Annotated in this window: 50 protein-coding genes (2 of these 50 running past the window's edge); 27 read left to right on the plus strand and 23 right to left on the minus strand. The window is 39.1% G+C overall.

Annotated elements, in window-relative coordinates:
- The 3 genes from ACYVFA_RS00720 to ACYVFA_RS00730 all read right to left on the minus strand — a co-directional run.
- Window positions 1-1,407: the start of a glycoside hydrolase family 3 N-terminal domain-containing protein gene (locus ACYVFA_RS00720; RefSeq protein ID WP_460469861.1), read on the minus strand. Its footprint begins 1,569 nt before the window's first position; only the first 1,407 of its 2,976 coding nucleotides appear in the window; its start codon is at window positions 1,405-1,407; its stop codon lies off the left edge, out of view.
- 116 nt (window positions 1,408-1,523) lie between these two features.
- Window positions 1,524-2,582, minus strand: coding sequence for a 2Fe-2S iron-sulfur cluster-binding protein (locus ACYVFA_RS00725; protein WP_460469862.1), 1,059 nt, complete (start codon window positions 2,580-2,582; stop codon window positions 1,524-1,526).
- A gap of 152 nt (window positions 2,583-2,734) precedes the next feature.
- Window positions 2,735-5,182, minus strand: a complete 2,448-nt coding sequence (locus tag ACYVFA_RS00730) for a T9SS type A sorting domain-containing protein (RefSeq protein ID WP_460469863.1) — start codon at window positions 5,180-5,182, stop codon at window positions 2,735-2,737.
- 352 nt (window positions 5,183-5,534) lie between these two features.
- Here ACYVFA_RS00730 and rplM point away from each other — a divergent pair, with 352 nt between their 5' ends.
- The 3 genes from rplM (at window position 5,535) to rpsB (ending at window position 7,433) form a co-directional block, all read left to right on the plus strand.
- A complete protein-coding gene (rplM, locus tag ACYVFA_RS00735; RefSeq protein ID WP_460469864.1) occupies window positions 5,535-5,984 on the plus strand; it encodes a large ribosomal subunit protein uL13 in 450 nt (149 codons plus the stop codon).
- Window positions 5,985-6,034: 50 nt separating this feature from the next.
- The gene (rpsI, locus tag ACYVFA_RS00740) at window positions 6,035-6,421 is read left to right on the plus strand and encodes a 30S ribosomal protein S9 (RefSeq protein WP_460469865.1); all 387 of its coding nucleotides are present in this window, start codon (window positions 6,035-6,037) and stop codon (window positions 6,419-6,421) included.
- A gap of 157 nt (window positions 6,422-6,578) precedes the next feature.
- On the plus strand, window positions 6,579-7,433 hold the full coding sequence (rpsB, locus tag ACYVFA_RS00745; protein WP_460469866.1) for a small ribosomal subunit protein uS2: 855 nt from the start codon (window positions 6,579-6,581) through the stop codon (window positions 7,431-7,433).
- Between the two features lie 189 nt (window positions 7,434-7,622).
- Here the strand turns inward: rpsB and ACYVFA_RS00750 are convergent, their stop codons facing one another.
- Complete coding sequence (locus ACYVFA_RS00750) at window positions 7,623-8,948, minus strand: sensor histidine kinase (protein ID WP_460469867.1); 1,326 nt, start codon at window positions 8,946-8,948, stop codon at window positions 7,623-7,625.
- A gap of 161 nt (window positions 8,949-9,109) precedes the next feature.
- Here ACYVFA_RS00750 and ACYVFA_RS00755 point away from each other — a divergent pair, with 161 nt between their 5' ends.
- The 3 genes from ACYVFA_RS00755 to ACYVFA_RS00765 all read left to right on the plus strand — a co-directional run bounded on the left by ACYVFA_RS00755 (window position 9,110) and on the right by ACYVFA_RS00765 (window position 11,343).
- A complete protein-coding gene (locus ACYVFA_RS00755; protein ID WP_460469868.1) occupies window positions 9,110-9,760 on the plus strand; it encodes a hypothetical protein in 651 nt (216 codons plus the stop codon).
- Between the two features lie 106 nt (window positions 9,761-9,866).
- On the plus strand, window positions 9,867-10,589 hold the full coding sequence (locus tag ACYVFA_RS00760; RefSeq protein WP_460469869.1) for a YebC/PmpR family DNA-binding transcriptional regulator: 723 nt from the start codon (window positions 9,867-9,869) through the stop codon (window positions 10,587-10,589).
- A gap of 73 nt (window positions 10,590-10,662) precedes the next feature.
- Window positions 10,663-11,343 (plus strand): carbohydrate-binding family 9-like protein, encoded by a 681-nt coding sequence (locus ACYVFA_RS00765; protein WP_460469870.1) that lies wholly within the window; start codon window positions 10,663-10,665, stop codon window positions 11,341-11,343.
- 48 nt (window positions 11,344-11,391) lie between these two features.
- On the opposite strand, the gene ACYVFA_RS00770 is transcribed toward ACYVFA_RS00765, so the two are convergent.
- The 4 genes from ACYVFA_RS00770 to ACYVFA_RS00785 form a co-directional block, all read right to left on the minus strand.
- Window positions 11,392-12,840 carry an alpha/beta fold hydrolase gene (locus tag ACYVFA_RS00770; protein WP_460469871.1) on the minus strand — a complete coding sequence of 483 codons (1,449 nt, stop codon included), beginning with the start codon at window positions 12,838-12,840 and terminating at the stop codon, window positions 11,392-11,394.
- Window positions 12,841-12,907: 67 nt separating this feature from the next.
- Entirely contained in the window at window positions 12,908-13,717 is an 810-nt protein-coding gene (locus tag ACYVFA_RS00775; protein WP_460469872.1) for an AraC family transcriptional regulator, read from the minus strand.
- A gap of 8 nt (window positions 13,718-13,725) precedes the next feature.
- Complete coding sequence (locus tag ACYVFA_RS00780) at window positions 13,726-14,103, minus strand: hypothetical protein (RefSeq protein WP_460469873.1); 378 nt, start codon at window positions 14,101-14,103, stop codon at window positions 13,726-13,728.
- A gap of 239 nt (window positions 14,104-14,342) precedes the next feature.
- Window positions 14,343-14,864 carry a DNA topology modulation protein gene (locus tag ACYVFA_RS00785; RefSeq protein WP_460469874.1) on the minus strand — a complete coding sequence of 174 codons (522 nt, stop codon included), beginning with the start codon at window positions 14,862-14,864 and terminating at the stop codon, window positions 14,343-14,345.
- A 186-nt stretch (window positions 14,865-15,050) separates the two neighbouring features.
- Here ACYVFA_RS00785 and ACYVFA_RS00790 point away from each other — a divergent pair, with 186 nt between their 5' ends.
- Window positions 15,051-17,228 (plus strand): TonB-dependent receptor, encoded by a 2,178-nt coding sequence (locus ACYVFA_RS00790; protein WP_460469875.1) that lies wholly within the window; start codon window positions 15,051-15,053, stop codon window positions 17,226-17,228.
- Window positions 17,229-17,452: 224 nt separating this feature from the next.
- Here the strand turns inward: ACYVFA_RS00790 and ACYVFA_RS00795 are convergent, their stop codons facing one another.
- Complete coding sequence (locus tag ACYVFA_RS00795) at window positions 17,453-18,751, minus strand: hypothetical protein (RefSeq protein WP_460469876.1); 1,299 nt, start codon at window positions 18,749-18,751, stop codon at window positions 17,453-17,455.
- A gap of 105 nt (window positions 18,752-18,856) precedes the next feature.
- On the opposite strand from ACYVFA_RS00795, the gene ACYVFA_RS00800 reads away from it, so the two are divergent.
- Window positions 18,857-19,315, plus strand: coding sequence for a hypothetical protein (locus ACYVFA_RS00800; RefSeq protein WP_460469877.1), 459 nt, complete (start codon window positions 18,857-18,859; stop codon window positions 19,313-19,315).
- A gap of 27 nt (window positions 19,316-19,342) precedes the next feature.
- On the opposite strand, the gene ACYVFA_RS00805 is transcribed toward ACYVFA_RS00800, so the two are convergent.
- Window positions 19,343-20,314, minus strand: a complete 972-nt coding sequence (locus tag ACYVFA_RS00805) for an AraC family transcriptional regulator (protein WP_460469878.1) — start codon at window positions 20,312-20,314, stop codon at window positions 19,343-19,345.
- 72 nt (window positions 20,315-20,386) lie between these two features.
- On the opposite strand from ACYVFA_RS00805, the gene ACYVFA_RS00810 reads away from it, so the two are divergent.
- Window positions 20,387-20,776, plus strand: coding sequence for a hypothetical protein (locus ACYVFA_RS00810; RefSeq protein ID WP_460469879.1), 390 nt, complete (start codon window positions 20,387-20,389; stop codon window positions 20,774-20,776).
- A 141-nt stretch (window positions 20,777-20,917) separates the two neighbouring features.
- Here ACYVFA_RS00810 and ACYVFA_RS00815 read toward each other — a convergent pair whose 3' ends face one another.
- From ACYVFA_RS00815 to ACYVFA_RS00825, 3 genes are all read right to left on the minus strand, one after another.
- A complete protein-coding gene (locus tag ACYVFA_RS00815; protein WP_460469880.1) occupies window positions 20,918-21,343 on the minus strand; it encodes an SRPBCC family protein in 426 nt (141 codons plus the stop codon).
- Window positions 21,344-21,532: 189 nt separating this feature from the next.
- Window positions 21,533-22,027, minus strand: coding sequence for a DinB family protein (locus tag ACYVFA_RS00820; RefSeq protein ID WP_460469881.1), 495 nt, complete (start codon window positions 22,025-22,027; stop codon window positions 21,533-21,535).
- Between the two features lie 303 nt (window positions 22,028-22,330).
- On the minus strand, window positions 22,331-23,020 hold the full coding sequence (locus ACYVFA_RS00825) for a helix-turn-helix transcriptional regulator (protein ID WP_460469882.1): 690 nt from the start codon (window positions 23,018-23,020) through the stop codon (window positions 22,331-22,333).
- Window positions 23,021-23,201: 181 nt separating this feature from the next.
- On the opposite strand from ACYVFA_RS00825, the gene ACYVFA_RS00830 reads away from it, so the two are divergent.
- Genes ACYVFA_RS00830 through ACYVFA_RS00845 form a run of 4 tightly spaced genes read left to right on the plus strand, consistent with a single transcriptional unit; the run spans window position 23,202 to window position 27,534 of the window.
- The gene (locus ACYVFA_RS00830; RefSeq protein ID WP_460469883.1) at window positions 23,202-23,843 is read left to right on the plus strand and encodes a hypothetical protein; all 642 of its coding nucleotides are present in this window, start codon (window positions 23,202-23,204) and stop codon (window positions 23,841-23,843) included.
- Between the two features lie 17 nt (window positions 23,844-23,860).
- A complete protein-coding gene (locus ACYVFA_RS00835; RefSeq protein WP_460469884.1) occupies window positions 23,861-24,442 on the plus strand; it encodes a hypothetical protein in 582 nt (193 codons plus the stop codon).
- Complete coding sequence (locus tag ACYVFA_RS00840) at window positions 24,439-26,724, plus strand: histidine kinase (RefSeq protein ID WP_460469885.1); 2,286 nt, start codon at window positions 24,439-24,441, stop codon at window positions 26,722-26,724. The genes ACYVFA_RS00835 and ACYVFA_RS00840 overlap by 4 nt, the downstream gene beginning before the upstream one ends.
- Before the next feature lie 18 nt (window positions 26,725-26,742).
- Window positions 26,743-27,534, plus strand: coding sequence for a LytR/AlgR family response regulator transcription factor (locus tag ACYVFA_RS00845; protein ID WP_460469886.1), 792 nt, complete (start codon window positions 26,743-26,745; stop codon window positions 27,532-27,534).
- Between the two features lie 32 nt (window positions 27,535-27,566).
- Here the strand turns inward: ACYVFA_RS00845 and ACYVFA_RS00850 are convergent, their stop codons facing one another.
- The gene (locus ACYVFA_RS00850; protein ID WP_460469887.1) at window positions 27,567-29,153 is read right to left on the minus strand and encodes an SBBP repeat-containing protein; all 1,587 of its coding nucleotides are present in this window, start codon (window positions 29,151-29,153) and stop codon (window positions 27,567-27,569) included.
- A gap of 178 nt (window positions 29,154-29,331) precedes the next feature.
- On the opposite strand from ACYVFA_RS00850, the gene ACYVFA_RS00855 reads away from it, so the two are divergent.
- Window positions 29,332-31,149: a tetratricopeptide repeat-containing sensor histidine kinase gene (locus ACYVFA_RS00855; protein WP_460469888.1), complete on the plus strand. Its 1,818-nt coding sequence runs from the start codon at window positions 29,332-29,334 to the stop codon at window positions 31,147-31,149.
- A gap of 12 nt (window positions 31,150-31,161) precedes the next feature.
- Here ACYVFA_RS00855 and ACYVFA_RS00860 read toward each other — a convergent pair whose 3' ends face one another.
- Together ACYVFA_RS00860 and ACYVFA_RS00865 are read right to left on the minus strand one after the other, a co-directional pair.
- Entirely contained in the window at window positions 31,162-31,806 is a 645-nt protein-coding gene (locus tag ACYVFA_RS00860) for a response regulator transcription factor (protein WP_460469889.1), read from the minus strand.
- Between the two features lie 134 nt (window positions 31,807-31,940).
- On the minus strand, window positions 31,941-32,366 hold the full coding sequence (locus tag ACYVFA_RS00865; protein ID WP_460469890.1) for an ABA4-like family protein: 426 nt from the start codon (window positions 32,364-32,366) through the stop codon (window positions 31,941-31,943).
- A 54-nt stretch (window positions 32,367-32,420) separates the two neighbouring features.
- Here ACYVFA_RS00865 and ACYVFA_RS00870 point away from each other — a divergent pair, with 54 nt between their 5' ends.
- Together ACYVFA_RS00870 and ACYVFA_RS00875 are read left to right on the plus strand one after the other, a co-directional pair.
- A complete protein-coding gene (locus ACYVFA_RS00870; protein ID WP_460469891.1) occupies window positions 32,421-32,876 on the plus strand; it encodes a RidA family protein in 456 nt (151 codons plus the stop codon).
- A gap of 109 nt (window positions 32,877-32,985) precedes the next feature.
- A complete protein-coding gene (locus ACYVFA_RS00875; protein WP_460469892.1) occupies window positions 32,986-35,376 on the plus strand; it encodes a M1 family metallopeptidase in 2,391 nt (796 codons plus the stop codon).
- A gap of 87 nt (window positions 35,377-35,463) precedes the next feature.
- Here ACYVFA_RS00875 and ACYVFA_RS00880 read toward each other — a convergent pair whose 3' ends face one another.
- The 3 genes from ACYVFA_RS00880 to ACYVFA_RS00890 all read right to left on the minus strand — a co-directional run bounded on the left by ACYVFA_RS00880 (window position 35,464) and on the right by ACYVFA_RS00890 (window position 41,231).
- The gene (locus ACYVFA_RS00880; RefSeq protein WP_460469893.1) at window positions 35,464-38,199 is read right to left on the minus strand and encodes a family 78 glycoside hydrolase catalytic domain; all 2,736 of its coding nucleotides are present in this window, start codon (window positions 38,197-38,199) and stop codon (window positions 35,464-35,466) included.
- Window positions 38,200-38,354: 155 nt separating this feature from the next.
- On the minus strand, window positions 38,355-39,947 hold the full coding sequence (locus ACYVFA_RS00885) for a S8 family peptidase (RefSeq protein ID WP_460469894.1): 1,593 nt from the start codon (window positions 39,945-39,947) through the stop codon (window positions 38,355-38,357).
- Between the two features lie 147 nt (window positions 39,948-40,094).
- Window positions 40,095-41,231, minus strand: coding sequence for a trans-sulfuration enzyme family protein (locus ACYVFA_RS00890; protein WP_460469895.1), 1,137 nt, complete (start codon window positions 41,229-41,231; stop codon window positions 40,095-40,097).
- Window positions 41,232-41,406: 175 nt separating this feature from the next.
- Between ACYVFA_RS00890 and argB the strand changes: the two genes are divergently transcribed.
- Genes argB through ACYVFA_RS00910 form a run of 4 tightly spaced genes read left to right on the plus strand, consistent with a single transcriptional unit; the run spans window position 41,407 to window position 44,355 of the window.
- Window positions 41,407-42,195 carry an acetylglutamate kinase gene (argB, locus tag ACYVFA_RS00895; RefSeq protein ID WP_460469896.1) on the plus strand — a complete coding sequence of 263 codons (789 nt, stop codon included), beginning with the start codon at window positions 41,407-41,409 and terminating at the stop codon, window positions 42,193-42,195.
- Between the two features lie 29 nt (window positions 42,196-42,224).
- Window positions 42,225-43,304: a M20 family metallo-hydrolase gene (locus ACYVFA_RS00900; RefSeq protein WP_460469897.1), complete on the plus strand. Its 1,080-nt coding sequence runs from the start codon at window positions 42,225-42,227 to the stop codon at window positions 43,302-43,304.
- Between the two features lie 14 nt (window positions 43,305-43,318).
- Window positions 43,319-43,900: a Uma2 family endonuclease gene (locus ACYVFA_RS00905; protein WP_460469898.1), complete on the plus strand. Its 582-nt coding sequence runs from the start codon at window positions 43,319-43,321 to the stop codon at window positions 43,898-43,900.
- An 11-nt stretch (window positions 43,901-43,911) separates the two neighbouring features.
- Complete coding sequence (locus ACYVFA_RS00910) at window positions 43,912-44,355, plus strand: DMT family transporter (protein WP_460469899.1); 444 nt, start codon at window positions 43,912-43,914, stop codon at window positions 44,353-44,355.
- Between the two features lie 21 nt (window positions 44,356-44,376).
- Here ACYVFA_RS00910 and ACYVFA_RS00915 read toward each other — a convergent pair whose 3' ends face one another.
- Window positions 44,377-45,648, minus strand: a complete 1,272-nt coding sequence (locus tag ACYVFA_RS00915) for a 3-deoxy-D-manno-octulosonic acid transferase (RefSeq protein WP_460469900.1) — start codon at window positions 45,646-45,648, stop codon at window positions 44,377-44,379.
- Window positions 45,649-46,061: 413 nt separating this feature from the next.
- On the opposite strand from ACYVFA_RS00915, the gene ACYVFA_RS00920 reads away from it, so the two are divergent.
- From ACYVFA_RS00920 to gcvT, 3 genes are all read left to right on the plus strand, one after another.
- Window positions 46,062-47,129 carry a hypothetical protein gene (locus ACYVFA_RS00920; RefSeq protein WP_460469901.1) on the plus strand — a complete coding sequence of 356 codons (1,068 nt, stop codon included), beginning with the start codon at window positions 46,062-46,064 and terminating at the stop codon, window positions 47,127-47,129.
- Window positions 47,130-47,167: 38 nt separating this feature from the next.
- Window positions 47,168-48,565 (plus strand): hypothetical protein, encoded by a 1,398-nt coding sequence (locus ACYVFA_RS00925; protein WP_460469902.1) that lies wholly within the window; start codon window positions 47,168-47,170, stop codon window positions 48,563-48,565.
- Window positions 48,566-48,691: 126 nt separating this feature from the next.
- Window positions 48,692-49,795 carry a glycine cleavage system aminomethyltransferase GcvT gene (gcvT, locus tag ACYVFA_RS00930; RefSeq protein WP_460469903.1) on the plus strand — a complete coding sequence of 368 codons (1,104 nt, stop codon included), beginning with the start codon at window positions 48,692-48,694 and terminating at the stop codon, window positions 49,793-49,795.
- A gap of 66 nt (window positions 49,796-49,861) precedes the next feature.
- Here gcvT and metG read toward each other — a convergent pair whose 3' ends face one another.
- Complete coding sequence (metG, locus tag ACYVFA_RS00935; RefSeq protein ID WP_460469904.1) at window positions 49,862-51,910, minus strand: methionine--tRNA ligase; 2,049 nt, start codon at window positions 51,908-51,910, stop codon at window positions 49,862-49,864.
- A gap of 146 nt (window positions 51,911-52,056) precedes the next feature.
- A complete protein-coding gene (locus tag ACYVFA_RS00940; protein ID WP_460469905.1) occupies window positions 52,057-52,674 on the minus strand; it encodes a Uma2 family endonuclease in 618 nt (205 codons plus the stop codon).
- Window positions 52,675-53,033: 359 nt separating this feature from the next.
- Here ACYVFA_RS00940 and ACYVFA_RS00945 point away from each other — a divergent pair, with 359 nt between their 5' ends.
- The 3 genes from ACYVFA_RS00945 to ACYVFA_RS00955 are packed head-to-tail and all read left to right on the plus strand — an operon-like array spanning window position 53,034 to window position 54,247.
- Window positions 53,034-53,666, plus strand: a complete 633-nt coding sequence (locus tag ACYVFA_RS00945; RefSeq protein WP_460469906.1) for a peroxiredoxin — start codon at window positions 53,034-53,036, stop codon at window positions 53,664-53,666.
- A gap of 28 nt (window positions 53,667-53,694) precedes the next feature.
- Entirely contained in the window at window positions 53,695-54,009 is a 315-nt protein-coding gene (locus ACYVFA_RS00950) for a thioredoxin family protein (RefSeq protein WP_460469907.1), read from the plus strand.
- Entirely contained in the window at window positions 53,990-54,247 is a 258-nt protein-coding gene (locus ACYVFA_RS00955; protein ID WP_460469908.1) for a ribonuclease H family protein, read from the plus strand. Before ACYVFA_RS00950 ends, ACYVFA_RS00955 begins: the two co-directional genes overlap by 20 nt.
- 151 nt (window positions 54,248-54,398) lie before the next feature.
- Here ACYVFA_RS00955 and ACYVFA_RS00960 read toward each other — a convergent pair whose 3' ends face one another.
- The gene (locus ACYVFA_RS00960) at window positions 54,399-56,099 is read right to left on the minus strand and encodes an acyl-CoA synthetase family protein (protein WP_460469909.1); all 1,701 of its coding nucleotides are present in this window, start codon (window positions 56,097-56,099) and stop codon (window positions 54,399-54,401) included.
- 344 nt (window positions 56,100-56,443) lie between these two features.
- Here ACYVFA_RS00960 and rpsA point away from each other — a divergent pair, with 344 nt between their 5' ends.
- On the plus strand, window positions 56,444-57,671 hold the 5' portion of the coding sequence (gene rpsA / locus ACYVFA_RS00965) for a 30S ribosomal protein S1 (RefSeq protein WP_460469910.1). The gene runs 584 nt beyond the window's last position; the window shows 1,228 of its 1,812 coding nt (coding positions 1-1,228); it begins with the start codon at window positions 56,444-56,446; the stop codon falls past the right edge of the window.

Consider the following 57,671-nt stretch of genomic DNA (forward strand, 5'->3'; position numbering starts at 1 on the left):
CGCCACATCTTTGTCTGAACTTGGCTTGAATGGCACAGTAAAATGCTTGAAATTGGCGTACTGGCTTAAGCCTTTCTGAAACTGATTATCATAATCGCCACTGATGGCTACGGAGGCAAAAGTAGTGGTATCTAAATGGGTAAAAGGCAAGAGATTATCCTGATTGCGAACAATCGTAACGGCCTGCTCAAACAATTCAGTTTTCAAATCAATTGATTTTTTACCATTTAAATCAGTACCTAAACCTGCTATATCAACCGGTTTGTATTTGCTTAGCCCTGCCCAGTATTTGGCTTTCAGAATTTTTTTTACACGGGCATTCAGCACTTCTTCAGAAATCTGTCCGGTTTCTACGGCCTGTTTGATTCTTTTAAATGCCGCTGGCAGGTTACCCGTTTGTAGCAATACATCATTCCCTGCCATAAATGCCAGAAACTCCGGCTCGCCAGGCTGTAAACCTTGGGTAATGCCCCGCATATTCAAGGCATCTGTTACAGTCAAGCCTTTAAAACCCATCTGGTTTTTGATAATTTCTGTCACAATTTTTTCAGAAATGGAGGTAGGCGTTGCACCACGTGGCTCTAAAGCAGGCACAAATAAATGACCAGTCATGACTGTACCTACGCTATCAGCAATCAGGCGACGGAAGGGATATAATTCTACTTCATTGAGGCGTTGTAAGGTATGATTTACTACCGGAAGCGTTCGGTGAGAATCCTGGTCAGTATCTCCATGACCCGGGAAATGCTTGGCACTACCCAGCACATTGTATTTCTTCATCCCACGCACATAAGCTAATCCTTTTTCAGCTACATTCACCTGTGATTCACCAAATGAACGGTAGTTGATAATCGGGTTATCAGGATTGGTATTGACATCAATAGAAGGAGCAAAATTGATATGGATACCCATGCGTTTGCATTGGCGGCCTATTTCCTGACCAAACTTCTCCACATAGCTATTGTCCTGAATGGCCCCTAAAGTAATCTGTTTCGGAAAATCAATGGCACTATCCAGACGCATACCCAGGCCCCACTCGGCATCAATTCCAATCATCATTGGAATACGTGAAATCTGTTGGTAACGATTGGTGAGTTTAGCCTGGCGATACGGGCCTCCTTGAAAGAAGATCAAACCACCTAAGTGATAGGTAGCAATGTTATTTTCAACCTGCTGATAGTATTTTTCTGTACGATTCGAGAAAGTAGCAACCATAAATAGCTGCCCTACTTTTTCGTCCAAAGACATAGTAGCCAAGAGGCTGTCGGCCCACTTTTCTTGTTGAGTCTGGTAGTCTAAACGTTTAGGGGATAAAATAAATGAACTGAAAACGGTAATTAAGCTCAAAGCAAAAGCCCCTGTAAAAATAATCTTCCTAGCACGCACGATTCCTGAAATTTTAAACATTAACGCCAAATAGAGGCTTTTATTTTTGAAAAAGAGGATGTTTGCACATCCTCTTTTGTAAAGGTATTATCAGAATTGAAATACTAATATTCGTATAGAATTGTTTTAATTTTTTTTTAATCCATTTCAACCACAACACCTGCCGTAATTGGGTGAGCTACACAGGTAAGAATATACCCCTGTGCAATTTCTTTATCGGTCAAGCCCTCTTCTTCATCCATTTTCACCTTACCTTCTACACATTTACCCATACAGGCTGTACACATACCCGCCTGACATGAATAAGGTAAGTCTATGTCTAAATCCAGCGCTGCTTCGAGGATGCTCTGGTGAGGTTTTACTTCAAACTCATACTCATCGCCATCATAGATTATTTTCACAGTTTGGGCTTTGAGTGAGTTATCATTTTCTTCTACATGGATTTCATCCAGCATTGGGGCATGGAAATTCTCTCTGTGAATCTGGCTTTTATCTACATTATAGATATTTAATCCTTTTATCACATCTTCCATCATTCCCTCAGGGCCACACAAATAGAAATGGTCTTTAGCAAAATCAGTATAAGAATCTTTCATGAAACGAATACTGATGCCCTGACTGATGCGGCCAATCTGCCCTACCCATAAATCGGACGGGCGGGAAATAATATGATGCACTGTCAAACGATTGCGGTAAGTATACTCCAATTCCTCAATTTTATCTTTAAAAATAATGCTGCCCTCTGTACGGTTTCCATATACCAAAGTAACCCTTGATTTAGGTTCCATTTTCAGCACAGATTTCATGATAGACACCATCGGTGTAATGCCACTCCCAGCTGCAAAAAGCACCAGGTGGCGTGAGTTTTCAGCATCTGTTTCTACATAGAAATTGCCCAATGGCTCAACTACTTCCAGAAAATCACCTACTTTTACTCTATCATTCAGATAATTAGAAACTAATCCGCCTAATACACGCTTCACGGTAATACCGATAGAAGTATCTGTATGCGGCGAAGTAGACATAGAATAACTTCTACGTACCTTTTTGCCATCAATTGGCACTATTACCGAAATAAATTGCCCTGCTTTATATTTTATCTGTTCACTCAATGGGTGCCAGAAATAAATCGTTACACAATCGGGAGTCTCAACTACAACTTCTTTTACCTGAAGAAAATACGTTTTTAATGCCATGATTTACTATTGAGCGATTGAGTGAATGAGTGATTGAGTGATTAATTATTGGTTGTCCATTTTCACCTAAAAGTCAATGCAATTAAGCTAATTCGCACAATCAAAATTCAAAATAATCACTAAATCACTCATTCACTAAATCACTCAATTTCCTAGTTTTCTATAATAATTTTTTTAACTGCTTCTCTTTGTGAGGTGTTTACTTTTACCAGATATTGGCCTCTGGTGAAATAGCGGATATCTATTACCTCTTGCTGATAACCACCAGTAGCCTTGATATTTCTTTCACCTACCACCGAACCCCGCATATCAATTAATGAAATATTCACCGGATTATTTGCCAGTCCATAAAACTCTACTATTACCTCGTGGCTTGTCGGGTTCGGGAAAGTACGGATATTGATTTCCCTTTCTACACCCAGCACATTGTTGATCATTACTGTTGTTTCTGCCTTGGCTGTACAATTATTAATATCAGTCACCACTACACTATAAACACCACCCATCGTTAAGGCCGCACTCAAGATAGTAGGATTCTGCTCATTTGAAGTAAACGAGGCCGGGCCAGTCCATGAATATTTTACTCCACCTGTACTGCTTAGTTTAATAGACTCACCTATAAAATACGGACCTGCATTGCTGGCAGTAGCCGTAGCCTTGTTGACTTGCAAAGAAACTTCCTGAGAAGGCACACTATTATCACAGCCCTGAACACTACAAACAGCCGTAAAAACAGATGAGTTTTCAAGAACCAGAGAAATAGATTTTCCTTCCTGATTATTTGACCATTTAATTACCCCAGCCTCACAGCCTGAGCCTGTCAACTTAAAGGTTTCGCCTAAACAAGCCGACAATTTATCTGCTGTGATAATAGGAGCCCCTGCTTCGGCTATCATCACATCTATGGTATTACCGCTTTCAATGACTGGCGAAGTCGAAATAACCTTTACTTTATAGGTACCCTTTGCCAGACCTTGCGGAGTTTTTACATTGATGGTCTTTCTGGAATCCATACCGATTTCGGTAGCATTCGCAAAGCTGCCGGTAGTATCAGATAAAAGCACCTTAAAATTATTGTCTAAACCGAATGCAGGGCCATTGGTTACAAGCGAAACCGAGAAAGTTTGTCCGGCACAGAATTTATTGGCATCAATCGGAGTAACATTGATAGTAGGTAAATCTTCGAAGCCAAAACGCCCTGTTTCTGAAATATAATTGGTGTATAAATCAACCGTATAACCTATTCCATCAGATTGTTCTTTGTTTGCACTCCATAATACAATCACACCCCCTTTTGGATAAGGTACCAGGCGAGCACCGCCATAAAAAGTATAATCTTTAAAAGAGATACCATCGTTCCCGAATCTTTTTTGGCCATTATTATCAAAATGTTGCACTGTCAGGTCATAGCCCACCTCTTTAGGCTGAAGCCATAAGGTATAGACTCCATCCTTGCCATCTGATTCCAGTTTATTAGGTAAAGAATAGGGTTTATTTGAACGTGGTGTAAACACTTCATTCTTCCATAGGATAGAGCCATTTGATGTCAGTTTCGCTATAATAAAAGGTTGCTGCGGATTGGCTGTTTCAAGCCAGGTGGCTATACCGCCTCCGTCGCTAGTAGGCACTATCTGCAAATCAAAGGTATGGTCAGTACCCATATTCACGCCATTCTCTCCCCATAATGGGTTCCCGTCTACATCTACTTTATTAGCAATTACAAACTTTCTGCCATCTCCTGTATCTAAGGTACGACCAATAACCGCATTGCCCTCATTATCTAATTTGAAAAGGTCTATGCGAGAGTTGCCAAAAGCAGGATTCTGATAAATGACTTTGGGTGTAGCAATAATTGGTGTATTGTCGGCTTTGAAAGTCTGATACACATAATCGAATTGACTATGTTTTTGCAGGGTAAGAAATCTACTGTTTTTTATATCATAGATAACTTTGTCTTCTATGCGGTCATGGGCATAAAGAACTTTTTCGTCTTCTATGGTCTGTCCTTCGTAATTCAGTTTCTTTGTAAAGACTGTATTAGTGCTCGTATTCTTATCATATTGATTAAAATAGACCAGCAACTGATTATTTTTCAGGTCAACTATATCAAAAATATCATCATAAGGTTGCAAGGTTGTTAATTCTTTTTCTGTGACTTTTACGCCTTCTTCTCCCCACAACGGCTTACCCTCTTTATCAACGTGTTGTGCATAAAACAATCGCTTCTCAAGATTATTAACATCGGGCAATAAGTGCCAGCCGATGTACGCTCCCCCTTGCCCATCAGGTCTGATTATCCTTTGAGAATAGATAACGGCATACTTATCTAAAATTTTCCCGATTTTTACGCCATTCTTTTCCCATAGCGGCACTCCTCTGCTATCAAATTTCTGCACATACAGATCAAGCTTATCAGTTCTGTAATCGGTCCATATATAATAACTATTGGCTTCTTCGTCGGTTGCATATAGCATGGCATCCTGAAAATTGATGGCATCGCAGATTACTACCGGCTTGGTATCATTCAGTTTCCATTGCGCCACGGCTGGTTGAAGCAGCACCAGAAAAATGGCAAGGCTTAAAAGTTGTTTTAATCTCATTGCTGTTTATGGGAGGTTATAACATGACTCTAAAAATCTAACAAAATTAGCTTCTTATTACGATAAGAACTAATTTTCAACGATTTAGCAGAAAATAAATTAGAAAGAATTGCTTTTTTTTAAAGAATTGTCTAATTTTGCAGCCCCAAAATACCACCCTCGTAGCGTAGCCCGTTTGTTCGGGGGGATTGCTAATTTTGAGAAGTAACTGTTTCCGGAGTTGCTAAGTGTTGCTTCAACACCTCGAAAATTATCGAAAAAGAGTCATGGTGTGTTAGTCAAAGCTTTTGGGGGCAATGATTAAAACGACAATGACACAAGCTTTTTTCAAACACATTTAATTTTAAAAATTGTGAAACATTTAAGTTACAAAACGATTTCCGCTAACGACGGAACCGTGAATAAAGAATGGGTGGTTATTGACGCTACCGACAAAGTTTTAGGTCGTTTGTGCAGCCAGATCGCGAACATCATTCGTGGTAAAAACAAAACAAACTATACTCCGCATGTGGATTGTGGTGATAACGTAATTGTGATCAACGCTGAGAAAATCCGTTTGACAGGAAAGAAAATGACTGACAAAGTTTATATCCGCCATACAGGCCACCCAGGTGGACAACGTTTTGCTACCCCTCGTGAGGTATTAGCGAAAGATGGTCGTCGTGTAGTTGAATATGCCGTAAAAGGTATGTTACCAAAAGGACGTTTAGGTCGTCGTCTTTACACTAATCTATATGTGTACGAAGGACCAAATCACCCACATGCAGCTCAATCGCCAAAAACTGTTGAACTGTCATACTAATCGGGCAAACATTTTAATTTTTAGAAAATTTTCAAAAATCCTATATAATAATGCAAGTTATCAACGCAGTAGGTAGAAGAAAAACAGCCGTTGCCCGTATCTATATGAAACAGGGAAATGGAGCAGTTACTGTGAATGGTCGTGAATTAAAGGAGTATTTTCCTTCTGAGATTCTTCAAATCGTTTTGAACCAACCATTTACTGCAGTAAATGCAACTGGTCAGTACGATCTTAAAGTAAATGTACAAGGTGGTGGTATTGCCGGACAAGCAGAAGCAGTGCGTATGGCAATTGCTCGTGCATTGTGTGAAGCAAACATCGAGAACCGTCCTGCATTGAAAAAAGAAGGTTTCTTAACTCGTGACTCTCGTATGGTTGAGCGTAAGAAATACGGTCGCCGTAAAGCTCGTAAGAGATTCCAATTCTCGAAACGTTAATATTTTTTACGAATTACATCTGGTTGTTGCGCCGGTTGGCTGGCACCAATTATATGTAATTCGTAAATTCTTTTTTGTCCAGACAGCACTTACAGTGATGCCGACGTGCTGTGCTGCGTAGTTTAATTTTTTCAAACAATTTATCATTTTACCAAAAATGGCACAATTAGAGTACAAAGACCTTTTAGATGCAGGTGTACACTTTGGTCACCTTACCCGTAAATGGGATCCGAAAATGGCTCCATATATCTTCATGGAGAAAAACGGTATCCACATCATCGACCTTAACAAAACTTTAGCTTGTATTGAGGAAGCTCAACAAGTAGTTAAAGGTATTGTTCGTTCTGGTCGTAAAATCATGTTTGTTGCTACAAAAAAACAAGCACAGGAAATCGTGGCAGAAGAAGCAAAACGCTTGAAAATGCCTTTCGTTACTGAGCGTTGGTTAGGTGGTATGTTGACAAACTTTGCAACTATCAAGAAATCTTTGAAAAAATTGCAAAATATTGAGCGTATGTTGAAAGACGAATCAACTGCGGGCAATATGGCAAAACGCGAACGCTTGATGCTTGATCGTGACCGTATCAAATTAGAAAGATTATTAGGTGGTGTAGCTGATTTATCAAGACTTCCAGCGGCTCTTTTCGTTGTTGACGTAAAACGTGAACACTTAGCAGTAGCTGAAGCACATAGATTAGGTATCCCGGTAATCGCTATGTGTGATACTAACTCAAATCCAGAGGCAGTTGAGTACCCAATCCCAGCTAATGATGATGCTTACAAATCAGTTGCTTTAGTAACCCTTGCATTAGGAAAAGCAATCGAAGAAGGTATCATGGAGCGTAAAATGGATAAAGATAACGCTGCTCTTCAAGAAGAAGAAGATGCAAAACGTGCAGTAGACGAAGCAGCTCCTAAAGCTAAAGCGGTTGCAGAGGAAACACCTGTTTTACCAATCGAAGATGAAACTCCGGTTGCCGCAGCAGAAGCAAGCGAAGAAACAGAAGCATAATTTGCTATAGATTTATACTGAAAACAGCCCGTAATCGTAGATTATGGGCTGTTTTTGTATTGCAATACGTCTCCAAGGGCCTAACCTTTCCAGCTAATGTATTTTAGCGCAAAGTTTGAAAAGACTAGATAATTATTCTGATATTCACACATAATGAATTACGTCGCTACTGAAAAATGTAATCATCTCCTAAAATATAATCAAAAACTTACTACCTTCCCCTACTTTCGACGATACCTTCAGATTTCCGCCATGCATCTGCATAATCTGTCTGGAAAGGCTCAATCCAATACCGGAACCTGTTTTCTTGGTAGTGTAGAATGGGATAAATATTTTCTCTAAAGCTTCTGGCTCAATACCGCTTCCATTATCTGCAATCTCAATGATTCTCTGCTCATCTAGCTCAAATGTCCTGATTCGAATCTGTGGATTCAATCGGTTTTCTACTGATTCTACCGCATTCTTGATAATATTGATTAATACCATTTCTATCTGCTCTGTATCTGCCACCAACTCAAAATCTTCTTTGAAGTCAGTTTTTAAAACTACTTGTTTTTCTTTCAATTGTGGCTGAACCAGATTCAAGACCTGTGCTATCAGGTCTTTTGAATTAGTATCTACAAATTTAGGTTTAGGGATACTTGTAAACTCCCGGTAAGCATTCACAAAGTTCATAATACCCTTGCTCCGGTTTTCAATCGTAAAGAGGGCTTCTTTTAAATCTGCTACTGTTTCCTGAATATCATCTTTTTCTGCCAGGTCTAATTCAATGATTTCACGCATGGTACTAGCCAATGAAACAATCGGTGTTACCGAGTTCATGATTTCATGGCGCAATACTTTTGTCAGATTTTGCCAGGCTTCCAGCTCTTTTTGCTGTAACTCAGATTGAATATTCTGCAAAGAGATAAGCTTAATAACACGTCCTCTCAAGCTTACCGTAGCGGCATTGATAGATATCTGCTTTTCGTTAGAAGTCTGATAGAGTGCTTTGCTACCCGAAGAAATATCATTCAGAATATCAAATAGACCTGAATGGTTGGTCTTAGCCAATTCATTGATATTCCGCAGGCGATAGATATTAAGTATACGAAAAGCGGCATTATTGATTAATTCGATATTCCCAGAGGTGTCGTAAGACAGTAGCCCCACGTTCACATGTTGTACAATAGTATTGATATAATGGAGGTTAGCTTCTTTCTCGGCGCGCGCTTGTCGGAAAGCCTCTAATACCCCATTGAATTGCTGATTTACCTCTTCAAAGCTCTTACCTAATTTATTATCTGAACGAAACTTTACTGTAAAATCTGAATAACGCACCGATTCAAAAAAACGAGCTAATTTACGATTGATAGAGGTAGTATAAGTAAATATCCAGAAGAAAATGAGTGCCACTAAAATACTAAACAAGCCGACGGCAGACCATTGGCCCTGGAGAAAAAAATAAACCAATCCCATAAGGATTATACTCAGAATACCCACGCGCCAGATGATACCAATTGCAAAATGCCTCATGAATTTTAATAACTTGTTTATCTGAAATTAAAAGAGAATTAAGCTTTTAATCTTTTCGTAAATAAATGTATCTAAAATAAAGCCACGATTTGAAAAATCGTGATACAATACAAAAGAAATTTTCTCAAATTTCGTTAAATACTCGGTAAAACAATAATAAAATGAGCGCTAAACAATCAAATAGAAATTACATTGCGATAGTCCTTCTGGCAGCGGTCTTATCGGCCTGTTCTGCTTCAAGAGATTTCTTGTCCGACAATTTTGCTAAAGTAAGGAATACCCACCAGAAAGTGGCTATTCTGCCTTTTGATGTGCAGTTTGATAACCCTGCCAACCGTAAACCAGATGCCCGTGCCCAGAAGTTTTTCAGCCAGCAGGAACGTGAAGCGAGCTTAGATACGCAGAAAGAATTGTTTGCCTATGCCGCCAAACAGGTAGAAAAAGGCAAATATGAATTGGCTTTTCAGGATTTTTCTAAAACCAACAAGATACTGACCGAAAGTGGTATCAGATTAGAAGACATCGGCCAGCAGGATAAAGGGCATCTTGCGCGTTTATTAGGCGTTGATGCAGTTATCTGGGGGCAACTAGGTGTAACAATTACACGTCAGAACCGCTATTCGATGATGCCTAGCTATAATGGAAATGACGGCGTATCAACCAACGTTAATTTATTCGATGCGGCAAGTGGAGAGCTATTGTGGAAAACCAATTTATCTCAACGCCCAAGCAGCCGTCTGGATACCCCGCACCATATGTCGAGCCAATTGATAGCACAAGTGGCTAAACATTTGCCATATAGAGAGAAATAAGTGGATTTTTAATCGAAATTTTTCTAATTTCGCACGCTGAAACTCCTCCTTGCTTTTAGAGTAAAGCAAGGAGGATAATTATTAATACTAGAAATTATAATTATATATGGGAAGAGCGTTTGAATTTAGAAAAGCTCGTAAAATGAAGCGTTGGGGGCAAATGGCCAAAACATTTACCCGTATTGGTAAAGATATAGCAATTGCTGTAAAATCAGCAGGGCCAGACCCGAACAGTAACTCTCGCCTGAGAGCCATTATCCAGAATGCGAAGGCAGCTAATATGCCTAAAGCAAACGTAGAAAACGCGATCAAGCGAGCTTCTTCAAAAGATCAGGAAGACTACAAAGAGATGGTATATGAAGGATACGCACAACACGGTATTGCTATATTGGTTGAGTGTACTACCGATAACACCAATCGCTCGGTAGCCAATATCCGCAGCTATTTCTCAAAATGCGGAGGTAGCCTGGGTACAATGGGAATGTTAGATTTTATCTTCGACAGAAAATCTGTGTTTAAAATTGCGAAGACAGATAAGATAGATGTTGAAGAATTAGAATTTGAACTAATTGATTTTGGTGCAGAAGAAGTTTTCTTAGACGAAGAAACCAATCAAATCAATATCTATGGTGAGTTTACAGCTTTTGGAGCGATTCAGAAGTTTCTGGAAGAAAAAGGTTTTGAGTTATTGCAAGCTGATTTCGAGAGAATTCCGACTGATATGAAAACTATCTCGGAAACAGAAGCCGCAGACGTTGAAAAACTGATAGAAAAACTGGAAGAAGACGACGACGTGCAAAACGTCTATCATAATATGATAATCGCCTGATTTTAGTCATTAATATGCGTCAGAATCCTTTAAAGATTCTGACGTTTTTATTTATCCACCTCACTCTTTTACAATGCTATATTTCCTGTATCCTTATATCCTGTTCTTTCTTATGCCATTATCAGACTATTCGATTGCCCTTTCAAAAAATGAATGGAAATCACTCGATCAGAAATATTTCAGACATTCAACCGATGGCCTTCAGGCTCCGCAAGAAACGCTGGTAAAACTGAAATATGATGAAGGATATCTATATGTTGATTTTGAATGCAGACAAAACCCATACTGGAATGAGAATACCTATACGGTTCATAATACTGAAATGTATAACCAGGAAGTATTTGAGGTATTTATAGCCGAGGGCACAGCAGTACCTGACAGGTATTTAGAGCTTGAAATAAATCCGAATAATGTCTTATGGATCGGCAAAATCCATAATCCAACCAAAGGACATGGCGGCGGAAATTCAGCAGACATGATTAGCTACGAAAATGCCGGTATTAAACATATGGTACACACCAATGGCGAAACCTGGAGTGGCACGCTGCAAATACCTTTAACATTGATTGGCCCGGAACAAACCAAAGATTATCGTGTCAATTTCTATCGCATTGTTTCACTGAAATCGCATACTAATAAAGATTGGAAATGTAACCCAAAGGAATGTAATTTCTTGTGCTGGAGCCCAACTATGAGCGGCAAAACACCTGCCTTTCATAGACCTGAGTATTTTGGGAAGATGCATTTGAAATAATGATAAATAAACCAGGCATTTGTACTTCCTCATACAAATGCCTGACTTTTAATACACAATAATATCCTTATCGGTAGAAACTACTTTTTTATGAGGATTATTCAGAAACTGCTGAATAAAACTATCCCCTTCTCTTCTGATTAATGGCCCATGTGAACGCCCCTTAAACAATACCCGCTGACTATTGGGCATAAAATGATAAAGCATATCATTATAAACAGGACGAGTAGCAGGGTCTGTATCTCCAGCTCCTAAAAGCACGGGCACTTTAGTGTAAAAAGGCATTTTAGTTTCAGCAGCAATAGCGGGTACTTTCCAACAATCGCACATACTTCGATATACATCATTGACATAGTAATTGGCTCCTTTCATATAAGGGTACAACTGATATTGTTGCTTGATAATCACATCGCGTGCAAACGCCATTTTATCCGAACAATAGACTGATAAACGCATACCTGATGGCCCACCACCACTAAAAATACCATCCAGAAACTCTTTCATATATACCTGATGATGCCCTTGTATCATTTCTGAAACCATAAAAGGTATTTCTTTTAAACGTCCGAAATCAAAAAGCGTACCTTCCAGATACCCAATCAACTCACTTTGAGAATAGTGGATAGTCAGGCTATCTTTGGCATCTTTAGGTAAATATTTAATAGTAAAGTCTTTACCTGTGATAGCCGTAAAATATTGCTTGAATCTATCCTTCAATTTTCCATAGGGCAATCTTGCTATTGTATCGGCTTCATATTTAGTCAGAACTGTGTTTAAAGCCTCGTTAAAATTGGCTAGTTCCTCTTCATCAATATTAACAAATTCTGGTAGTGGAGAATCTAAAATCAAAGATCGGATGCCATCAGGATAATTTTTAAGAACTGTTGGCATGAGTCCACCACTATAAGAAATCCCAAACAGGTTTAACGAATCAATTTTCAAGGCTCTGCGTAAATCTTCTATATCAGCCGCACTTTCAACGGTATTATAACCTGTTAAATCTATGCCTTGTGCGATTATTTTTGCCCTGCATTGCTTGACTCCTACCAAGATCATACTGTCTTTAGGCAGATTATATTGAAATGCTTTCTTTAAGGCCTTACCTATTTCATTGCAATCCAGATTCGGTACGGCAAATTGAGTACCTCTTTGTTCAAATGAAATCAGGTCGCGGTCTTTAATCAGAGAACGATGATGTGCTGACTGAACAAAACCTAATGAACTACTGCCCGGACCACCGCCAGTAAAAAGCACAGGGTCTTTCTTTTTATTTGGATTATTGCTTTCAGCAATGGCAAAAGGTAATTTGATTGTCTTTCCCGTTGGTTTATTTCTGTTTTCAGGGACAATCAGATAACCGCACACCGTTTTCAGGCTGCTATCGGCCTTGAAGGTACAAGGACAGGACTCTATTTTTGGGGTATAAGCAGGTTTCTTCTGTGCAAATGCGACACTTACCGAAAGGATTACTAAAGTGATGATTGAAAGCTTTTTCATGAATATTACTGTTTTTTCAGCAAATCTATAGGCTTTCATAGGCAAAACTTAGTAAAAAATGGACAATCTAAGCCAGGTTATCAATTAATTTTCGTCCGGTAAATTTTACTACATCTTTATAAAAATGGCTCATATCATAATAGCCAAAATCATAAGGACTAAAGTCTGATTGAGCAGCTACATAATTCTGCAAGGCAGTACGAACCCTTATATTGGAGAAATAATTCTTTGGCGTTGTGCCTATTACCTGATTAAAATAGCGGTAAATGGTTTTGTTGGTAGCAAATACCTCTCTGGCTACTTCGCTGCTATTATACTCCATATTGCTGATATGGTAGGTTTCAATAGCTTTCTGGACAGTTCTGAAATAATGCTCTTGATTTGCTTGCTTTTTAAATCGGCTAAGAAAGAAATTCTGCAATAGAATCACCCGCTCTTCAAAATTATCTACCCTTTTGATTTCCTGAATCAGTTGAGCAGGTAGAAGTGTAGCCAGATTAACAAGCTTATCTCCTAAGGCACTTTGTTTAATGCCAAAAACAGATTCAAAACCTCCGGGTGAAAACTTAACGGTGAAGATATGGTCGGTTGGCAGGTTGTATCGCTCAACAATAGCGTTCCTTAAAAGCAGCACATCTTCATCCGGCTGAACCAAATATTGGTTATCATTAATTAATAACTGATAGGGAGAACCTAAATTAAACCAGAAAGTAGGCGTCCAGCTCGGAAAAAGCCTGACATTGAAATGTTCATTGGCAATATGTACACGCGTAGCTTGTGGAGAAGATTCCGAGAAAAATTCGATATAGTCTGCCAGCTCTCCGCAGGGAGACTGGTACTGATATATCTTATGAATATTATCAAAAATCTCAACCATCGTTGGTTTTAATTATTCGTCAGTACTTTACCCATTTCTTCACCCATTTTTCTCATACGGGCATAGTTTTCGTAAGTATTCTTCGATTTGTTCATTTCTATTTTCAAATTGCCCGGATACATTTTGATGTAGAAATTCATTTGGTTATCTAAGGCAATAGTACCGTCGATTCTTGAATTTTCGAAAGAAAAATCTCCACCATTTTCCAGTTTATCATCCAGATAGCGCTGTACTTCTTTGGTTCTGTCTTCAGGAAAATGAGCTGCAAATTTATAAAAATCTTTAGACTCACTATGTGAGATTGAAATATCTCCTCTGTTTCTGCATGAAGAAAAAATACCTGCTGACAAGACAGTAATCAAGACTAAGTTAAATAGCTTTTTCATAATTTTATAAAAATTAACGGTTTATAATTCATAATTTCTATTACAAATATAAGGCAATAAAAGATACATTGTTATACATAGTACCTTGTTATTGCTGCATTTTATACAAACGGCATTAGGATTGGATAAGTGGTGATTATTAAGGTTGAGCTTTTTTCATCATTTCAATGAAGGCGCGTCAATTAATAAAATACCAATCTTACTTATTGACATTAGATGATTATTGGTGAGAAAAGTTGCTAAAAAGGGCTATTTTTTTCTAAATCAGCCAGAAAGCGTTTGACTTGTGCAGGCCTTTGAAATATCAGCACTTTGCGACTAGCTGCATATTGAGCTATTTTCTCTAAAACTATCGGGCGATAAGATTTCCGATAACCGATAATCCAGAAGATAAATTCCCAATCTAGTTTTTCAGGGCAGCCCTCAGTCATATCTGGCCTGGTAGTACCCCGGTATTTGAAGAATCTTTTTATCACTCGCTGTAAACATAACAGGGTCGAAAAATCAAGAAAAATAATTGTATCAGCTGCTTCAAAACGGGTTGAGAGGCTACTTTGATAATTTCCATCAATCACCCACTTGGTTTGATTTACCAGATTTTCTACTATCTGGTATTCCTCTTCACGAGAACGCATTTTCCAACCCGGTTGCCAGAATTCTTTATCCAGATGAATCACAGGCAAATGCAGAATTTCCCCTAATTGACGTGCTAATGTAGATTTACCAGCACCGCCACAACCCACTATAGCGATTCTTTTCATGATTCCTATATTCATTAGAGTACTTTACAAATTTACGGCTTTCTAAGTAGGTTTCATTCATTTATTCTCCTCATCCATCTTTTTAGAAACCTAATTTACTCCTCGAATAGCTGTGTTTGTCGGAAATCGCTACTGCTACGAATGGCATTTAGATAGGTTTGTATCAACATTTAAACGAATCAGCACATGAGCAAGCTACTACCTTATCTCCTATTTCTCTTTTTTCTGATACCTCAATTATTTGCACAAACCACCATTAAAGGACGCGTAACTGATAAAAAGGGAGAAGCACTACCGGGAGCCAATGTATTCATCAAGGGTAGTTACGACGGTGCTTCGAGTGATGCCGAGGGGAATTTCAGTTTCAGAACCAGTAGGAAAGATACGGCTACATTAGCTGCCAGTTTTGTGGGCTATGAAAACTTTGAGCAAAAAATCACCCTAACTCATGCTACACTTGAAGTACCTGTTAAAATGCAGGAAATGATGAATGCACTGAATATGGTTACCATTACCGCAGGTACATTCGAGGCATCGGATAGTAAGAAAATGGTGATGCTCAAACCGCTTGATATAGTCACTACCGCAGGCGGTGGTGCTGATATTGTGGCTGTGATGCAATTATTGCCCGGCGCGCAACGCGTAGGTGAGCAGGAAGGCTTATTTGTAAGAGGTGGCTCTGCCAACGAAACCAAAACCATAATTGATGGCATGATTGTTCAGAATCCATTCTTTAGCAGTACGCCCGATGTGCCTCAACGCGGACGCTTCACCCCCTTTATGTTTAAGGGTACTGCTTTCAGTACAGGTGGGTATTCGGCGCAATATGGGCAAGCACTTTCGTCGGTGTTATTATTAAATACCAAAGATAAAACTGACGATGCCAGTGGCTGGAATATCAATGCAAACCTGGCTGGTCTGGGTGCTGCTTATACTTATAAAGGAAGTATCACTGGCTCGTTGTATTATACCAACCTCTCGCCTTTTTTCAGTCTGATGAAATCGAATGTTCAGTTTGATAAAGTGCCACAGGGCTTAAATACTTCATTGACTGTGAATGAAAATCCTACTAAAAACAGCACATTGAAGTTATATGGTACTTATTCTGATAATCAATCGGCTATGTTGTTTCCGTCTTATGACGAAGTAGGTGGTAATTATCGTTTCGATTTGAAGAATAAGAATGTATTTACGAATGGGACTTATCAGGTAAATTTTGATGAAGGGAGATGGGTGCTTTTAACAGGCTTATCTTATAGCCGCAACACTGATCGCATAAAAATTGGCGCTGACGACGGAGATAGATTGGATGAACGTACCCAAGTGCGTGCGGTGATGACAAGGCTATTTGGGAAAAACAATACCAGCTCGGTTTTATTCGGAGCAGAGTTTCATGCCATTAAAGTAGGTAATATTTATAATCAATATGATTTAAGTTTGAGAGATAATTATAGCGCGGCCTTTGTAGAAACAGAGGTTTACCTGACACCAAAGCTCGCCGGAAGACTTGGTATGAGAACCGAATACACCAGTGTTATAAGCAAAGCTAATATTGCCCCGCGTATCTCACTGGCTTATAAAACCGGGCAATATAGTCAGGTATCATTAGCTGCAGGGCAGTTTTACCAGACACCAGAGAAGAACTATTTATATCTGAATCAGAACCTGGGCTATGAATTAGCCAACCATTTGATTCTGAATTACCAGATTATCAAAAACGACCGCACTTTCAGAATAGAGGGTTTCAAAAAAGGGTATAAGAATCTGGTTGTAGAACACACGACTTATTATGACCCGAACCCCTATCGCTTTCCGACAGGCCCGACAGATAATAGTGGCAAAGGTTATGCACAAGGTTTCGATGTGTTTTTCAGAGATAAGAAAAGTATCAAAAGTGGTGAGTTCTGGCTGACTTATTCTTTTCTGGATACCGAGCGTATGTTCAGAAATTATCTGAAAGAAGCCATGCCTACTTTTGCTTCCAAACACAATGTAAGCGTAGTATATAAACAGTTTTTTGAAAAAATCGGGACGAATGTAGGTGTCACATTTACCCATACAAGCGGCCGCCCGAATTATGATTTTGCTACCCCCTCTTTTATTCCGACCTATACTAAACCGTATGAAAATGTAAGTTTATCAGCCAGCCATATCCGCACTATCAAAGGAAACTTTATTGTATTCTATGCGACATTAGATAACCTCTTTGCCCGTAAAAATGTATTTGGCTATCGTTATTCAGCCGATGGCAAACAACGCTTTGAAGTGATTCCTCCGATGTATAGAACATTTTTCATAGGCTTATCCATGAATCTATCTAAACAACTATCAAAGCCTAAAGAGGCTGATTTGGATAATTTGTAGTGATGGTTGGAGAAAGGAGAAGGGAACATGGCAAAAGGACTGTGTGTCACGCGTATACTCGTCCGTAAAAGCGCGTGGCACGCATAATGCACTTGACAAAATTCCCTAACAATTGCTTGTCTTTGACATAAAAGATAATTTAAAGTAAATAATGAAAGTAAGTGTGCCACCCACACGGTGGCCGGTTCTTTTTCGGACGAGTATAACCGTGACACACTTTTACATCAAAACTCACTCCCATAAATCACCTTCCCCTTCAAATCCTCCAGACTCACTTTATCTACCTCACAAATCCCATTTGAAGTAAAACCTATCCCTGCTATCAGGCCGAGAGATTGTTCATAAGGTTTTTCGAATATCTTTTTATGGGCTAAATAGACTGTCACCTGCTTATTGATTATCTGTATTTCTAAATCCTGCCATTGGGTAAGGTCACACCCGAAAGGTGATAAATCTGTAGTTTTGCCACTTAAATCTTTCTCACTGATTTTGGCGTTTACCTCACTGATACAACCGGGAATAGTATTGGTAAAATACATAAAGGAATTCTGGCAGAATACCTCTGTCATAATCCAGGGACAAAGGGTATTTTTGATTTTGCGCAGGCGGAAACGTGCTTTATATCTGAAGTTGTCCCCTGCCACATCCATCAGTTTCGGGCAGAATGTGTAGAAATAAATCTGGTCTTTCTGGAAATCTATATTATTGGTCTCGATAGCTTCATCGGTTACGCCCAATACGCCATCGTGTATCGCATTGCCTTTGCTGAAGTATCTGGGCTTCAACTCCATAAAATTAGCCTTACTATAACAAAACCAGTCTTTGTGGGTAATATTAACGCCTATCTCTTTCAGGATTTTGCCATTGGCTATGAGCTTGGCTTTGTGGTAGCCTGGTTCGTAATAAATATCCGTCAGTGTATGGCTGTTTTTTAAAATCCCTACTCTGGTTCGCTCATTCCACGATTGTTGGAAATGGAAACTATCGGCCTCAACCTTATCTACATTATAATTGAACACTACGCTATTCGGGATATTCTCCGAGCTTGTTTGTTTGGCCGAAAAATGGATATTATCCGGGTTGTTCTGTGAACCCAATAAGGGCGTTTTCAACAAAAAAGCAATGATTATAATTAGCACACATAAACCTACACCAATCCATAGATTCGAACGAGGCTTTGTTGGTTTAATAGCTGGCTTAAGAACTTCAATAGGATTTCCAGCGGTATTGGTTAGGTCAGGGTTTTCTAACAATTTCTGGGTTTTGAAATCGTGCCAGCCTGCATAGCCAATAAAGATAGTCAAAGCATTGAGTGTAGAGGTTTGTGGCAGGCGGTCGAACTGCCCGTTCAGAATACGTTTCAATGTCGAAAGACTAATCAGAATTTTGGTTCTGGCTTCGATCGCTTCACTCAAATGCTCCATATCACGCTGCGACAGCCTCGTATGTTCTGTATAACCCATCTGTTTTTTCAACTCAAACAAACAGCGTTGCACCAGTTCTTTATCTTCTATCGTATTCATTTTGAACGTATTTTGACCCTAATTGAACGGCTTTTGATTGTAAAAATACAATGAAAAATTTAGTTTTTTGTACTATCAACAACCCAACCACTTATCATATATTCTATGAAGACGTATTATAAAGTTATTTTGCTAACCGGATTTATTGCGGGATCATTAGACCTGACGGGTGCTATCATCTCTTCAACTCTCATGAATGGGAAATTCCCGAGTAAGATATTTCATTATATCGCCAGTGGAGTCTTTGGGAAAGATGCTTTTAGTGGAGGCAATGTCATGATTCTCTGGGGTGTATTATTTCATTATTTCATAGCTTACTCATTTACTTTTTTCTATTTCTGGATTTATCCGAAAGTCGGATTTTTGCATATCAATAGAATCATATCAGGTATTTTATATGGGGCATTTGTGTGGGTAATCACCAATAAGATAGTTTTACCCTTATCAAATGTGGCACCAGCACCGTTTGATATAACCCGAGCTATTGTGGGCATGGTAGTACTGATGCTGATGATCGGGCTACCAATTGCCTTCAATGCCCATAAATACTATGCGGTTGAATAAAAATAAATGGTTTCTGCCCGTACGAACTTATGAAAAAGCTTTTTGACGCATACGGTCGGGCGCATCACCAAACCACTTTTTGAATGAATGGATAAAGGCTGCCGGCTCAGAATAGCCCAGCACATAAGATATATCGGTAATGGTAAACCGATTATGACGGATCAACAGGTTGGAGATTTGTTTCCGGAGATCATCGGTAATTTGTCGGAAAGTTATATTCTCAGTAAGTAATCGTCGCTGAAAAGTGCGAGGTGTAAGGTGGAATGCATCTGCTACACTGGCGAGGTCTGGTAACTCGGGTCTGGCTAAGTGTAGCGATGCTATTTTTACTTTATTGGCAAAACTCGTTTCCGATTTCAAGCCCTCAATCAGTTTCAGATATTCTGGTATCAATATGTCTAGTTGCTGCCTGCTTCTATCCTGCAAAGTAGCTTTTAAAATAGTTGGGGTAAAATTGACGGAATAATCTTCTGATGCCTGCCAATCATTGGGATAATCTTTAGAAAAGAATGGCGAAGTTTTAATAATTGTTACCTCATTAGTAGTCATCAGATTGATTTCTCGGGCAATCACAGTCAGAATATTTTCCAGAATAATCCGATTAGCTTCTGCTTTATCATTATTAATCTTTAAGATAATATTTACAGAATCAGCTTCAACTATTGTCTGAATATTGACAATCGGGAAAGTGGCGCTTACATACATTTGCAAATAGTATAAAGCCTCTTCTATGGTAGTAGCTTGCAGTGATATACGATAAATAAGTCCTAAAGCCCCTAAGTTCAGAAAATTACCCAGGCGAATGCCCAAATGTTCGTCTCTCAATTGCTTATTTACTTCATTAATAATCGCATAAAAATCTTCTTCGCTCACCGTTTCGGTTTCATCTAAAAAATTAACCGCAGGTTTCTCCATTAAACCAAGCAATTCCTGTCGGGAGACACCTCTCATATATCCATATTCTATCACATGATGCAGATGAAGCGCTAATATTTTCATTTTGTCGTGAATTATCAATTCTGAGTGGAGAGGCAAATCTACCTTTGTTTCATCATTAAACATTGATATAATATGACAACTTTAAAAAATGTATTGCTCATTAATGCCCTAAGCTCAGGTGCGACAGGTCTTTTATTAATAGAATTTCCCTCTTTCACAGCCCAATTATTTGGCGTATCTCAAACCATGCCTTTTATGGCTACGGGTATTTTTCTGGTAGCGTTTTCCTTACTGGTCTATTATGCCTCACGCCAGAAAGCCACCAACAAAACTTTAGTTCGCTGGATTATCGCTTTAGATATCATGTGGGTAGCAGATAGCCTCATTGTAGTAGTAGGGCAATTATTTGGTTTTACCCTGATTGGCTATGCCATTACTACGGCAGTAGCTTTATGGGTAGCTCTGATGGCCTTCTTGCAGATAAGGGGATTGAAAGAAAGACTTGTGTTGAATGCCGAGTAATTTTCGTGGATTGACCCCATCCCTAGCCCTTCCGTGCGGCGTCCGCCCCAACAATGGAGACAAAAAATCTCTTGCCCTACTGTTTGGGAGCGAGGATTTTAACTCCTTCTCCATTGTTGGGAAGGTTGGGATGGGGTGTTTTTATTCCTCCTCCGCCACTTGTTTTATTCCATCCATCACATAGCCCCAATCATTTTCTGAACGCTCTAAAGCTGCTTCATCTTTATAACCATTCTGTGTGATAGTCAATAGCGTTTCATCGCCCTGCTCTTCTATGGCATAACCGATATTAGCATAGTTTTCGGGTTTATCTTCTGTGCCACTCAGGTTGCTCCAATAGTTATAAGTCAATGATTTTTCTGGTTCAAAAGCCAGTACTGTGCCTTTGTCTTCATATGGCTTATCATCCCATACACCTGAGAATACGATTGGGCTACCTACCTCCCACGTGGTTTTGGTTTCTGTACCAAAAAGGTATTTCTTAATTTTTTCAGGATTAATCAAGGCATCCCAAACCTGAGCTTTTGGTGCTTTGATTGCAATTGTTTTTTTCAATTCTTTTGTCATGATTATTTATGATTTAGTGCTGTTATTTAACTGGCTCTCTTAAGATAGTTTTTAGCTTTTCAGGTGCCTTCTTACGGAAATCTGAAAGATAAATCTCATGATGCAGACCATTTCTTTGCAGTTGGTGAGTTTATAATAGAGAAGGGATGTGATTATCCCCTCTATACTGTTGTCAATGTTGTGTCAAGGTTAAAAACTTTCATCCGCACTTGGCCCATAGCTACCCGGAATCGGAATATCTAATAAGCGCAAATACACACCTAATTGTGCTCTGTGATGGATAATCTGACTTAATGACATTCGCAACACATCAATTTTTGGGCTTACATCATAAATGGTTTCACCACTACGAAGTGTCCAGTCTTCATGAAGTTTATCAGCATACTCTTCTTTCAAGTAGGCTCTGCCTTCTTCCAGCGTTCTTTCAAAATAATCTAATAGCTCTCCGGTAGTACTGACATTTTCTACCTGATAAGGGTTCTTCGCAAAGTCTAACTCATCTGTTGTCAAAGTCATTTTAATCCAGGATGGTAGCTCGGCAATGTGTGTGGCTAAGCGTTTAATGGTCATGCTTTTTTCGTGTGGTTTCCAGTCATACTTGTCGTTTGGAACAATCGCTAACATTTTGCGGGTAGTTTGAGCTTCTTGCTCCAATTGTCGTGAGAATTGCTGAATAATGGTCATTTTGTGCTGTGTTTTAGTTTACCTTACAAAGTAAACACACGCCACTGACAACCCTATGGCAGTCGGTTTTTGGAATTTTTATTTTTTTTTTGGATTTTGGATATACCGCTGTGTGCATTTCACCGCCTAAAACGGTCCGCCGCCGCGGTCGGTGGCTAAGAAAACAAAGGAACAATTTTGTATGTAAGCCGGACTTAAGCGGCCGCCGCTGTCTGGCGATGTATGCAAAAAAGACCCGCGCGGCTTACGCTTTGTTATCTTAGGCAGCGAATTCTATTCGCTTTCACTCTGAAGAACGAAGACCTAATACTCCACTGGCAACTGATAATCGCTCAGTTTAATATGATTTGCTTTTCTGAAAGGAATTGCCACATCATGAATACTTCGGATGCGTGAAATCTTAAAATCCCGATACTCTTCCCGCAGATGGCACCAGGCGATCATGTGCCAGCTAAAGGCATAAAAAACCAACCCGATAGCCTCTACCTGCCGACTGCTGATTTCTTCTTTCATATTGGTATACTGAATATCCAGAATATGCCGGGAGATGATGGCATTCTGAATCGTACTCAGGTATTCAAAATCATTATCATTATTCAGTCGTTGAGGTACTTGCAGTTTGATATTATCGGTCAATAACTCTACCTTTTCTTTCTGGCTGGCTCGTAGTACTGATTTTACTTTATTAAGCGCAGAAGAATAATGTTTTCTGATAGACTTATCGGCAAAGCCCATGGTTACACTTTCCATGAGTAAAAGCGCATTGGCTTCTTCAATACTAAATGCCACCGGCGGCAGGAAATAACCCGGTACAATAAAATAGCCTTTCTGGTTCTCAAAACTTACCGGAATCCCTAATTCGCCCAATGCCTTAATATCTCTGTAAACCGTACGGACACTAATTTCAAACTTCTCTGAAATGCTCTCGGCACTCACAAATTTTCTGGATTGTAGTGTAGTTACAATAGCCATCAGGCGGTCGATACGGTTCATGGGTATGCTTTATAGAAGATTTTACATCAAAAATAGCAAAGTATTTACTCCCATAAAAGCCTATTTTACTCCCCCAAATTCGGCCTTCGTCAGAAACTCCTGTCTTGCCCGATCTCTACCTTATAATTTTGAATCGTCAATCAGGCACAAGACATCATTAATCATTTAAACACCTTTGAAAATGAAACGAATTATTTTAACTATCAGCTTTTTATCTTTAATTTTCGTCAAAACTTTTGCCCAGAAAGCTGAATATGTATCAGCTATGGAAAATGCGATTAATTTATTGAGCGAGTTTGAAAATACCGAAAACACTAAACAAGGGGTAAGTCAATTAGAACGCATTGCAGCTGCCGAACCTAAAGAATGGCTACCAAATTATTGGGCAACTTATGGTTTAACTAATCTTTCCTTCGCTGAAACCGATGCAGATAAAAAAGACCTATTGCTAGATAAAGCCGATAAATTTCTGGCTGCTGCCGAAAAGCTGCAACCAAATAACGATGAGATTGAAGTAATGAAGTCTTATGTGGCAGGTGCAAGAATGGCCGTAGCACCACAAGACCGTTGGCAAAAATATGGTGGTGCTGTGAGTATGGGCATCCAAAATGCCTATAAACTGAACCCTGAAAACCCAAGAGCCAAGTTATTAGAAGCCCAGGGTATTTTCTTTACGCCAGAGGCTTATGGTGGCGGCAAAAAGAAATCAGCGCCATTGTTTGAAGATGCTTTAGCCAAGTTTGCCAAATTTAAACCGGCCTCTAGCATTGCACCCAACTGGGGAGAAAGAGCCGCCAATTATTTATTATCACAGGCTAATTAAGATAAACCTTCGTTGTCATGCAAGAGACTTATGCTTTGTTGGGTTACTCCGACCTTATTCAGAAAACTGATACGCAACTGAAAAGAAACTTTCTCCTGATATTTATTTTAGGATTGATAGCTGGCGAAGGCAGGTTCTGGCAAGAAGGTGGTTACGGTGAAATACCTTCTACTATCCACGGTATTCTGGAGGTTGTAGTCAATTTAGCAAGGCTCCTGATTGTTTTGATCATAATCGGGCATGGCAGCATACAGGCAGGCGCAAGAAGTTTCTCAAGTTTATTTCGTCTGACACGAAACGAATGGCACGAAGTATGGGAGAACGTCAAGTATAATTTCCTCAATAACTTCTTAGCTATTTTAGTCAACACTATCATCTTTATCATTACAGCATTTGTTATGAATGTAGTCTTGTTTACTTTGCTGGAACATACCACATTTTTAGAATGGCTAAAATCTATCTCATTAGTTAGCCCCACAGCATCCAAATGGCCTGTACTGTTATTTTTTAAGAACATTTCTATTATTCCGTTTACCTTGGTTTTTGAGACCTTATTTGTGATGTGGATTGTAGAACGAAACAAATTAATGAAATCATGAATTACGTACCGTCAGAAATAAAAACCATCTCTGCTGAGGGCATCAGGAATCTGCAAATAGAAACCATTACGGGCGATATAGAATTGCTGGGCAACGAAGAAAACGAGATAAGAATTGAGATATATGCCTCCAAACGCCTGTTTATCAATTTCTTTAAAAAAGAGAATGTAACCTCTCAGGATCTGGGCTATGAAATCGTAAATATCTCGCAACAAAACGATTATTTACGAATTGCTACCCGCAACAATGGTTTCTGGAAATGGGACTGGCTGAGTTTTTTTCAGGTGTCTTTCCGTATTTTTCTGCCTAAGACCATTAATGCTGTCATAAACACCACCGTAGGAGATATTTCGCTGAATAACCTGATTGGCAAACAGATGCTTCGCACATCAGTAGGAGATGTAAAGATTGCCAATTCAACAGGAGAAGTACAAGGAAAGGCTTCTGCAGGCAACGTAAAAATCGGTAACTGTGATATAAAAGCGGATATTTCTACAGCGGGTGGGAATATTCTCATTCACAATTCCAAAGGAGAAATTAATGGGAATACAAGTGGTGGGAATGTCCGGCTGGAAAACTTCAGTGGAAAACTCTATACTAAAACAAGCGGGGGCAACATCAGAGCCACTAATATTTCAGGTGAATTCAAAACGTTTACTTTTGGCGGGAATATTCGGCTGGAAAATATGAGAGGAAATATTGGTGCTTCTACCAAGGGGGGAAATATCAATGTTCAGGCCATCGCTATTAACGAATATCTATGGCTCGAAACAAGCGGAGGGAATCTCAAAGCACAATTGCCATTAAACCAGGGTTTACAAATAGAAGCCGATGGAGCCAATGTAAGAACACCTCATCTACCCAATTTTCAGGGTATCAGCAGACATGGATTTCTTTCGGGGAGTACTAATGGCGGAGGTGCCAGTGTGAAATTGAAAGCTTTTGGGGGGAATGTAAGAATATATGCCCCCAAAGCTGAGCTTTATCCTGACATTGCCGATGAACTAAAAAAAAAACAATATAACTGGATAGACCAACTGAACATAGAAAAAGCGCCTGATGTTGGCACTAAGGCTTCTACTTATAATAAAGTTCCACCTGTAGTAGAAACCCCAAGACCTTATTACAAAGAGCGGAATAATAGTTTCAGAACAGGCTTTAAGAATGCCGTTAATCGGCTCAATCCACGTTTTTTGTTTTATACTTTGCTATTTGCTTTGTTTTTTATTTATGGTCTGAATAGTATTTTATACTTTTCTTTAGAGCTATTGAATCCCACATCTTTAGAAGCTGAGCAGAACAAAGCAGTCTTTCTGGCGAACCTTACCACAGGGTTTTCCTGTTTCATCAGTCTGATTATTTTCATTCTGTTTATTGAGCGGTTTCTGACTAAAAACTGGTCGAAATATACCATTCTGGTTGCCTTTACTTATTGTACGCTGATGTTGATCCGGCTATTCCAGAAAGCTTTATTCCTGATAGAAAATGATGGAGGAAAATACTGGACTCACTATTGGAAGATTATGTCAGTAAATTCTCCTACAGGAACTATCCTGAATCAGGGCACTATCTATCTGTTTATTCCGATGATTGCCGTTTGTGTGATTTTCTATAACTGGCAACGCTCTAAAGACCTCGACCGGAAGATTTCAGAGCAGGAATACCAACTGCTGAATCTGGAAAAACTAAAAACCAAAGCCCAACTCAATGCGCTGGAAGCCCGTATTAACCCACATTTCCTGTATAATTCATTAAATAGTATCACCGGCTTGATTCATGATAACCCGGATAAAGCCGAAGACATGACGATTCAATTATCCAAATTATTCAGAGCCACTACAGGGCGCTCCGACCAGAGTTTTCATAGCATTGCCGAAGAACTGGATATTGTCAAATCTTATCTCTCTATCGAGCAGATGCGTTTTGGTGATAGATTGAACTACTCTATCCAGTTAGACCAAGGGCTTGAAAACATTAAAATTCCACGGTTCTTGTTACAACCTATTGTTGAAAATGCTATCAAACATGGGATTTCTAAAATTACGGAGCATGGCATTATTGAAGTAAAAATTACAAAGGAGAATGATTTGATAGCTTTTCAGATACATGATAACGGCCCGGCTTTTAAAGAAGATTTGAGCGGAGGATATGGGCTGAAAAGTATTAGTGATAAATTGCAGTTGATTTATGGCAATGAAGCCAATCTGCAAATCGAGAACAACGATTACAAATCCATTATTATCAAAGTTCCGGTAGAGACTTTAGATAAAATGAGTGTATAACCATTAAATTTGACCATTATGTTTAAGACTATATTAATTGATGATGAACCCCTGGCTATCAGCCGCTTGAAAAGACTGTTATCACATTACAGCTCTGTTATCAGCATCATCGACGAAGCACACAACGGACAAGAGGGTCTGGAAAAAATTGAAGCCCAAAAGCCTGACCTGATATTTTTAGATATTGAAATGCCCTTGATGACAGGTTTCGAAATGTTATCGAACCTATCGTATATGCCAAAGGTTATTTTCTCTACTGCTTATGACCAATACGCCATCAGAGCCTTTGAAGAGAACTCGGTTGATTATTTATTGAAGCCTATCGAATCGGAAAGATTAGAGAAAACGATAGAGAAACTAAAGAAACTGGAGGATAAAAAAGAAGATAATTCACTAAACGCAAACCTCCTTCAATTGCTTGAACAGTTTAAATCGAAAGAAGAAACGCAACGTAGTCCGGCTCAGAAACAGACCACAGCTCATTCTATTTCTGTAAAATCAGGTGAAAAAATTCTATTCATTCCCCTTACTGATATCAGCAATTTTGAAGCAGAGGATAAATATGTATTCCTGAATACAATCGATGGCAAGCAATACCTGACTAATTATACCATTACGAGTTTAGAAGAAAAACTACCTGATAATTTCATTCGGGTAAGTCGTGCATCAATTGTTAATTCACATCTGATTAAAGAATTACAGAAGTATTTCAATGGAAAATACTTAGTGGTAATGCGGGATAGTAAAGCGACAAAAGTTGAAACGGGCTCAACGTACGGGGATAATTTAAAAAGATTGATGGAGATATAGCGTAGCAAGTAGTGATACTACATTGCACAATATCATTGGCAATTCCCTAAGATTCTGGCAGTAAAAACACTGCCATTCGTCGCGGAGAAACCAGCATTGAGTTGCACATAATTTCCACCCTGATAAATCACATTTGACGCGCTAGGAATAATATTAACTCCGGTTGTATTAACTGTTGCGGCTGCCTTCTGATTATTGGTACTTGTACCCGTAGGTGTACGCGCATTGGGGCAGGTATTTTGTTGTAAATTCCAGATAAATACGTCCTGATTACCTATCATATTCAAAGTTGTTCCACCAAAATCTGTACTTCCTGAAAAATAGCCAATCGTACAAACATTTTCCGAAGCATCCACTGCAATACCTTGCCCGCTATTGAATTTATTAGTAGACCCTGCCTGCTTTACCCACTTTACTGTACCGATATTATCGTATTTGCAAATATAAGCATCTTGTTTACCAATAGCGGTATAAGTAGTTCCACCAAAATTTGCTGAAGCCTTAAAAGCACCTGCCACATAACAACTCCCTGAATTATCTGCGGCAATAGCATAGGTAAAGTTTCCTTTATCAAGCATTCCTAGCTGTTTTACCCAAATTAAATTTCCAGTGCTATTATACATAGCCGTAAAAATATCCTGGCCTACACCACTTGTAAGGGTGGTGCCACCAAAGTCCGGACTACCTATAAATAAACCTGTAACAAAACAGCTACCCAAACCATCTGCTGCAATAGCCATACCCCTGACCGGATAACTGGTAATGAATCCGGGATTATTTACTGATGGATAACCTATATGCTTGACCCATTGTAAGTTGCCACTGGTATTAAAATTAGCAATAAACATATCGGGATCACCTATGGCGGTTACGTTTGTTCCTGCCAGATTTGCAGTACCATAAAACTCTCCCGTTACAAATATATTTCCTAAGCCATCTGCCGCAATGCTGCTAGCAAGATTAGAGCGCGAAGGAGTTCCACCTTGCTTTGCCCAAATCAAAGTTCCTGCGCTATTATAGCTTGCAACAAAAATATCTTTATTACCCATAGCAGTGAGAGTTGTTCCGCCAAAATCTGTTGCTCCCTGAAACTCTCCTGCTATCACTGCGTTGCCGGCGGCATCAATGGTAATGCCACGACCAATCGCATATTTACCTGCTGCCCCCGCATGAACAACCCATTGAAAAGTACCACTGCTATTATACTTGGCAACAAACACATCATTGTTTCCCACAGGCGTCAAAGTTGTTCCGCTAAAATCTGTGGCGGCGGCAATGTATCCAGTTACATATACATTTCCTCCATTATCAACGGCTATGCCATATCCATAATTAAAAGCACCTGCCCCTCCTGCTTGCTTTACCCATTGAAGGGCTCCTGCGCTATTATATTTAGCTACAAAAATGTCAATTCCAAAAGAAGACAGAGTTGTACCACCAAAATCAGTCGATCCATTAAATCGGCCTGTAACATAGAAATTCCCCGCGACATCTGTGGCAATGGCATTACCATCATTTACCCGATTCGGAGAACCTAATTGTTTTACCCATTGTAAAGTCTGGCCAGAAGTGCTGTGGCAAAAGAACATAAGGATTAAAAAAGTGTATGTATTTCTCATGGGGCTTCATTTTATCAATTACAAAACTCCTAAGAAAAACAACACGAGTAAATCAAGGAAATCCTGTATTTTATCTAAGTGAAAACCCTTAGAAACACTCAGTATAAATCTGTATTTTAATCAGAAATTTGGCAAAATCAATAAAATGCGCCTACATTCGGTCAATATTCTGTATAAAATGAGAAACGGTATACTCATCTTGCTTTTGGTATTTTCGATACAAACGATAGGGCAAACTCCAAAAATTGATAGCCTGAAAAATGTCGTGCAGCAAACGTTGGCAAAATCTGTTTCGGTAGAAAGAGATTCTTTGTTGACGGTTTCTATGTATGCCATTTGTAGTACAATCTCACTTGCCGAACCGGAACTTCGGCAAGTGTGGACAGATTCACTCAGCCGTTTCAGTAAAGTATCCAAATGGCGGCAGAGTATGGCTTATAGCCATCTGGCTAATAGCAGGAATTATCATATGAATGGTTATACTACGCTTGCCTTTAAGGAAATGGAGTCTGCAATTAGGTTGTTCAGACAATTTGAGAATGAAAAGATGTATATGATTGCTTTTTCGAACCTTTCAGTCATTATTACCAACTACCTTTATAATAAGCCCATTATAGATCAGCAAACCGAAAAAAAGTATTTAAGCTATTTGCTTGATGGCTTGGCTTTAATGAAAAAGCATGGAAATCCGACACAGATTGCCAATATGGATTTGAGTCTGATGCAATATTATGCCCGACATAAAGACTACAAAACAGCCAAAAAATATGCCATTGAGGCATCAGAAGTCACAAATACAGACCCCGAAAAATACTTCTACCAACACTATGTAGGTAAATGGTGCGAGGGTCTTTACCTGGCTTATTCAGGTAACAAGAAAGAGGGATTTGAGATAATCAATGCAATAAAATCGATAGCCCAAAAGCCAAGGAATGATGGCATGGATAAATATTTTTTAACTAATAATGGTTTATCATTAGGCAACTATTATCTCGAAAAAAAAGAATACCAGAATGCCATTAACGAAGCTAAAGTCGGCGAAGAGGCGCTAAAAAGCATGAAACTGCCAACTTTTGATTATGCCTTGAATAAGATTTTCTATGAAGCCTATAAGAGTCTTGGCAAGCCACAGGAGGCACTTGCCTATTTTGAAAAAATGCAACTCTACGAGCAGGACATTCAACACAAAGAGGCGTTAGGGCAATACCTCGAATGGCAATTGAAATATGAAGATGAAAAGCAAAAAAACCAGATACAAAGCCTTGAAAACCAGCAACTGACCCAAACCCGAAATTTTCTTTCAATTGGTGGCTTATTGATTTTAGGCGTGGTAGGATATGTGTTTTTTGCAAACAGGCAGCTTCGTAAGAAAAATCAGGAGATTCAGAGGGCTTTGTTGCAAGGGCAAACGATGGAACGGAAACGCATGGCTTCTGAACTGCATGATAATATTTCCAATAAAATTCTGGGTGTGAAAATGCGAGTAGAATTACTCGAAAACGAAAATTTCACAGAAAAAGAACGAAAGAATTATGACTCCACTTTAAGGTTTATTAACGAAGTTTATTCAGATGTACGATTGGTTTCGCATAATCTTCTGCCCGAAGAATTAGAAAAATATGGTTTAATAGTAGCAGTAGAAAATCTGGTTAAAATGCTGAATCTGATAGGTAAAACACAGTTTGATACTCAGATTCAGGTAAAACAGTTAAATCTTTCTCCAAGAATGGAATATGAAATTTATAGTACGATTCTCGAAATGGTCAATAATGTTCTGAAACATGCACAGGCTAAAAATGCCGTCATTTCGATAGTAAAAGAGGAGAAATTATTAAAGATTTCAGTAAAAGATAATGGACAGGGATTGGAAAATCAGGTTAACGGACATAGTTCTATGGGCTTGAAAAATATTCATTCCCGCATTGAGTCTTTGAGAGGAAATATAAAAATAGAGAGTGACGCAGGCACAGAAGTAAAGTTAGAAATACCTGTTTAAAGTACTTTTATATTAATCTACCAAACCATTTTTGATGGCATATTTAATAATACCTACCGTATTCTTTACATTTAACTTTTTCAGAATATTATGCCGATGCGTTTCTACGGTTTTGGGTGCAATGAATAGCTTTTCGGCGATTTCATTGGAAGATAATTCATTAGCCAATAGCCGGATAATATCCATTTCTCTTTCTGTCAATTGACTAAACTCATTAGGTACTTCTTCTTTTGGAATATTATCAGTTAATCCCAATCGCATCAATTCAAAAACGACCGATTCACTAAAATACTTTTGTCCTTTCGCAATGGTTTGTATCGCTTTTTGCAATTCTGATTTCCCTGCACGTTTCATCATATAACCCCATACGCCCGCCTGAAAAGCCTCACGAATCATCTCGGCTTCTTCCGAAACAGATAGCATCAAAACCTTGATTTTCGGATTATTCAGGCGAAGAAAAATAGTCAGTTCAATACCCGACATCTGTGGCATTCTGTAGTCGGTAATTAATAAATCTATCTCATCATTCTTTATAAATTTAATCACCTCTGCCCCATTCTTACAGTTTCCCACCACCTCAACATCGTTAAATGTAGCGATTAATAGCGAAAGACTATCTAAAAAAATTTCATGGTCGTCGGCAATTAAAATCCGCATCAGAAATATCGTTTTTCTTCTAAAATGAAAGAATCAATAGCTTTATCAGTACAAATATCAAAAATTAAACTGAAATACGGTATCAAAATGCTGTAAAGGAATTGCTCAGGAATAACAGCTAAAGATTGATAGAATTACGTCGCATGGGTCTTTGTCAATTTCCGGATTATCCAATAGAGTAAAAAACCAATCGGCCCGAGCATCAGACAAAAGAATAAGCATATACCAACCACTATCCGATTGATGCCTTTGGCTAATGAATCTTTATAAATCCATGTGCCTGCCACTAAATCAAAACAGAGATAATGAATCCACCCTACTAAAACGCTTTGCTCTACTGAAAATAGCTTTTTAATACCTGCCAAAGTGCTGAATGACATAAAATCTAGATTGCCCAGACTTGTCATCACATAAAAAGCATAAATAACCGCAAGTAATACCGGAATGAGATAAGAATCTGCCAGTTTCTGTGTCCATTTCCAGTGTGGAGCAAATATCATCAATAGCCACTGAGGCATTACCAAGGCGTTTACCAAAGAAAAAACAGTTTCCGGATTCATCTATTTTGTTTTTAACACAAAATTTAGAAAATTGTAAGCACAAATCAAAAACACATGAACAAACTTCTTCTAATCGGCTTTTTAGCCCTTTCTACTTCACTGACCTTTGGACAAAACAAAGAAATTGTCGAAACCAAGAAAGCTCCTATTCCTACCGCTCCATACAGTCAAGGCGTAAAAGCTAACGGTATGCTTTATGTAGCCGGACAAATCGGTCTAAAACCTGAAACCAGAAAACTGGTAGAAGGTGGCATAGAAGCTGAAACCCCACAAATCATGGAAAACATCAAAGCCATTGTAGAAGCCGCCGGAGCCACGATGGGAGACATAGTGAACACTACCATCTATATGAAGGACATCGGCAACTTTGCTAAAGTAAACGAGATATATGCCCAGTATTTCACCGGAAACTTCCCTGCCCGCACGACTGTAGGGGTGGCAAATCTGCCCGGAGGTGCCAATATTGAAATTGCCGTAATAGTTGTTTTACCAAAGATTCGTCGAAAATAAGCCCTCTATTATCGCATAAGTGTATAAAAGCGGCATTTTTAATGTGAATCTTTACGCATTTTAATTAGTTTTGTTACTTACTCTTATTTATAAGCCCTTCATCATTTTCATGAAAAACACCATTTTTCTGCTCTGTCTTCTGACAAGCGTCGCAGTGTTTGCTCAACAACCTGCCACTACGCAATACAATGCCAATACCCGCTTCGAGCAGATGGGTACGGAGTTACCAACTCCAAATACCTATCGTACGGCTTCCGGAGCCCCGGGTAAAGATTACTGGCAACAAAAAGCTGACTACGACATCAAAGTAGAGCTAGACGACATTAATCAGCGTATTATCGGTACAGAGGTTATCACTTATACCAACAAATCGCCAGACGAATTGCGTTATATCTGGTTACAACTAGACCAGAATATGTTTGAAAAATCATCTATCAATGCCATGACTAAAACTGGCGGTATAGAGAATAATCAGATGTCTTTTGGCGCTATTCAGGGTATCAATGCCCCGGGTGCAGTAAGAGCTACTATTACTGGCAATAAAGAATACAGCTATAAAATTACAGTAGTAAAAGATGCTAAAACAGGCACCGACCTTACTTATACCATTAATGGTACTATGATGCGCGTAGAAGTACCAACGCCACTGAAAACAGGACAGACCTACTCTTTCCGTGTAGATTGGAGCTATTATGTAAATGAGTATTATGGCCGCGCAGGTTTAGAATATTTCCCTAAAGATGGCAACTACAATTATTTCATTGCACACTGGTTTCCTCGTATGGCTGTGTATGATGATGTAAACGGCTGGCAACACAAGCAATTTATCGGTCAAGGCGAGTTTACTTTGCCTTTCGGTGATTATAAAGTAGAAATTACTGTACCTAACGACCACGTGGTAGGTGCAACGGGTGAATGTCAGAACTATGACAAAGTATTATCGGCAACGCAATTAAAACGCTGGGAACAGGCAAAAAACTCAAAAACGCCTGTAGTAATCGTAACACAGGCAGAAGCCGAAGCGGCAGAAAAAGGAAAACCAACGGGCAAAAAAACCTGGATTTACAAAGCAGCTAACGTACGTGACTTCGCCTTTACCTCGTCTCGCAAATTCATCTGGGATGCCATGCAAACCGATGTCTATAACAACGGACGCAAAATCTGGTCGATGTCTTTCTATTCAAAAGAGGGTAATCCGCTTTGGGGACAATACTCAACCAGAGTGGTTGAGCATACTTTGAGAAGCTACGGTAACCGTACTATCCAGTATCCTTATCCGGTAGCTATCTCTTGCCATGCCACTGCCGGTGGTGGTATGGAGTATCCGATGATTTCATTCAACGGTGGTCGTCCGGAAGCTGACGGTACTTATTCTGAGCAAACCAAAGCAGGTATGATTGGGGTAATTATCCACGAAGTAGGTCATAACTTCTTTCCGATGATTGTGAATACTGATGAGCGTCAATGGACATGGATGGATGAAGGTTTAAATACTTTCTGCCAGTATTTAGCTGAGCAGGAGTGGGATCGTGACTTCCCATCTCGCAGAGGTGAGCCACAATACATTGTGCCTTATATGAAAACCGATAAGTCGCAGCTATCACCAATCATGACCAGCTCTGACAACGTTATTTCATTAGGACCAAATGCGTATGCAAAACCTGCTACGGGCTTGAATATGTTGCGTGAGACCATCATGGGTCGTGAATTGTTTGATTATGCTTTTAAAGAATATGCACGTCGCTGGGCTTTCAAATCACCACAACCTGCCGATTTCTTCCGTACTTTAGAAGATGCTTCAGGTGTTGATCTGGACTGGTTCTGGAAAGGTTGGTTCTATGGTGTTGAGCCTGTTGACCAGGATTTGGCAGAAGTAGAATGGTATTCAATTGATTCACAAGACCCGGTTGCTAAAAAAGCTGCTGATAAAGCAGATGCTGAGGCAAAACGTGAAACGATGAGCAATATCCGTAACAAAACAGATATTAAACAAACAGTTGTAGAGGCTGATTCTACTATGAGAGATTTCTACAACTCGTATGATAGATATGCTGTAACAGCGGCTGATAAACAAAAATCAGAGCAATACAGAGCGAGTTTGTCAGATGATGAGCGCAAACTATTAGAGGCTGGCAAAAACTTCTATGTATTGAAAATCAAGAACAAAGGTGGTTTACCAATGCCGGTAATTGTGAAACTGGATTTTGAAGATGGTACCAGCGAAATCGTGAGAATTCCGGCTGAAATCTGGCGTACGAATGACAAAGAAATCAAGAAAACCCTTCCTACTACCAAAAAAGTAACGAAGTTTACGCTTGACCCATTCTATGAAATCGCAGATATTGACACAGCCAATAACGCATTCCCTCGTGAGCCTGAAAAACCAACTAAATTCCAGGCTTTCAAACAAAGAAATTTCTTTGGCGCCCAAGGGCCAAACCCAATGCAACAGGCGAAACAAAATCAGCCTGCGGGTGTACAAACTGGCGGAAAGAATTAATTTCTTATCTGTTTTCCATAAATACAAGAAAGCCGAAGCAAATGCTTCGGCTTTCTTTTTTGCGTATAAAATCCGGTTAGTACTAGTCTATTTTCTTACCTTAAACTCATATTTCCCCGAACCCACTTGTAGTTTTGTATACTCTCCTTCAACACCCAGAATTTTTATATCTGAAGAAACAGGCTTGCCGCTCTCTTCAATATCCGGGATATTAGTCGTAGGCAAATAAACTGTGGCTGAGGTATTCACAGGTATTTCAATATTATAAATAGTTTCTTTAGCATCTTTCTTCCAGCCTGACGATGCCAGACCATAATTGGTTTGTAGCGTAGCTTTGGCAGAAGTCAGTCCATCACCTAAATGCGGTCTGATAATAATCTTTTTATAGCCTGCGCCTTCTTCGTCCACATCAATTCCTGCTACATCTCTATATATCCAATCGCCTACTGCGCCATAGGCATAGTGGTTAAATGAAGTCATGCCAGGGTCCTGAAAAGTACTATCCGGTTTCATCGAATCCCATCTTTCCCAAACAGTTGTTGCGCCCATTTTGATTGGGAATAGCCATGACGGATAAGTATCCTGCAATAATAAACGATAGGCTACATCGGTTTTACCAAAGCGAGTGAGTACAGGGGTTAAGAATGGTGTCCCCAGGAATCCTGTCGTCAGATGGTAATTATAGCTTTTAATATTTTCAACCAGGCGATCTACTGCACTCTGGCGTAGATTTTCAGGTAACATATCAAACTGTAAAGCCAGAATATAAGCTGTCTGTGTTTCAGAAATCAATCGGCCATTGGCTGTCATAAACTCCTTCTGGAAAGCAGCTTTCACGCGACCAAGCAATGCTTCAAAATCCTTCACATCTTCGGTTTTGCCCAGGAGTTTAGCGGCTTTTATCATCAGTTCAGTATTATACCCAAAGAAACATTGGGCTACCAGATAATTATCTGTCACAGCTGATTTTTGTCCAATCATACCTTTTGAATCATCAACCCGATATGATAACCAATCGGCAAATTGGAAACCTGTATTCCAAAGATCATTTTTAGCGGCACTTCTCACATATTGCAGATAGGCTTTCATGCTTGGGTATTGCTCTTCTACTACGCGTTTATCACCATACACGACGTACATATTCCAGGGGATAATGATGCCTGCATCAGACCAACCCGCCGCGCCAATCGGTGTATCAAAGAAAGTTCCTTTCAGCGCATTGGGAATCACAAACGGGATAGAGCCATTCGGATTCTGGTCGGCCGCTACATCTTTCAGCCATTTGTTGAAGAAATTATTGACATTAAAGTTGAAAGCGGCAGTACGAGAGAAAACCTCTGCATCACCCGTCCAACCCAAACGCTCATCACGTTGCGGACAATCGGTTGGCACATCCAGGAAATTCCCTTTTTGCCCCCATTGAATATTCTTTTGTAATTGGTTCACCATTGGGTTTGAGCATTCAAAATTACCCGTCGGCTTCATATCTGAATATAAGGTAAAGGCAGTAAAATTATCAGGATTCAAATCTCCTTTCAATCCTTCTACCCGCACATATCTGAATCCATGGAAAGTGAAATGTGGCTCAAAAGTTTCAACGCCTTGCCCTTTCATAATATAAGTATCCTGCGCCAAGGCATTTCTCAGGTTATCAAAATACAATCCTCCGGTTTTGTCCAACACCTCTGAATGAGAAAGTACTACTTTATCTCCTGCATTACCCGAAACTTTCATTTGCACCCAACCTACCAGATTCTGCCCGAAGTCCAGCACTTTTTCGCCTTTAGGGGTCGTCAATATTTTTATAGGTTTGAAGCTCTCATGCTTGGTAATTAATTCATGATTTGATGAAAACAATACATCTTTCGGAAAATCTTTTACTACCACTGGTTGCCAGTTTGAATCATTATAGAGAATCTTTGTCCAACCTGTTTTTTCTAATCTGGCGTCGTATACTTCACCGTCATAAATTTCTGAGAAGACGATTGGTCCAGTGGATACCTTCCATGAACCATCAGAAATCACTGTTTCGGTTTTGCCATCTTCATAGGTGATATTTATCTGGCATATCAGCGCGGTTTCTTTGCCATAGAAACCTGTGCGCTTCTCCCAGCCTAATTCACCTCTATACCACCCATTGCCCAGACTAACGCTAATCGCATTTTTCCCTTGACCAACGAGCTTGGTCACATCATAGGTCTGGTATAATAAGCGTTTATTATAGCTTGTCCAACCCGGTGTCAGGTAAGCATCGCCGACTCTGAACCCATTAATATAGGCTTCGTATAAACCTTTTGCGGAAATATAAGCTGTAGCTGATTTGATTTTCTTCGCTGCGCCGAATGTCTTTCTGAATTGTGGCACCAAGCCATAGGCACTATCTCCCTTGATACCCGATGAAATCCATTGAGCAGTGATTTCAGAAGCAGGATCTAATAAGGAGGTTTGCCAGAAAGACACTGCACTCCATTTTGATTCCTGCGATTGATTATCCCAGACTTTTACCTGCCAGTAATACTTTTGCCCAGATTTCAGGGCTGGCCCCTGATAGGTTTGCAGCACCGATTCGTCAGAATTCACTTTGCCTGAATCCCATACAAGACTCTTTTTGGCAAAATCATTCGTAGTAGCCACCTGAATTTGGTAGGCTGTTTGGGTAATGTTTCTGCTTGCGCCTGTTATCTTCCAGGTAAAACGAGGATTTTTGACATCCAGACCAATAGGGTTTGTTCTATTTTCGCAGCTTAAATCATAGAGGCTGATGCTTTGCGCAAAGACACTGGCGCTTATCAGATAAATAAATAGGTTAAGTAGTAATTTCATTTTTAATTTTATTAATAATTTCTTGTACTATTCTGCAAATTAAAAGATTTACTACATATTACCCTCATTCACTCACCTGTTATTGTCTCATTTTGATAAAATAAAAAATCCGCAGTAGAGGCTACTACGGATTCAGATATTAATTTAAACATTTGTTATTCTACTTTCAACATTTCTTTGGCCATTTTCACAGCATTGTATGCATTGACAATCCCACCAGTCAATGATAAATCTTCGAATTTCACGATTTCTTTAGAGCCAGGTTTATATACTCTGAAATCAGGTACTTTCACTGATGATTCCAGGATAATCTTTTTAAGCTGAGCCGCAGTTAACTCAGGAAAATATGATTTCAATAAAGCTGCTACACCTGTAGTGGCAGGGGCTGCCATGCTGGTACCACTTTTTTCTTCATATTTAGAACCCGGCACGGTTGAGTAAATATCTACACCCGGTGCAAATATATCTACTCCTTTTTTGCCAAAGTTGCTAAACTCAGCCACGGCATCTGGTGCGTTTTTCCAAGATAAAGCACCTACCGAAATCCAGTTTTCTGCTTTTTGTCCGTTTTCATAAGTGGCTGTTGGGTAATGTACGTCTACATCAATATCCAGGTTATCATTCCCTGCGGCTGCAATTAACAATACCCCTTTCGATTGCGCATATTTCACGGCTTCATCTACCCATTTTTTCTCTGGAGAGTATGGTTTCCCGAAACTCATATTGATAATCTGTGCACCATTATCAGCCGCATAACGAATCGCATTGGCCACATCTTTATCTCTTTCATCACCATCAGGTACAGTACGAACAATCATTAACTTCACGTCATCAGCTACACCCAGAATACCTAAGTTATTATTACGATTCGCACCAATAATACCTGCCACGTGTGTGCCGTGCATACCGTCCGGGCCTGTTACTTCATTATTACCATATTCACCATACTGCAATTTATCAGGATTATCGCCTACCACAGTACGTGCATTAAAATCAAGGTTATAGTTATATTTCAACTCGCTTTCGTAGTGTTCTACTGCCTCTTTAATATCGTTACCTGTTGCGCCTAATTCCAAAAATTTCTCTAAGGTACGCTTAGCCGCTCTCACTGTACGATCAACATTGTTTTCGTCAATACCTGTAATATTTTCTTTAGTCAGGTTATCTACTTTCAGATAGTTTTTCAAAACCGTTTCTGACTCTGTATAGTTTTTATAGAGCTGTGCATAGAAAGGAGCATATTGTTCTGCTTCTGCACGTTTTTCTTCATATTCTTTCTGCAATTTGCCCATCAAATCATATTCAGCCTGATTTTTACGAATCAGTTTTTTAGAAGGCTTATCACCGAATTTATCTTTGTATTGTTTCAGCATACGGGTCAGCTCCACTTGCTCATGGTTTACATCCTGTCCGTCTTTACCGCCCAGAAAATCCCAGCCATTCACATCATCCACAAAACCGTTTTTATCATCGTCTTTGCCATTGCCTGCAATTTCTTTGCTGTTTACCCATATTTTATCTTTCAGGTCTTCGTGGTTTACATCTGTTCCACCATCAATCACGGCCACCACCACAGTTTTGGAAGTTCTTCCTTTGAGTAACTCCTGATAGGCCCGTTCTACACTCATACCACGAACACCGTCTTTTTCAAAATCAAGATTTTGCCAGTTAGGCTTAGTTTTTAAATCTTGTGCATGGACTTGAAGAAGAAAAGGGGATAAGAAAAAAGCAAAAAGTATTTTTTTCATTGTTTAGTTTTTTGTTAGAAATAGAAACCCGTTTGGTTAAAGTAAATTGTCTGTATCGACAGATATATAAACTAAGTAAACTGCGAAGTAAACGAATTGGTTCGAGTTTTATTTAACCCATAATGGGTTATTTTATTGAATGGAGGTTTATAATTGAGCCAGTGCTTGTCTGAAATCCTCAATTAAATCCTCAATATTTTCGATACCTACCGAAATGCGTAATAGATTATCCGGACTAACCGAATGTGCTCCCTCTGCCGTTTTACGATGTTCTATTAAAGTCTCCACTCCACCCAGACTCGTTGCATGTTTGATTAATTTTAAATTTGAAGTCAGCTTTAAAGCAGCTTCTTGTCCGCCTTTCACCAGAATTGACATCATCCCACCAAAGCCATTCTGCATTTGTTTCTTTGCTACTTTGTGAAATTCATTCGCTTTCAAACCCGGATAATTTACTTTTTCTATCTGCGGATAAGTCTCCAGAAACAGAGCCAGTTTCATGGCATTCTGTGCGTGCACAGGCATACGAATAGCAAAGGTAGATAGGCTACGAAACAACAACCAACAATCAAAAGGGGAAGGAATCACACCACCGGTAGTCTGGAAATTTCTGATTCTGGCTTTTAAATCTTGTGGCAGACTTTCATTTACAATAATACAGCCACTTAATATATCAGAATGTCCACCAAAATACTTGGTAGTAGAGTGCATGATAATATCTACCCCAAAATCAAAAGGTTTGGTAAAATAAGGAGTTGCCCAGGTATTATCACAACCTGTCAGAATATTCTTTGATTTAGCCAGTTTTACTACTGCCTGAATATCGGTCACTTTAAGGCTTGGATTTGAAGGCGTTTCTATCCAGATAAGTTTGGTGTTTTTCTTTATCGCCTTTCTTATATGGCTGATATCGGTCATATCTACAGGTGTGCAGGTCATGCCCCAGTGCGAATACAAGCTTTCTATCATATATCGGGTGCCATAATAAATATCATCCGGCAGAATGACATGGCTATTGGTTCCCAAAGCATGAAAAACGCTCATAGTAGCCGCCTGACCTGATGAAAACGCAATAGCATCTGTTCCACCCTCCAAAGCTGCCAGTTTTTCTTCCAACATCCGTCGGTTAGGATTAGAGGCACGGGCATAAATATCTCTTCCTTCTACAAAATTTCCATCTTCGCCACGCTCAAAAGTAGTAGAAAGAATAATGGGCGGTACAAGGGCTCCGGTAGTAGGCTCGCCATGATTTCCGGTATGAATGCTAAGAGTTTCTAATTTCATGTGTAATTTTGGGGAATAATTAAACCCCTCACCCTAAATCCCTCTCCCCAACAATGTGGAGAGGGACTTTAACCCCCTTCCCCATTGCTGGAGAAGGGTTGGGGATGGGGTTTTATCAAATACTATTTTTTATAATAACTTTCCAACTAACCTCGCTGGCAAATATAAATAATAAATGAAGCAAAAACTTAACATTATAAAAATCGGTGGAAATGTCATAGACAATCCTCGAGCTTTAGCTCAGTTTCTGAAAGACTTTTCGGCATTGGCTGATGCCAAAGCACTGATTCATGGCGGTGGTAAAATTGCTACCAAAATAGCGGTAAAACTAGATGTAGAAACCAAAATGGTGGAAGGTCGCCGTATTACTGACCTGCCCATGCTGGAAGTAGTCACGATGGTATACGGTGGATTAGTAAATAAGCAGATTGTGGCCCAATTACAGGCATTAGATTGCAATGCTATCGGGCTGACTGGTGCTGATGCAGGAGTAATATTGGCTAAAAAACGCCCGGTGCGAGAAATTGACTATGGTTATGTAGGAGATGTAGAAAAAGTAAATGATGCCATCATCAAAAACTTTATAGACAATCAACTGACTCCGGTTTTTGCGCCATTGACTTTTGATAAAGACGGGAATATTCTGAACACCAATGCGGATACACAGGCCTCATCGGTGGCCGTTGCGATGGCAAATCATTTTGAGGTAAATCTGATTTATTGCTTTGAGAAAAAAGGTGTACTTTCAGATCCGGAAGATAATGACTCGGTGATTCCGACCCTGACACCTGCCAGCTATGCTGAATATAAGGCTTCGGGAACCATTAATGCGGGTATGATTCCGAAACTGGATAATGCTTTTGCAGCTTTACAAAAAGGAGTTTCGAAAGTAATTATCTGCCATGCTGATGAATTACAGCAAGCAGTTGCCCAAGGACAAAGCGGAACACAAATTATTCTTTAAATTGCAGCATAATTACAACATCACAAAATATGATTCAAAATTCCAATCTGGTTGAGACATTAACAAATGACGCGATTGAATTACTGAAAGATTTAATCCAGACCGAATCCTTTAGTAAGCAGGAAGATGAAACGGCCGCTATTATCGAAGAATTTTTCCGTGAAAGAAATATTCCTTATCGCAGAAAGAAAAATAATATATGGGCAAGAAACAAGTTTTTCGACGCCAACAAACCAACTGTTTTATTAAACTCTCACCACGATACGGTAAAACCTAATCCATCCTGGACATTGAATCCATTCAATCCACTATTGAAAGATGGCAAATTGTATGGATTAGGAAGCAATGATGCCGGTGGATGTTTAGTTTCATTAATCGCTACTTTTTGCTATTTTTATTACCGTGATGATTTAACTTATAATGTCATTATGGCTGCTACAGCCGAAGAAGAAATTTCAGGACGTGAAGGACTTGAAATGGTAGCACCTGAATTACCGGAAATTTCTTTTGCTATTGTAGGCGAACCTACGCAAATGCATCTGGCAGTGGCAGAAAAAGGGTTGTTGGTACTAGACTGTAATGCACATGGCAAATCAGGGCATGCGGCAAGAAACGAGGGTGAAAATGCGATTTATAAAGCCATTCAGGATATTAACTGGTTTCAGACTTATCAATTCCCGAAAGTATCTGAAAATCTGGGACCTATCAAAATGACAGTTACCATTATCAATGCCGGAACGCAACACAATGTAGTGCCTGATACCTGTAAGTTTACAGTAGATATTCGGGTAACAGAGCAATATACTCTGGAAGAGATTATTGAAACGGTTAAGAAAAATATAGGTAGTGAGGTAATCCCACGTTCAATCCGTCTGCGCCCATCAAGTATCCCGATGGAACACCCGATTGTGCAGGCTGGTATCTCTATGGGACGTAATACCTATGGCTCACCAACTACTTCTGATCAGGCTTTATTAGATTGTCCGTCTCTGAAAATGGGACCCGGCGATTCAGCCCGTTCACATACTGCTGATGAATATGTGCATATAGATGAAATAGTAGAGGGTATCCAGTTATATATCACAATGTTGGAAAAGGTTATTCTTTAAACCTACATCATATTATGGGACAGGCTGATTTAAAAAAATATTATTCAGTAGAAGAGTATTTTGAATTGGAAGAAATCAGCCAACTAAGATATGAATATTATAAGGGTAAAATTTTTGAGTTAGAGGGTTCTACCTTAAATCATAATCGGATCGTAGGAAATATTGCAAACCGCTTATTGCCAATTGTCAGAAAGAGAGGATGTGATATCTTTACTGAGAGTGTGAAGTTGGAAACAATTCAGCGTGATGGTTATATTTATCCAGATGTAATGCTTACTTGTAATCCTAGTGATTCAAAGCAAGAGTTTTTTATTCGTCGTCCAAGCTTAATTATTGAGGTTTTATGTGAGTCAACGACTGGATATGACCATGATTTTAAGTTGAGACAATATAAATCTATCTGCTCTGTTCAATACCATATACTGGTTTCGCAGAATGAAGTGCGAATTGAATTATATAGTCGTCTGAATGATTTTCAATGGCAGTATGAAGATTTTGTTGAGCTTAATCAGGCAATCAATCTGGAAAAGTTAGATATAGTATTGTCTTTGGAAGATATTTATGAAGATATTGCTTTTATGCCAATAGAAGAATAAAACAACCATTAATGAATATCATTTTTTACTTTTTCGCTATTCTTTGCGGAGTTACTAATAGCCTTCAGTCAGGTATTAATGCTGAACTCCGCAAAACTATTCAGAATCCGATTTATTCGGCCATCATTTCTTTTTCTATTGGTTTGATAAGTCTGATTCTGATTACTCCTTTTTTTAAAGAACCTATTCCCTCGCTGGCAACACTTAAATCGGTTGTCTGGTGGAAATGGATGGGTGGACTTTTAGGTGCTTTCTTTGTAACTACGGTTATTCTAAGCATTCAGAAAGTTGGTTCAGCCAATATGCTTGCCTTAATAGTGGCTGGTCAGTTAATTACTGCCATGACACTCGACCATTTTGGGCTGTTAGGTTTTAAAATACACCCTATCAGTCTGATGCGGATTATTGGCGGGATAGTAACCGTGATAGGTGTCTACATGATTGTGAAGAATTAAATAGTTGAAAGCAAAGTAAGTTTATTTCTTTACTATGCTTTCAACCACTCCCATAATTTTCTGCGTAGCACCTACATTATTCAATACATAATTGCTACATATTTTAGCTGTCTTTTCTCGGTTCTTTTCATTGGCTTTTAGTGCCTGATACAAACTTTTCAACGCTTCCATATTCTCTACCGGAAAAGCACCTCCTGCCTGAATCAATTCGTTAGCCTCCTGAAATTTCTGATAGGCTTTGTTTCCAAAGAAAATCGGCATTCCAAATGTAGCAGCTTCTAAGATATTGTGTAATCCTTTTCCAAAAGAACCGCCAATAAACGCATATTCTGCATATTGGTAAAGTGAAGAAAGCATACCAATATTGTCAATAAAAAGGACCTCATAAGTACCTAAATCTTTCACCTCGTCAGTATCAGAAAACAGTACCGATTTCGCGGTCAACTGTTTTCGCCAGATGTCAATTTCTGCATCATGAATTTCATGTGGAGCTACGATAAATTTAGTACCGTCCTTTAATTCATTAATCATCGGAATTATCACGTCCATATCTGTCTGCCACGCTGAGCCAATGATAAATATCTGCTGCCCATTTTTGAACTGCTCAACTTCCGGAATCGTCTTTCGGTTGTCTACAATCTGTTTCACACGGTCGAAGCGAGTATCACCTGCCAGACTCGCATTGTCTATATCAATGCTTTGCAGTAGTTCTAATGAACTCTCATTCTGCACCAGAATATGCTTGAATTTATGAAGTAGTTCCCGGTAAAAGCCGCCATAAAACTTAAAAAACACCTGATTAGGTCTGAAAATGGCAGAAAACAAAATGACAGGAATTTTACACTTTTGTAGTTCGGTCAGGTAATTTTTCCAAAATTCATATTTTACAAAGAAAACAATATCCGGCTCAACTATTTTCACAAAATCCTTAGCATTTTCAGGCGTATCGGCAGGTAAATAATAAATATAATCTGCTCCTGAGTAATTCTTCCGTATCTCATAACCTGACGGAGAGAAAAAAGTCAATACAATTTTATAATCAGGGTATTGTTTCCTGAAAGCCTCAATTACCGGACGCCCCTGCTCAAACTCTCCTAAAGAAGCACAATGAAACCACGCCACCTTTGCACTCCTTGATCTTAACTGTCTACGTTCGACATCCAGTTTTATCTTATGAAAAAGCTTATCTCTACCGTCTACCCAAAGTTTTGCCTTCTTATTGAAAGGCGCAATAAGCTTCAACAAGGCAACATAAGCACGTATCGAGAGATTATAAAAGAAGTCGAGTAACATATAGTGGCCGATTAAAAACCAATAATACTATTTCAGAAGCAAACCTACGAAAAAGCTTCGAGAAAGTAGCTTTTAAACTTATTTAGCGCACGAATTCAGCTATTTTTTAATATAAACTTTGCCATTTTCAGCTCATTAGAATCAATAATTTATACATATGGAACTGATATAATCAAATTAGGATAAAAACAAGAAAAAAAGACCATATAGCCCTCGCAGAAGCCATTCTTCACAATTATTTAAAGAAAATCAAAATATTTTTCTGAATTTCGAGTTATAATGGCAATTATGTCGGTTAATATTTGTTATCCATAAGCCATATTGTATTTTTTAAGAAGTAAATACGATTCATTTCCCACAAAGGCTATTATTCCATATAAAATTGGGGAGATGATTAAAACACCAATTAACCCATGTCTTTCCTCGATCGTTTAAAAAACTGGTTCCGCTCTGAAATACCATCAGAAATACCAAAAAACGAGGTGCCTGCTGTAACAACCGAACCTCAGAATGAAATAAACAATCCGGTTGCGCCTATTGCAGAAGTACCTGCCCAAGCTACAGACATTCCTTTAACTCCCTTTTGGTTAGAAAACGAAGACGCCCTTAGAGACGAAGGAGTAATTTTTGGTTTGTCAGACTCGAAAGCGGAAGAGAAAACTGGTGCCATAAAAAACTATTTTTCACATAAAACAGCCGATTTAGAAAAGACAGTTGAATATCTATCAGAGAAAATTGGTGAGCTAAATCTTTTTATCGGCCAAAAAGAAACCCGCATTGACGAGCTGAAAGGCAAAGCCCAGATACTTGAAAATCGCGAAGCGGCTAATCATTATCTTCCTCGTACCATCGTAGGGCTTTTATTGTCTTTGGCAATGTGTGTAGGTAATTATTACCTGATAGATGAATCTATCCAGCCGAATTTTCCGCAGAATCACTTTTTTATTGCTTTGGGCGTTTTGCTGGCTGGTATGTTCAACCTATTTAACCCGAAATCATTATTCCATGAAAAAGATACGCCTGTTTCGTGGAGAAATGCCTTAGAAGAAGTAGGTATGCCTTTGGCCGCGTCAGTTTTTGTATTTGTACAGGCATTGGAGCATCAGTCAACTGCGCGCGCATTGGCTTTGTTACTGTTTACGTTCTTCCTGTTCCTGTTTGCAGGGAAACTACTATTAAGTAACCTGACCATCACCAAAAATGATGTGAGTATGTGGCTGAATAACAGACAATTGAAAAGCGATAAAGTAAACAAAGCAAGCGAATGGGATGTGGAACAAAATCAGCTAAAAAATGAAATCGATGATTTAAGAGTGCAGAAATGGAAGATTGTTGATGAACTAAAGGCACCAGAAGCTGAATTAAAACGTTTGAATGAGAGACGTGATATGATGATCAAATTGTTTGAAAGTGAATTTAACCTGGCCAGAAGCTATCGTGAAAAATTGACCGACAAGCAAATCAAAAAGATTTTAGAATAATTGTTCAACACATGAGAGCTAAAAAAGCATAAATACGCATGGAAAAAGAAAACGAAAATTATTATAACGGAGATTTTCAGCATGGGTACATTACCGGTGTTGAAAACGTTGATAAGGCAACTTATGAGAGTTTCCTTTCGAGCCATGTCAGCTATGAGTGGTTGCAAGATCGCATTGCCGAAAAACGTGAGGAGATAGCTGAAATTGATGAAACCATTAAACACAGTAAAGAAACCCAGAAAGAGGCTTATAGCAAATTTCAGGAGCATACACTGGCAGTTAATACACAGGCGCAACACATAGGCTATATTCAGAAAGAAATTGACGGTAATACTGAAAGAATCAATTTTCTGGACGAAAAGCGTAAAAAATCAGAATCTCCCTATTCATTGTTTGCTGGTATTCTTTATTTATTGGCAGGTATAGCTTTCGTATCGGGTGATTTGATTATCTCGCACGAAATTGTGGCTTATGCACTTAATATCCGTAATTCCTTTGAAGCTTGGGCATTTGCTATCGGTTTGGCCATGTTGTCTATCCTGTTGAAACCTGCTTATGAGCGTCTGGTAGAACAACCTTATCTGACTGATTATAATGCCAAAACCAAGAAAGTATATGGCGTTTTCCAGGGCTTCTTGTTAGTATTCTCTATCGGTACAATGTTGGTTTTAGGCTGGTTCCGTTATGAAGCTTATAGAACTGATAAACTCAAAGACGGTATCAACAAGCAGATAAAGGCTTTGCAGGTAAACAGCACGCCTTTAGACCCAACCTCGGCTCAGCCGTCTGATAATCAGGCATTGATTCAGAAAATGGATGAGCAACTAAAAGCTTATGACAAACTGAATATAGATTTAGTGAATAGTCCATGGGCTTTGATGTCGTTCGTGTTGAGTGGTATTTTGTTTGCCATTGCCGGTGCTATCTGTTTAGGAATTGCCCTACCTGTGATGCAGTCTTATTGGTATAGATGGCTGCAATCCGGGCCAACTATCAGACGTTTGCGTAAGAAAAATATAAAACTGACCGAAGAATTAAAAGCGGCTGAGAAAGTTTTATCAGAGCAAACCGCACAAAAGAATATTTTAGAAAACGATTTGGCGAATCTACCAAGTATAGGCGAATTGAAAGAAGAAAAGAAAAATCTTTCAGCTGAGATTTTAGGTATGCTTGAGCACGCCAGATTGGCAGATCAGGATCGTCGCATTAACTCTTTCAACGATGGTGTAGCGAAAGGTGGTGCTAATCGTGGAGAAATGACGGATGATGAATACGAAGAGTTCAGAACTGCTTCGGTTCGTCAGATGCGCAATGCGCAGGATTCTAATTCAGATAAAACGCCGAAAGTATACCGCAATAACGGACTTCGTCCGCATCAGCAGCTTCGTAAGGTAATTACAGAGCAGTTCAACAATCAGAATCAAAATCCTAATTAATAAACAGGATATGAATCAATATAAAGTAGAAACATGATAGCCATGTTTCTACTTTTTTTATTACACGAGTTTATAAACAGATATTTTATCTAATTTTGTCGCCAGAACTTATCAATTATAAAATACATGGACTCAACAGAAATAAAGAAAATCCCGCTTAGTGATTTACACGAAAAAATCGGTGGAAAAATGGTGCCATTTGCAGGCTTCCTGATGCCTGTTCGTTATTCGTCTGATATCGAAGAGCATAATTGCGTGCGCAATGGTGTAGGTGTTTTTGATGTATCTCACATGGGTGAGTTTATGTTGACCGGAAAAAAAGCGCTTGACCTGATTCAAAGAATATCGGCCAATGACGCCTCTGTTTTATATGATGGTAAGGTACAATATAGCTATATGCCTAATAAACAAGGTGGTGCTGTAGATGATTTACTGGTATATCGTTTCACTGACGAATGGTATTATCTGGTAGTAAATGCCTCTAATATTGAAAAAGACTGGGATTGGATTCAGAGCCATAATACAGATAATGTACCTATGAAAAATTTATCTGATACTACCTGTCTGTTTGCCATTCAAGGGCCAAAAGCACTTCCGACTTTACAGAAATTAACCGATATAGATTTAGCATCTATGGATTACTATACTTTCAAGTCGGGTAAAGTAGCAGGAATCGAACCGGTTTTAGTATCCGCAACAGGTTATACAGGTGCAGGCGGTTTTGAGGTATATGTAGAAAATCAGCACGCCGAAGCATTATGGAATGCGATATTTGAAGCAGGTGCCGAATTTGATATTAAACCAATCGGCTTAGGTGCCCGAGATACTTTACGTCTGGAAATGGGTTATTGCTTATATGGCAATGATATTACTGACACTACTTCTCCACTGGAAGCAGGCTTAGGCTGGGTTACTAAATTCAATAAAAACTTTATTAACTCTGCTAATTTACAAGCACAGAAAGCAGCAGGTTTGAAACGCAAATTAGTAGGTCTGGAAATGATTGATAGAGGTATTCCTCGTTCGCACTACGAAATCTGTGATGCAGAAGGCAATAGATTGGGGGAAATTACTTCTGGTACGATGTCACCGACTTTGCAAAAAGGTATTGCAATGGGGTATGTACCCACTGAATTCTCAAAAGCCGGAACAGAAGTATTTATTAAAGTAAGAGATAAACTGTTGAAAGCGGTAGTTACCAAGATGCCTTTTGTGAAGGCTGGGGTGTAAGGTATATAATGAAAACGGGACTTATTGCCAAGTCCCGTTTTCATTATAGTATGATTTATTTGTGTCTTAACTCACAGGCCCACCATTCCAAACGGCTTTGTGTGGTTGCAAAAGAGCCAGACTTCCGTCGCGGTCTTCTGCCATCAGAATCATACCGTTTGATTCCACACCCATCATTTTACGAGGGGCTAAATTTGCCAAGAAAGTTACCTGTTTGCCTATCATTTCTTCTGGTGTAAAGTATTTGGCAATACCACTCAGAATCGTTCTTTTTTCGATACCATCATCTATCAGGAACTTCAATAGTTTATCACTTTTTGCTACTTTTTCTGCTTCCAAGATAGTACCTACACGAATATCCAGTTTAGCGAAATCATCGTATTGAATGGTAGCTTTCAACTCAGGCACTGCCTTTGTTTCGTCTTCTTTCTTTTTAGCTTCTACTTCGTTCATCTTCTTGGTATCTAATAATTTCTGCACCTGTTTTTCTACGACACTATCCTCAATCTTTGTGAATAGCAATTGTGCAGGGTTCAGTTTATGACCAGCCGCCAATAAATCTACTCTACCTGCCGAATCCCATTGTTGTGGGTCAAGGTTCAGCATTTCAAAGATTTTAGCAGCCGTGAAAGGCAAGAACGGCTCACTCACAATTGCTAGGCTTGCACTTATCTGCAAAGCAATATTCATGATGCTACCTACTCTTTCAGGGTCTTTCTCTTTCCAGGGTTCGGTTTCTGCCAGATACTTATTTCCTAAGCGAGCCAAATCCATGATTAAATTCAATGCCTCACGGAATTTATAATTGCTGATAGCTTCGCCAATTGTTTTCGGGAAAGCGATTAGTTCTTCTAAAACCTTTGTATCCACTTCTATCAATTCACCTTTCGCAGGAACAACCCCACCAAAGTTTTTGTGAGTTAATACCAAGGCACGATTCACGAAGTTTCCGAAAACCCCTACTAATTCACTATTCACACGGGTTTGGTAGTCTTTCCAGGTAAACTCACTGTCCTTAGTTTCTGGCGCGTTGGCTGATAATACGTATCGCAGTTCGTCTTGTTTACCAGGGAACTCTTCCAGATATTCGTGCAACCAAACCGCCCAGTTTCTTGAGGTAGAAATTTTATTTCCCTCCAGATTCATAAATTCATTCGCAGGTACATTATCGGCCAAAATATAACTTCCCTCAGCCATCAACATCGCAGGGAAAATAATACAATGGAAAACAATATTATCTTTTCCTATGAAGTGCACCAGTTTGGTGTCTTTATTCTTCCAATAATCTTCCCAGTTTTTACCGTTCTGGTCGGCCCATTCTTTCGTGAAAGTAATATAGCCGATAGGTGCGTCAAACCAAACATAGAGTACTTTCCCTTCTGTATCTGGCAAAGGTACTTTAATACCCCAGTCAAGGTCACGAGTCATGGCGCGAGGTCTTAATCCCTCTTTTAACCACGATTGGCATTGACCAAAAACATTGGTCTTCCACTCTTTATGGCTGTTGACATATTTTTCTATGTCAGGCTGCATACGATCAAGCGGCAGATACCAGTTTTTAGTGGGCTTCATCACAGGTTTTGAACCTGATAGCGTAGAGTGTGGATTCTTCAATTCGGTCGGAGAAAGCGTAGAACCACAATTCTCACACTGGTCACCATACGCATTCGGATTGCCACAAACTGGACACTCTCCGGCAATGTATCTATCAGCCAGAAACTGTTGAGCTACTTCATCATAATACTGCTCGCTAGTTTCTTCATCAAAATAGCCTTTATCGTATAGAGTTGTAAAAATCTCTTGTGAAAGCTGATGATGTGTCTGATTAGATGTACGTGAGTAAATGTCGAACGATATACCAAAATCAGCAAATGACTTTTTGATTTGTTCGTAGTAAAAATCTACTACTTGCTGTGGCGTTTTGCCTTCTTTCTTAGCTTTAACGGTAATAGGTACGCCGTGTTCGTCAGTACCGCTGATGAAAGCTACATCGGCACCTGTAGAACGAAGATAACGCACATAAATATCAGCAGGAATATAACAACCCGCCAGATGCCCGATATGAATAGGGCCATTGGCATAAATCAAGGCTGCTGTAACAGTGTATTTTTGCATAGGTAATGGTATTGTGTGATTTTAGTAATTAATTACTACTAAATCACGCATTTTAAAAATAAGTTCGCAAAGTTACAGGTTTAAATGATTTTTGAGCAGAGGCAAGTAAAAATCACTGCAAAACTTTGTTTGAGGAGCTATAGCCTTTAAATAGCAAAACTTACATTTTTATAAATCCGCTTCATGGAGATTTCTATTCCGAGGGATTGAAGAGGTAATTTGCCATCAATATCCGTTACAATTGTTTCATGCCAAAGTCCGGGACGTTCTCTATACCAGACTTCCGCATAACATTCATTCTGACGAATCATTACATATTCTTTGAATGACTCTAGTGTTTTATACTTATCAAACTTACCCGTTCTGTCATAACGCTGTGTTGATTTTGACAAAACTTCTACCACTAAAATCGGATTTATCAACAATAAATCATCGTCGTCCCAGAATAACGGTTTTTCACAAACGGCTAGAGTATCTGCATAGACGCTTTCATCAAGAACAGGTAGATATATTTTCTGGTCAGAACCTAAAACCAGATAATTTTTCTCTGATTCTTCAATGGTATTAGTCATTTCAACAGCCACATTCATGGCTATCAAATTATGATTATATCTTGCGTTAGGCATCTTAATTATTTCGCCATTAATAAACTCATGTTTATAGGTCGAATTACCCTCCTTTCGTAAATATTCTTCTAAAGTATATTTACGAGCAGGTTTATGACGGATAAGTCTTGGTAAAAAATCACTTGTTCCCGTTGCCATCTTTCCTGAAGTTTATATACAAATATAACCAATTTTACACTTTAAAAGTGTGTTTTACAAAATTAAGGTGTATTTAAAAATCTCTATTAAAAGCTGTTCTTCTCTACTATAATCAATCTCTCACAAAATCCCAATCTAATAAAAATCCAATTACCAAATATTAGCAAAATTGCACTATTCCCCCATTCCTGACAACTGTCATATTTAGTTTCTTTTATCGAATATACCTTTGAAATGCTATTGGACTATTAAAAGAACTTAATAGAACATTCAAATAATAGATAGACCGATACCAATTTTTTGTATTTTTTTGTGTTGGTTTTCTCAAGTAGGTACCCAATAAAAATTATAATAATACAATGGCATTAGTAGGTAAAAAATATCCGCACATTAATACAGGTGCTGTAATCGATGGAGAAGAAATCGTTGAAAACTTCAGTTTAGACCAATATTTAGGTAAAAAGTATGTGATTTTATTCTTCTACCCGAAAGATTTCACTTTCGTATGTCCAACTGAATTGCATGCTTTTCAAGAGAAATTAGGTGAGTTCGAAAAAAGAGGAGCCGTAGTAGTAGGTTGTTCAACTGATACAGAAGAAACACACTTAGCCTGGTTGAATACCCCAAAAGAACAAGGTGGGATCCAGGGCATTACTTACCCGATTATTGCTGATGCTTCTAAAGTTGTTTCGTTAAACTCCGGTGTTTTGGGTGGTGAGTATATATTCAATAACGAAACCAGAACATGGTCTTTTGTAGGTAATCCGGTAGCATTCCGTGGTACGTTTTTGATTGATAAAGAAGGTATCGTGCGTCACGAATCAATCAACGATTTACCTTTAGGACGTAATATCGATGAGTATCTTCGCTTATTAGATGCACAATTGCACGTAGAGAAATATGGTGAGGTTTGCCCTGCTAACTGGGAAGAAGGTGAAGCTGCTATGGAAGCAACCAATGCAGGTGTGGCTAGCTACTTCTCACAAAACTAATTTATCCATCTTTAAAATTCTTACAATTATGTTGATTGAATTAGCAGAAGATAATTTAGCTGAGATAGTAGCCCAAAACGACAAAGTAATGGTGCAATTTTCGGCTTCGTGGTGTGGGAATTGCAGACTGATGAAACCAAAATTCAAAAGACTGTCGAACGACAATGAAGGCACTGCTTTCGTGATTGTGGATGCCGAGAAGTTCCCATCCTCAAGAAAACTGGCTTCGGTAAACAATTTACCAACATTCGCCAGCTTTAAAGGCGGACAATTGGTAAATCAGGTACAGACTAATAAAGAAGAACAATTAAAATCTTTGATAGATGAAATTACCCTTAATTAGACAAATTCAGCGTACTTCTTCGGTAGCTGAAATTGAGGCAGCTATTAAAGTATTGGAAAATATTTCTGAAACTCCGTCTTTGAAAGACGAAGAAGTAGACGTGATTGGAGAACTCATCTCTAATTTCTGTGGAGCATTGGAAGTACACCAAATGATAGCCGACGGCATGCCAGAAAAAGATGCCGCTAACACCTTTATGAAAAAAGTAATGGGTTCAATTGATAGAATACCCGCTTAAGTCGCAATAGCTTCATCAACAAAAATGCCCTCAATCTTACGATAAGAGGGCATTTTTTATAGATTTCTTGTGGCGCGAGCTTCCAGCTCGCAGTATCAGAGTCTATTTTGTTTTCGATGTCAACTGCGAGCTGGAAGCTCGCGCCACAATTTTATTTAGTTTCCTCCTTCAAAGCCCTACGCAATATCTTACCAACATTGGTCTTAGGCAATTCGGTACGGAATTCTATGTGTTTCGGACATTTATAACCTGTCAGGTTTTGTTTGCAATAGGCTTTTACCTGTTCGGCTGTCAGATTCGGGTCTTTCTTCACGATGAATACTTTTACAGCTTCCGTCGATTTTTCGTCTGGTACCCCAATACAAGCCACCTCCAATACTCCCGGACAAGTAGCTACTACATCTTCAATCTCATTCGGATAGACATTAAAGCCTGATACCAGAATCATATCTTTTTTTCTATCTACAATCTTGAAGTAGCCATCTGCATCCATCACCCCAATATCACCTGTTTTGAACCAGTCTCTGCCATCCTCATCTTTCAGCATTACTTTGGCCGTTTCATCCGGGCGATTATAATAACCCGCCATTACCTGTGGGCCATTAGCACAAATCTCCCCTACCTCTCCTACATCTCCCCAAGAGCCATCGTCTTTCAATATTCTTATTTCTGTACTTGGCCAAGGTATACCGATAGTACCTATTCTATTTTCGCCTACTAATGGGTTTGAAGTCAATACTGGTGAAGTTTCTGATAAACCATAGCCTTCGGCAGGTAAATTACCTGTCATTTCTTTCCAACGGTTAGCCACAACTCCTTGAAGAGCCATTCCACCGGCAGAAGTAATCACCAATTTACTGAAATCCACTTCTCCGATTTGCGGGTGATTCAACAAACCATTATACAATGTATTCAAACCTGTGAAAACATGCGGAGGGTTTTTCTTCAAATCTTTAATAAATGCCGCTAAATCACGTGGATTAGTGATAAGCAGGTTCATTGTTCCGGTTTTCAAAGAAGTGAGCGCATTAACTGTTAAGGCATAGATATGATATAAAGGCAAGGCCGCTACCACTACTACTTTACTGTCTTTAATCTTGCCAGTCATCACGCTTTGCCATATATGATTAGCCTCCAGATTGGCGATAATATTACGATGAGTTAGCATAGCACCTTTTGATACACCTGTGGTACCACCAGTATATTGGATAAATGCCATATCTGTGTTCTTCAATTTTGGTTTTGTCCAGTTCAGGCTGCCTCCTTTACTAACAGCACTCATAAATGGCATAGCTTGTGGCAGATTGTATTCTGGCACCATCTTCTTTACAGTTTTCACCACAAAGTTTACGATTTGCTTTTTCGGGAATCCAAGCATATCGCCTAGCTGTGTCACGAACACGTGTTTGATAGAACTTTTATCAATCACTTTTTCAAGGTTTGAGGCAAAGTTTGCTACTATCACAATAGCTTTTGCACCAGAGTCCTTGAACTGATGTTCCATTTCACGAGGGGTATATAGTGGATTGGTATTGACGATGATTAATCCAGCTCTTAAAGCACCAAACATTGCTACCGGATATTGCAGACAGTTCGGCATCTGGATAACCAGACGGTCGCCTTTTTGTAGGCCGGTGCTTTGCAGGTAAGCTGCAAAATCGCGTGAGTATTTATCAAGCTGACCAAATGTTATTTCCTTGTCCATACAAGAATAGGCGGCATTACTGGCATATTTCTTAAAGCCTTCATCCATCAATTCTAATAACGAGGGGTAGGCATCCGGGTTGATTTCATGGGGTATACCCTCCGGGTAAAATTTTAACCAGGGATACGGTTGTGTTTTAACAGGCATAATAGATTTTAATATTGATTAACAGTGAACAGGTATTGTATTTTTTAATGTAAAAATAAGACGTTTTATTGAGAACGAAAGAGAAAAAATTAAAAAATATTCGGCACGCATAATATTTTTCGGTATTCAGAATTGCTATTTTTCTTATAAAACAGGCGAATAACTACCACTTAAAGCCCTATCAATAAAAAAATATGGTAACTAATTAATAATAAATAATTTATATTGGATTTTGTCAGAAAAAACTGTACCTTTGCAGTCATTTTCTCAAAGGATTATTTCAAACTAATTTTAACCTGAAAGCCCGGCAGGTTGATGTACAAATGGGCGCATTAAAATCAATTATGGCACAAGTTGCAGAATTTGACTGGGACAAAGTCTCAAAAAGAGGTATCGGTAGCGGCTACACCGCTTCTGAGAAAGCAGATTTAGAAAAACTTTATAGCGAAACGCTAACAGAAGTTGCTGAGAAAGATGTAGTAATGGCTACGGTTGTGGGTATCACAGACCGTGAGATATTATTAAACATTGGATTCAAATCAGATGGTTTGGTTTCAGTTTCTGAGTTCCGTGATTTACCTAACTTAAAAGTAGGTGATCAGGTAGAAGTTTTCATCGAAAAACAAGAAGATGCTATGGGTCAGTTGGTGATCTCTCGCAAAAAAGCAAGAGTATTAACCGCTTGGAACAACATCGAAAAATCATTTACAGAAGACGCTATCATCGATGCATTCGTGAAACGTCGTACGAAAGGTGGTCTTATTGTAGATATATACGGAATCGAGGCGTTCTTGCCAGGTTCACAAATTGACGTTAAACCAATCCGTGATTTCGATATCTTTGTTGGTAAGAAAATGGAAGTTAAGGTTGTGAAAATCAACCATACTAACGATAACGTAGTTGTATCTCACAAAATCCTTATCGAAAAAGACCTTGAAACACAACGTCAGGTTATCCTTAATAACTTGGAGAAAGGTCAGGTATTGGAAGGTGTGGTTAAAAACATTACTAACTTCGGTGTGTTCATCGATCTTGGTGGTGTTGATGGTCTACTTCACATTACTGATATTTCGTGGGGTCGTATCAACCATCCAAACGAATTGCTTAAACTTGATCAACGTATCAAAGTGGTTGTTCTGGACTTCGACGAAGACAAAAAACGTATTTCGTTGGGTATGAAACAATTGGAGTCTCATCCTTGGGATTCTCTAGCAGAAGGATTGTCAGTTGGTTCGAAAGTAAAAGGTAAGATTGTAAACATCGCAGATTACGGTGCATTCCTAGAATTGAAACCGGGTGTTGAAGGTCTTATCCACGTTTCTGAAATGTCATGGTCACAACACCTACGTAACCCATCTGATTTCTTGAAAATCGGTGACGAAATCGAAGCAGTTGTATTGACTCTTGACCGTGAAGAGCGTAAAATGTCTTTAGGCATTAAACAATTGACTGAAGATCCTTGGACAAAACAAGATTTATTGAGCAAATATGGCGTTGGTACTACTCATACTGGTACTGTACGTAATATGACTAACTTCGGTATCTTCCTTGAACTAGAAGAAGGTATTGATG

It is taken from the genome of Emticicia fontis (assembly GCF_054779675.1).

Excerpts from the sequence above, each read along its gene's own strand:
- ACYVFA_RS00725 (WP_460469862.1), bottom strand. The coding sequence starts at position 2,582 with ATGGCATTAAAAACGTATTTTCTTCAGGTAAAAGAAGTTGTAGTTGAG.
- ACYVFA_RS00730 (WP_460469863.1), bottom strand. The coding sequence starts at position 5,182 with ATGAGATTAAAACAACTTTTAAGCCTTGCCATTTTTCTGGTGCTGCTT.
- rpsI (WP_460469865.1), top strand. The coding sequence starts at position 6,035 with ATGCAAGTTATCAACGCAGTAGGTAGAAGAAAAACAGCCGTTGCCCGT.
- rpsB (WP_460469866.1), top strand. The coding sequence starts at position 6,579 with ATGGCACAATTAGAGTACAAAGACCTTTTAGATGCAGGTGTACACTTT.
- ACYVFA_RS00750 (WP_460469867.1), bottom strand. The coding sequence starts at position 8,948 with ATGAGGCATTTTGCAATTGGTATCATCTGGCGCGTGGGTATTCTGAGT.
- ACYVFA_RS00755 (WP_460469868.1), top strand. The coding sequence starts at position 9,110 with ATGAGCGCTAAACAATCAAATAGAAATTACATTGCGATAGTCCTTCTG.
- ACYVFA_RS00760 (WP_460469869.1), top strand. The coding sequence starts at position 9,867 with ATGGGAAGAGCGTTTGAATTTAGAAAAGCTCGTAAAATGAAGCGTTGG.
- ACYVFA_RS00765 (WP_460469870.1), top strand. The coding sequence starts at position 10,663 with ATGCTATATTTCCTGTATCCTTATATCCTGTTCTTTCTTATGCCATTA.
- ACYVFA_RS00770 (WP_460469871.1), bottom strand. The coding sequence starts at position 12,840 with ATGAAAAAGCTTTCAATCATCACTTTAGTAATCCTTTCGGTAAGTGTC.
- ACYVFA_RS00775 (WP_460469872.1), bottom strand. The coding sequence starts at position 13,717 with ATGGTTGAGATTTTTGATAATATTCATAAGATATATCAGTACCAGTCT.
- ACYVFA_RS00780 (WP_460469873.1), bottom strand. The coding sequence starts at position 14,103 with ATGAAAAAGCTATTTAACTTAGTCTTGATTACTGTCTTGTCAGCAGGT.
- ACYVFA_RS00785 (WP_460469874.1), bottom strand. The coding sequence starts at position 14,864 with ATGAAAAGAATCGCTATAGTGGGTTGTGGCGGTGCTGGTAAATCTACA.
- ACYVFA_RS00790 (WP_460469875.1), top strand. The coding sequence starts at position 15,051 with ATGAGCAAGCTACTACCTTATCTCCTATTTCTCTTTTTTCTGATACCT.
- ACYVFA_RS00795 (WP_460469876.1), bottom strand. The coding sequence starts at position 18,751 with ATGAATACGATAGAAGATAAAGAACTGGTGCAACGCTGTTTGTTTGAG.
- ACYVFA_RS00800 (WP_460469877.1), top strand. The coding sequence starts at position 18,857 with ATGAAGACGTATTATAAAGTTATTTTGCTAACCGGATTTATTGCGGGA.
- ACYVFA_RS00805 (WP_460469878.1), bottom strand. The coding sequence starts at position 20,314 with ATGAAAATATTAGCGCTTCATCTGCATCATGTGATAGAATATGGATAT.
- ACYVFA_RS00810 (WP_460469879.1), top strand. The coding sequence starts at position 20,387 with ATGACAACTTTAAAAAATGTATTGCTCATTAATGCCCTAAGCTCAGGT.
- ACYVFA_RS00815 (WP_460469880.1), bottom strand. The coding sequence starts at position 21,343 with ATGACAAAAGAATTGAAAAAAACAATTGCAATCAAAGCACCAAAAGCT.
- ACYVFA_RS00820 (WP_460469881.1), bottom strand. The coding sequence starts at position 22,027 with ATGACCATTATTCAGCAATTCTCACGACAATTGGAGCAAGAAGCTCAA.
- ACYVFA_RS00825 (WP_460469882.1), bottom strand. The coding sequence starts at position 23,020 with ATGAACCGTATCGACCGCCTGATGGCTATTGTAACTACACTACAATCC.
- ACYVFA_RS00830 (WP_460469883.1), top strand. The coding sequence starts at position 23,202 with ATGAAACGAATTATTTTAACTATCAGCTTTTTATCTTTAATTTTCGTC.
- ACYVFA_RS00835 (WP_460469884.1), top strand. The coding sequence starts at position 23,861 with ATGCAAGAGACTTATGCTTTGTTGGGTTACTCCGACCTTATTCAGAAA.
- ACYVFA_RS00840 (WP_460469885.1), top strand. The coding sequence starts at position 24,439 with ATGAATTACGTACCGTCAGAAATAAAAACCATCTCTGCTGAGGGCATC.
- ACYVFA_RS00845 (WP_460469886.1), top strand. The coding sequence starts at position 26,743 with ATGTTTAAGACTATATTAATTGATGATGAACCCCTGGCTATCAGCCGC.
- ACYVFA_RS00850 (WP_460469887.1), bottom strand. The coding sequence starts at position 29,153 with ATGAGAAATACATACACTTTTTTAATCCTTATGTTCTTTTGCCACAGC.
- ACYVFA_RS00855 (WP_460469888.1), top strand. The coding sequence starts at position 29,332 with ATGAGAAACGGTATACTCATCTTGCTTTTGGTATTTTCGATACAAACG.
- ACYVFA_RS00860 (WP_460469889.1), bottom strand. The coding sequence starts at position 31,806 with ATGCGGATTTTAATTGCCGACGACCATGAAATTTTTTTAGATAGTCTT.
- ACYVFA_RS00865 (WP_460469890.1), bottom strand. The coding sequence starts at position 32,366 with ATGAATCCGGAAACTGTTTTTTCTTTGGTAAACGCCTTGGTAATGCCT.
- ACYVFA_RS00870 (WP_460469891.1), top strand. The coding sequence starts at position 32,421 with ATGAACAAACTTCTTCTAATCGGCTTTTTAGCCCTTTCTACTTCACTG.
- ACYVFA_RS00875 (WP_460469892.1), top strand. The coding sequence starts at position 32,986 with ATGAAAAACACCATTTTTCTGCTCTGTCTTCTGACAAGCGTCGCAGTG.
- ACYVFA_RS00880 (WP_460469893.1), bottom strand. The coding sequence starts at position 38,199 with ATGAAATTACTACTTAACCTATTTATTTATCTGATAAGCGCCAGTGTC.
- ACYVFA_RS00885 (WP_460469894.1), bottom strand. The coding sequence starts at position 39,947 with ATGAAAAAAATACTTTTTGCTTTTTTCTTATCCCCTTTTCTTCTTCAA.
- ACYVFA_RS00890 (WP_460469895.1), bottom strand. The coding sequence starts at position 41,231 with ATGAAATTAGAAACTCTTAGCATTCATACCGGAAATCATGGCGAGCCT.
- argB (WP_460469896.1), top strand. The coding sequence starts at position 41,407 with ATGAAGCAAAAACTTAACATTATAAAAATCGGTGGAAATGTCATAGAC.
- ACYVFA_RS00900 (WP_460469897.1), top strand. The coding sequence starts at position 42,225 with ATGATTCAAAATTCCAATCTGGTTGAGACATTAACAAATGACGCGATT.
- ACYVFA_RS00905 (WP_460469898.1), top strand. The coding sequence starts at position 43,319 with ATGGGACAGGCTGATTTAAAAAAATATTATTCAGTAGAAGAGTATTTT.
- ACYVFA_RS00910 (WP_460469899.1), top strand. The coding sequence starts at position 43,912 with ATGAATATCATTTTTTACTTTTTCGCTATTCTTTGCGGAGTTACTAAT.
- ACYVFA_RS00915 (WP_460469900.1), bottom strand. The coding sequence starts at position 45,648 with ATGTTACTCGACTTCTTTTATAATCTCTCGATACGTGCTTATGTTGCC.
- ACYVFA_RS00920 (WP_460469901.1), top strand. The coding sequence starts at position 46,062 with ATGTCTTTCCTCGATCGTTTAAAAAACTGGTTCCGCTCTGAAATACCA.
- ACYVFA_RS00925 (WP_460469902.1), top strand. The coding sequence starts at position 47,168 with ATGGAAAAAGAAAACGAAAATTATTATAACGGAGATTTTCAGCATGGG.
- gcvT (WP_460469903.1), top strand. The coding sequence starts at position 48,692 with ATGGACTCAACAGAAATAAAGAAAATCCCGCTTAGTGATTTACACGAA.
- metG (WP_460469904.1), bottom strand. The coding sequence starts at position 51,910 with ATGCAAAAATACACTGTTACAGCAGCCTTGATTTATGCCAATGGCCCT.
- ACYVFA_RS00940 (WP_460469905.1), bottom strand. The coding sequence starts at position 52,674 with ATGGCAACGGGAACAAGTGATTTTTTACCAAGACTTATCCGTCATAAA.
- ACYVFA_RS00945 (WP_460469906.1), top strand. The coding sequence starts at position 53,034 with ATGGCATTAGTAGGTAAAAAATATCCGCACATTAATACAGGTGCTGTA.
- ACYVFA_RS00950 (WP_460469907.1), top strand. The coding sequence starts at position 53,695 with ATGTTGATTGAATTAGCAGAAGATAATTTAGCTGAGATAGTAGCCCAA.
- ACYVFA_RS00955 (WP_460469908.1), top strand. The coding sequence starts at position 53,990 with ATGAAATTACCCTTAATTAGACAAATTCAGCGTACTTCTTCGGTAGCT.
- ACYVFA_RS00960 (WP_460469909.1), bottom strand. The coding sequence starts at position 56,099 with ATGCCTGTTAAAACACAACCGTATCCCTGGTTAAAATTTTACCCGGAG.